Source organism: Azospirillum sp. NS33 (assembly GCF_059703765.1).
Genome location: NZ_BAAKJB010000001.1, coordinates 499,961 through 556,201 on the forward strand (window position 1 = coordinate 499,961; position 56,241 = coordinate 556,201).

Here is a 56,241-nt window from a genome sequence, read left to right on the forward strand (position 1 = left end):
GCCCGCCCACCCGAAGACCACGGTGTGGGCCTACAACGGCGCCGTGCCGGGGCCGGTGCTGCGCTTCCGCCAGGGCGACACCGCGCGCATCGCCTTCGCCAACGCGCTGGCCGAGCCGACGACGGTGCATTGGCATGGCCTGCGCGTGCCCAACGCCATGGACGGCGTGCCCCATCTCACCCAGGCGCCGGTTGCGGCGGGCGGGCGGTTCGACTACGCCTTCGCCCTCAAGGACGCCGGGACGTTCTGGTACCACCCCCACGCCAACAGCGCCGAGCAGGTGGCCCGCGGCCTGTCGGGCGTGCTGGTCGTGGAGGAGCCGGAGCCGGTCCGCGTCGACCGCGAGCTGGTCTGGGCGCTGGCCGACTGGCGCCTCACCGGCCAGGCGGCGGTGGCCGACGATTTCGGCCACCCGATGGACGCCAGCCACGCCGGGCGGCTGGGCAACACCGTGACCGTCAACGGCGCCGTGGTCGACGCGGTGCCGGTGCGCGCCGGCGAGCGCATCCGCCTGCGCCTCGCCAACGTGGCCGCCGCCCGCGTCTTCGCGCTGGAGTTCCGGGGCCACGCGCCGCAGGTGATCGCGCTGGACGGCCACCCGGTGGCGCCCCACGACCCGGAGGGCGGCCGCGTCGTCCTGGCCCCGGGCCAGCGCGCCGACCTCGTGCTCGACCTGCCGGGGCGGCCGGGCGAGCGGTTCGACGTGGTCGACGGGTTCCAGCCGCGCCAGGCCTACCGCCTGACGACGCTGGTCTACGGCCCTGCCGCGCCCCTGCGCGAGTCCCCGCTCGATGCCCCGCTGGCGTTGCCGGGCAACCCCCTGCCGGCCCTCGACCTCGCCGGGGCGGTGCCGCGGGAGGTGCTGATGGAGGGCGGGGCGATGGGGCGCCTTCCCCACGGCATGCGGATGACCCCCGAGGGCCCGTTCTGGGCCTTGAACGGCCTGGCGGCCCGGGGCCACGACCTGGAGCCGCTCATCACCGTCAAACGCGGCCAAACGGTGCGCCTGGGCTTCGCCAACGACACCGCGTGGTGGCATCCCATGCACCTGCACGGCTTTCCGTTCCAGGTGCTGGCGGTGAACGGCGCCCCGCCGCCCCGGGCGACGTGGCGCGACACGGTTCTGCTGGCCCCCCGCGACCGCGTGGAGGTCGCCTTCGTCGCCGAGGAGGCCGGCTCCTGGATGCTGCACTGCCACGTGCTGGAGCACCAGGAGGCCGGGATGATGGCGGTGGTCCGGGTGATCTGAGCGGGGACCGTCGGCACCCTCGCGCCGCTCCGGGGATCCGCGCTACAGTCCGCGCCGTCGATCCGAGAGCCAGCCCATGAGCCGTACCACCGTGCCCGTCCGCCGCAAGCCCCGCTCCGCCGCCACCCGTCCTGCCGCCGCCGGTCACGCCGCCCCGTCCCGCCCGGGACCGACGCCGGAGATCGTCGCCGAGGTGACCGTGCGCGCGGTGGGGGCGCGCGGCGACGGCATCGCCGAACTGGACGGCGCGCGCGTCTTCGTGCCGCTGACCGTGCCCGGCGACCGGGTGCGGGTGCGGCTGGGCGAGACCCGCGGGGTGGGTCTGCGCGAGGGGGTGCGCGGCGAGGCGCTGGAGCTGCTGGAGCCCGGTCCCGGGCGCGGCGTTCCCGCCTGCCGGCACTTCGGCGCCTGCGGTGGCTGCACGTTGCAGCACCTGGACGAGGCGGCCTATGCCGCCTGGAAGCCGCAGGCCGTGCAGGCGGCGCTCGACCGGGTCGGGCTGGGCGAGACGCCCCTGGCCGCGTTGGCCCGCACCGGCCCGGGCGGCCGCCGCCGCGCGCGCTTCGCGGCGCGGCGGCGCGGCGGCCGGGTGTGGCTCGGCTTCAACGAGCGCCTCAGCCCCCGTCTGGTCGATCTGGAGGTCTGCCCCGTGCTGGCGCCGCGTCTGGAGCGGCTGATGCCGCCGCTGCGCGAGCTGCTGGCCGCGGTGCTGCCGGACAAGGGTGGCTGCGACGTGGCGGTGGCCGATCTGGAGGGCGGCGTCGACCTGCTGCTGATCGGGCCGCCGGTCCTGGACCGCGCGGCGCGGGAGCGTTTGACGGCGTTTGGCGCCGATCATGGGGTGGCCCGGGTGTCGTGGCAGCGCGACGACCGCAGCGATCCCGAGCCGGTCGCCCACCGCCAGGCGGTGGCGGTCCGGTTCGCCGGCGTCGCCGTGACGCCGCCACCCGGTGCCTTCCTGCAGGCCAGCGCCGAGGGCGAGGCGGCGCTGGCCGCCGCGGTGCTCGCCCACGTGCCGGAGGGCGCCCGGCGGGTCGCCGACCTGTTCGCCGGTGTCGGCACCTTTTCCATTCCGCTTTCGGAACGGTCATCGGTGCACGCGGTCGACGGCGACGGGGCGGCGGTGGCGGCGCTGGCCCGCGCCGCCGGCGTGCGGCGGCTGACCACCGAGCGGCGCGATCTCTTCGCGCAGCCGCTTTCGCCGAAGGAGGTGAACCGTTTCGACGCCGTGGTGTTCGATCCGCCGCGCGCCGGCGCGGCGGCCCAGGCGGCGGCGCTGGCCCAGAGCCGGGTGCCGGTGGTGGTCGCGGTGTCGTGCAGCCCGGCCACCTTCGCCCGCGACGCCCGCACCCTGGTGGACGGCGGCTATGCGTTGAGCCGGGTCTGCCCCGTCGACCAGTTCCTGTGGTCGGCCCACGTCGAACTGGTCGGCGTCTTCGTCCGCTGAGTCTCAGTCCAGTTCGAGCACGATCGCCTTGAGGTAGGCGGATTCCGGCAGATGCGGGTGCACGGGGTGGTCGGGTCCGGCGCCGGCGACGCGCAGGATGCGGCCGGTGCGGCCGGCGTCGACCAGACCGCGCGCCACCTGTTCGGCGAAGGTCGGCGGGTCGACGTTGTGGCTGCACGAGCCGGCCATCAGGATGCCGCCGGGCGCGGTGATGCGGGCCGCCAGGCGGGCCATCTTGCGGTAGGCCCGGCAGCCCACCGCGAGGTCCTTCTTGGATTTCACGAAGGCGGGCGGGTCGGCGACCACCACGTCGAAACGCTCGCCGGCGGCGGCGAGGCGGTCCAGCTCGGTGAAGGCGTCCGCCCGCCGCCCCTCGAAGCGGTCGGCCAGCCCGTTCGCGGCGGCGGCGCGGGCGGCGTTGTCCAGGGCCGGCTGGGAACGGTCGACGGCGACCACCGAGGCCGCGCCGCGGGCCGCGCAGGTGACGGCGAAGCCGCCGTTGTAGCTGAAGACGTCGATGACCCGGCCACCGCGGGCCAGGCCGGCCACGAAGGCCCGGTTGTCGCGCTGGTCGTAGAACCAGCCGGTCTTCTGCCCGCCCAACGGATCGGCGAAGAAGGCGACCCCGTTCTCCTCCAGGCGGATCGCCCCGTCGATGGCGCCCTTGGCCAGCCGCGTCTCCTCGGTCAGGCCCTCCAGGGTGCGCTGGGCGCTGTCGTTGCGCAGGATCACGGCGGCCGGGTCCAGCACGGTGTCGAGGGCGGCCAGGATGTCGGGAAGATGGCGGTCCATGAAGACGGAGTTGGCCTGCACCGTCACCACGTCGCCGTAGCGGTCGACGATCAGCGCCGGCAGCCCGTCGGCCTCGGCGTGCACCAGGCGGTAGAACGGCCGGTCGAACAGGCGTTCGCGCAGGGTCAAGGCGCGCCGGAGGCGGTCGGCCAGGAAGGCGCGGTCGATGGTGGCCGCGGCGTCGGGCGTCAGCAGGCGGGCGGCGATCAGCGTGTGCGGGTTGAAGGTGGCCAGGCCGAGCGGCGCGCCGCCGCCGTCGAGCAGGCGCACGACGCTGCCGGGCGGAACCGCCTTGGCCGCCGCGTCCATCTGGACCTCGTTGGAATAGACCCAGGGATGCCCGAGGCGGACGCGCTTGTCGCGGCCGGCGTGCAGGCGGATGACGGGGGGGCGGGGGGTGTCTGTCATGATGGCCGCATCCTACCCGCGCGCCAGCCATGCGCAACGGCTGCGCGCGCATGGCGCGCGCGATCCCCCGGCCACGGGCCCGTGGGCAGCCCTGCTCAGCCCTCGTCCTCGTTCTCGGCCCCGGCCGCGTCCTCGGCCCCGGCGAACGCGTCGCCGGCGTTGTCGTTGGCGCCTTCGACGCATTTCTCCAGGCGGTGGGGGCCGGCGACGTGCCCTTCGCGATGGAAGAACGCCATCATCGTCCGGCAATAGTCGGGCAGCCCGCCGTCCGAGGCGGGGAAGGTGGTCTGGATGGAGGCGCAGGACAGGGAGCGCGCCAGCGCCTCCATCGCCCGGAGAAGCGTGGCGGCCGCGCCGCCGGGGTTGAAGAGGTCGAGCACGATGAAGTTGTCGACGGCCAGCACGTGGCCGTGCTGCAGGCTGCGCTCGCGGGCGTAGGCGAACAGGCCGTGGATGTAGCCGCGCTCGTTCTGCACCGCGACGATGCCGCGGTCCGCCGGCACGCCGGTGGCGGAGCCGATCATGGCCGCCGCATAGGCGCGCCAGCGGCTCACCGTCAACTCCGGGGCGAGCGCCCGCACCAGGGGAAACGCCTGGTCGATCCGTCGGGTGTCCAGGGGGGTCGCAATGAAGCCGTCGTCCATGGCCGCTTCGCTGGCTGCAGCGTCGCGCAAACGATGGCAGCGCGCGGTCGAGGGGGTCGTTGACGTAGATCAATGTTGTGTTGGCTGGCCCTACACATAGTGGCGGCATAGGCGGCAGGGCGTGGCCACTGCTGACGCGGTGTCGCGCGTTCGTCTGCCGCCCTCCTACACGACGTACCCACGCGGTGGTGCAACCTCATAGGAGCGGCCCAAGCCGCCCGGGGCAAACGGGAGAGATTGTATGGCATCAGCGACTCTGACCCCAGGGGCCGCCCTGGGCAGCCAGCGGGTGTCGGGGGACGTCCGGTACTATGAGGACGTCATTCGGCTATTCACGATCGCGGCGGTGTTCTGGGGCGTGGTCGGTTTCCTGGCCGGCACCTTCATCGCCCTGCAGCTCGCCTTTCCGGCGCTGAACCTGGGCCTGGAGTGGACCAGCTTCGGCCGCCTGCGGCCGGTGCACACCTCGGCGGTCATCTTCGCCTTCGGTGGCAACGTGCTGTTCGCCACCTCCCTCTACGTGGTCCAGCGCACCTGCCGCCAGTTCCTGTTCGGCGGCGAGGGTCTGGCCAAGTTCATCTTCTGGAACTACCAGATCTTCATCGTGCTGGCCGCGCTGTCCTATGTCATGGGCTACACCCAGGGCAAGGAGTACGCGGAGCCGGAGTGGATCCTCGACCTTTACCTGACGGTCATCTGGGTCCTCTACGCCGTGAGCTACATCGGCACGGTGATGACCCGCAAGGAGTCGCACATCTACGTTGCCAACTGGTTCTTCATGGCGTTCATCCTGACCGTCGCCATCCTGCACCTCGGCAACAACGTCAACTGGCCGGTGTCGCTGTTCGGCATGAAGAGCTACACCTTCGTGTCGGGCGTGCAGAGCGCCATGGTGCAGTGGTGGTATGGCCACAACGCCGTCGGCTTCTTCCTCACCGCCGGCTTCCTCGGCATCATGTACTACTTCGTGCCGAAGCGCGCCGAGCGGCCGGTGTATTCGTACCGCCTGTCGATCGTGCACTTCTGGACGCTGATCTTCCTCTACATCTGGGCCGGCCCGCACCACCTGCACTACACCGCCCTGCCGGACTGGGCGCAGACGCTGGGCATGACCTTCTCGGTCATGCTGTGGATGCCGTCGTGGGGCGGCATGATCAACGGGATCATGACCCTGTCGGGCGCCTGGGACAAGCTGCGCACCGACCCGGTCCTGCGCTTCCTGGTCACCTCGGTCGCCTTCTACGGCATGTCGACCTTCGAAGGCCCGCTGATGTCGGTGAAGCCGGTCAACGCGCTGTCGCACTACACCGACTGGACCATCGGCCACGTGCACTCCGGTGCGCTCGGCTGGGTCGCGTTCATCAGCTTCGGCGCCATCTACTACCTCGTGCCGGTGCTGTGGAAGCGCCAGCAGCTCTACAGCATGCGCCTCGTCAGCTACCATTTCTGGACCGCCACCATCGGCATCGTGCTGTACATCACGGCCATGTGGGTGTCCGGCATCATGCAGGGCCTGATGTGGCGGGCCTACGACAACCTGGGTTTCCTGCAGTACTCGTTCGTGGAGACGGTGGCCGCCATGCACCCGTTCTACGTGATCCGTGCGCTGGGGGGCGTCCTGTTCCTCGCCGGTTCGCTGATCATGGTCTACAACCTGTGGCGCACGGCCCGGGGCGACGTCCGCATCGAGAAGCCCTACGTCACGGCGCCGCACAAGGCGGCCGTGGGCACGGCCTGAACCCGGGAGACGTGAGATATGGCTGAGGAAAAGAAGGGCTTTAGCCACGACACGATCGAGCGCAACACGCTCCTCCTGGTCGTGCTGATCCTGATCACGGTGTCCATCGGCGGTCTCGTGCAGATCGTCCCGCTGTTCACCATCGAGTCGACCATCGAGGAGGTGGACGGGGTGCGCCCCTACTCGCCCCTGGAGCTGGCCGGCTACAACATCTACGTCCGCGAAGGCTGCTACAACTGCCACAGCCAGATGGTCCGCCCGTTCCGCGACGAGGTCGAGCGGTACGGCCACTACTCGCTGGCGGCCGAGAGCATGCACGACCGCCCGTTCCAGTGGGGGTCGAAGCGCACCGGACCGGACCTCGCCCGCGTCGGCGGCAAGTACTCCGACGACTGGCACGTCGCCCATCTCGTCGACCCGCGCTCGGTGGTGCCGGAATCGATCATGCCGGGCTACGCCTGGATGGCCGACCGGCCGCTCAGGACGGACGACATCGCCGACCACCTCAAGGCGCTCACCGTCGTCGGCACCGCCTACACCGAGGAGCAGATCGACAACGCCAAGGCCGACCTGGTGGCCCAGCAGGACCCGATGGCCGACACCGAAGGGCTGCTGAGCCGCTACCCGAAGGCGGTGGTGGGCAACTTCACCGGCGACCCCGCGGTCGTCACCGAGATGGACGCGCTGGTGGCCTATCTGCAGGTGCTGGGGACGATGGTGGATTTCACCAAGTACCAGTCGCCCGCACAGCTTCAGCAGTGAGCGGGAGGAATCCATGGATCTGGATCAGATCACGGTAGCCCTGCGGTCGTTCTGGACGGTGTGGTTGATGGTCCTGATGTCGGGCATCCTGGTGTACGCCATGTGGCCCGGCAACCGGAGCAAGTTCGACGACGCCGCCCGTATCCCGCTCAAGGATGATGGTCAGGAGTTTTAGGCCATGGCGAACAAAGTTGAAAAGGACGCCCTGTCCGGCGTCGAGACCACGGGCCACGAGTGGGACGGTCTGCGCGAGCTGAACAACCCCCTGCCGAAGTGGTGGCTCTACATCTTCTACGTCACGATCGCCTGGTCGCTGGTGTACTACGTGCTCTATCCGGCCTGGCCGCTGGGCAGCACCTACACCAAGGGGATGCTCGGCTGGTCGCAGCGCGAGGAGATCGTCGACAAGCTGGCCGAGGCCAAGGCGGCCCAGGGCCAGTACCTCACGGCGATCGCCGCCAAGTCGGTGGACGAGATCCAGCAGGACAAGGACCTGCTGGCCTTCGCCATGGCCGGCGGGCGCACGATGTTCAACGAGAACTGCGCGGCCTGCCACGGCGCCGGCGGGCAGGGGGCCAAGGGCTTCCCCGCCCTGGCCGACGACATCTGGCTGTGGGGCGGCACCACCGCCGACATCTACCAGACGATCCAGCACGGCATCCGCGCCGACGCGGAGGAGACGCGCGGCACCGTCGGCTTCGGCATGACCGCCTTCGGCAAGGACGGCATCCTGGAGCACGCGCAGATCGACCAGGTCGCGGAATACGTTCTGTCGCTCAACGGCAAGCAGCACGACGCCGCCAAGGCCGAGGCCGGCAAGACGGTGTTCGAGGAGAACTGCGTGGCCTGCCACGGCCCGAACGCCGAAGGGTCGCTGGCCGCCGAGCTGCCGGGCATCGGCGCGCCGCCGCTGGTCACCGCCAACTGGATCTACGGCGGCGACAAGGCGACCCTGGTCGAGACCATCGCCAACGGCCGCGCCGGCGTCATGCCGAACTGGGCCGAGCGCCTGGACGATCCGACGATCAAGCAGCTCGCCGTCTACGTCCACAACCTGGGCGGCGGCCAGTAGGCCCGTCCCGCCGGCTTGCACCGCACCGCGCAATGCCGGGGAGGCGACTCCCCGGCATTCGTCGTTCCGGGAGGTCGGTCGACCCCGGCGCACCGCCGTCAACCCTTCCCTCTTGATGTTTTTCTAATGGACCATTGATCCATCGCAATGCCCCTGCGGCGGAATGCCGCCATGGTCGGGATGCGGCCGGGCGCCATTTCGCCCTTGCCGCCAGTGCGGCGGCGCGTCCCCAGGACGGCTGCGATCCGATGACCGACCCGACACGGCACGACCCCAAAGGCACGATCCCATGAGCATGGCGACCGACACGCAGGAGAAGCCTGCCGCGACGCCCGCATCCGCCGCGGGCCCGCAGGCTGAGACGCGCCCCTCCAGTTCGTTGTACGCCGACCACAACAAGATCTACCCCAAGGCCGTGCACGGCCGTTACCGCCGCCTGAAGTGGCTGGCGCTGGCGGTGCTCCTGGGAATCTACTACGTGCTGCCGTGGATGCGCTGGGACCGTGGGCCGAACGCCCCGGACCAGGCGGTGCTGCTCGACCTGCCGGCGCGCCGCTTCTACCTCTTCTTCATCGAACTGTGGCCGCAGCAGATCTACTACCTCACCGGGGCGCTCATCGTCGCCGCCATCGGCCTGTTCCTGGCGACCTCGGTGGCCGGGCGCCTGTGGTGCGGCTACGCCTGTCCCCAGACGGTGTGGACCGACCTGTTCTTGTGGGTGGAGCGGCTGGTGGAGGGCGAGCGCGGCGAGCGCATCCGCCTCGACCATGGCCGGTGGAGCCTCGACAAGCTGCGCAAGAAGACGCTGAAGACGGCGATCTGGCTGCTGATCTCGCTGGCGACGGGCGGCGCCTGGATCTTCTACTTCGTCGACGCGCCGACCTTCGCGGGCGAGCTCCTGCGCTTCGAGGCCAGCTCCACGGCGATCGGCTTCATCCTTCTGTTCACCGCCACCACCTTCCTGCTGGCCGGCTACGCGCGCGAGCAGGTGTGCATCTACATGTGCCCGTGGCCGCGCTTCCAGAGCGCGATGATCGACGAGGACAGCCTGGTCGTCACCTACGAGGAATGGCGCGGCGAGGGCCGCGGGCACATCCGCAAGTCGCAGAGCTGGGAGGAGCGGCAGGCGGAGGGGCTGGGCGACTGCATCGACTGCAACGCCTGCTACCATGCCTGCCCGACCGGGGTGGACATCCGCAACGGCTCGCAACTCGCCTGCATCGGCTGCGGCCTGTGCATCGACGCCTGCGACGAGGTGATGACCAAGATCGGCCGGCCCACCGGGCTGGTGACGTTCGACACCCACACCAACCAGGTGGCGCTGGCCAGCACCGGCCGGCCGGCGCCCATGCGCCTGATCCGCCCGCGCACCATCATCTACTCGCTGATGCTGACCGTGGTGGGGGGGATGATCGCCGCCGGCCTGATCCTGAAGCCCAGCCTCGACATCAGCGTGCTGCGCGACCGGGCGCCGCTGTTCGTCGCCCTGTCCGACGGCGCGATCCGCAACGCCTACACCTTCAAGATCTCCAACATGACCCGCGACCCGCGCGACTACACGCTGGCGGTCGACGACCTGCCCGGGGCGCGCCTTGCGGTCGCCGGCGAGGGCCAGCGGGACGAGGCCGACCGGGTCCACCTCAGCGCCGATCCCGACACGGTGGCGACCTACAGAATCTTCGTGACCGCGCCCCGCGCGGGTTTGCACGACGCCTCGCGCCCCCTAAACTTCACCCTGACATCGGCCTCCGGCGAGACCGCGACCTACGAGACGGTCTTCATGGCCCCGGCCGACTGAGACGGCCCCCCGTGCTTCGCCTTCCCCATTCTGCGCAAGGAACGAACGGACGATGACCATGTCCACGGATGTTCGCAACGATCTGCCGGCGACCCGCCGCGGGGGCCGCGCCCGCGGCTGGTACATTCCCTGGCTGTTCGTCGGCTTTTTCCTGGTGGTGTTCTCCGCCAACGGCGTCATGGTCTACATCGCGACCTCGACCTACAACGGCCTGGAAACGGAAAACCACTTCGTCAAGGGCATCCTGTACAACCAGTCGCTCGAGGGGGCGCGCGCCCAGGCGGCGCGCGGGTGGCAGGTCGACCTGGCGTTCGACCAGACCGAGGCGCTCAAGGGCATCGTCGCCGTCACCCTGCACGACAAGCATGGCAACCTGCTGACGGACAGCGCGGTCACCGTGCGGTTCATCCGGCCGACCGCCCAGGGGCACGATTTCGACGCGTCGCTGCCCTATCTCGGCGAGGGCCGCTACGCCATGCCGGTGGCGTTGCCGCTGCCCGGCCAGTGGGACATGCGCCTGACGATCACCCACGGCGGCGACGACTTCCAGGACCAGCAGCGCATCCTCGTCAAGTAGATGGCCGACTGCCTCCATTGCGGACAGCCGCTCGCCGCCGCCCCCGCCCCCGCCCCCGGAGGGGCGGTGCCGGGCGGCGACGGCGGGGCCTTCTGCTGCTCCGGATGCGCCGCCGCCTACGGGATGGTGCGGGGGCTGGGGCTGGAGCGGTACTACGAGCGGCGCTGTGTCGACCCGACGGCACGGCCGCTGCGCCCGGACGCCGACGCGCCGGTCATCGACTACGCCCCCCATGCCCGTCCCCAGGCCGACGGCACGGCGTCCCTGCACCTGATGGTCGACGGGCTGCAATGCGCCGCCTGCGTCTGGCTGATCGAGACGGTGCTCGGCCGCCAGGCCGGGGTGGTGCAGGCCCGTCTCAACATGACGACGCGCCGTCTCACCGTGCGGTGGCGGCCCCAGGACACCGGCGCCAACACGCTGATGGCGGCGGTCACGGCGCTGGGGTACCGCGCCGTCCCCTACGATCCCGAGCGCCTCGGTTCGGCCCAGAAGTCGGGCGAGGCGGAGCTGCTGCGGTCCATGGCGGTGGCCGGCTTCGCGGCGGGCAACGTGATGCTGCTGTCGGTCTCGGTGTGGGCCGGGCACAGCCAGGGCATGGGGGCGGCGACCCGCGACCTGATGCACTGGCTGTCGGCGCTGATCTGCCTGCCGGCGATCGCCTACGCCATCCGCCCCTTCGCCCGCTCGGCCGTCCGGGCGTTGGCCCGCGGGCGCACCAACATGGACGTGCCGATCACGCTGGGCGTGGTGCTGGCGACCTCCATGAGCCTGTTCGAGACCATCCAGAGCGGTGAGCACGCCTATTTCGACGGCGCCGTGATGCTGCTGTTCTTCCTGCTGATCGGCCGCTACCTCGACCAGCGGGCCCGGGGCCGCGCCCGCTCGGCCGCCGAACAGCTCCTCGGCCTCCAGGCCACCGCCGTGACGGTGGTGGGGGAGGACGGCGGCACGACGGTGGTGGCGCCGGAGCGGGTGGCGCCGGGCGCCACCGTCCTGATCGCGGTGGGCGAGCGCATCCCCGTCGACGGGCGCGTCGCCGACGGGGTCTCCGACCTCGACACGTCGCTGATCACCGGCGAGAGCGTGCCCGGCCCGGTGCGGATCGGCGACACCGTGTTCGCCGGCATGCTGAACCTGACCGCGCCGCTGCGCCTGACGGTCACCGCGGTCGGCGAGGGCACGCTGCTGGCCGAGATCGTGCGCATGATGGAGGTGGCCGAGCAGGGCCGCGCCCGCTACGTCGCGGTCGCCGACCGCGTGTCGCGGCTCTACGCCCCGGTGGTCCACCTGGCGGCGCTCGGCACCTTCCTGGGCTGGACGCTGCTGATGGGGGCGCCATGGCAGGACGCCCTGATGAACGCCGTCGCCGTCCTCATCATCACCTGCCCGTGCGCCCTGGCGCTGGCCGTTCCGGTCGTCCAGGTGATCGCCTCGGGACGGCTGATGCGTCAGGGCATCCTGCTGAAGACGGCGACGGCGCTGGAGCGCCTGGCCGCCGTCGACACGGTGGTGTTCGACAAGACCGGCACCCTGACCGAGGGGCGGCCGGTGCCGCAGCTCGCCGGGATCGCCGACGAGGCCGCGTTGCGCCAGGCCGCGGCGATGGCCGGGGCGAGCCTGCATCCCCTGGCCCGGGCGCTGGTGCGCGCCCTGCCGGGCGTGCCGCCGGCGGCGGGGGTGCGCGAGGTGCCGGGCGCCGGACTCGCGTTGGCCGGGGCCGGCGGCGAGATCCGCCTGGGCAACCGCCGATTCACCGGCGTCGCGGAGGACACCGGAGCCGCCGCCCCGGGGCCGGAGCTGTGGCTGGCGCGGCCGGGGCGGCCGGCCCTGCGCATCGGCTTCGTCGACGCGCCGCGCCAGGACGCGGCGGCGGTGGTCGCCGCCCTCAAGGCACGCGGTCTGCGCCTCGCCCTGCTGTCGGGCGACCGGGCCCCGGCGGTCGCCGCGGTCGCCGCGCAGCTCGGCATCGACGACTGGCGGGCCGGGCAGTCGCCGGCCGACAAGACGGCCGCGCTGACGGCCCTCCAGGACGCGGGACACCGGGTGCTGATGGTCGGCGATGGCCTCAACGACGCGCCGGCGCTGGCCGCGGCCAGCGTCTCCCTGTCGCCGTCGACCGCCGTCGACGTCAGCCAGACCGCGGCCGACGCCGTGTTCCAGGGGGCGCGCCTGCAGCCCATCGCCGAGGCGCTGGACGTGGCGCGGCGGGCCGAGCGCCTGGTCCGCCAGAACTTCGGCCTCGCCCTGGTCTACAACCTCTTCGCCGTGCCGCTGGCGGTGGCCGGCCTGCTGACGCCACTGCTGGCGGCGTTGGCCATGTCCTCGTCGTCGCTCGTCGTCATCCTCAACGCGCTGCGGCTCGGCCGCCGCCGGGCGCCGCCCGCCGACACCCCTGCCAGGGAGGCATCCCATGACCGAACTGCTCTATCTGATCTCGATCGCGCTGACGCTCGGCCTGCTGGGCCTGGGGGCGTTCCTGTGGGCTCTTAAGTCGGGCCAGTTCGACGACCTGGACGGCGCCGCCCATCGCATCCTGTTCGACGACGATGGCGCCGTCCCCCCGCCGGCGCGCCGCGGCGAGGGGCGGTAGCCCGCCGCCAGGGGGCGGGCGGGAGCGCCCCGCCCGGGGCACGGCTGCCCCGCCGGTGACCATGGTTGCCATCGCCCGACAAACTGCCCATGATGGGGCGTGGACGGTTGAGGACAAAGTCCGCCATGCCTCCCTTCGACGTGGGACGCGCTCGCGACAGGGGCGCAACGATTGACATGAATCCTTGCGGGGCGTGCCCGGTGCGCAGCCTCACGGTGTGCGCTGCCCTGGATCCGGAGGAGTTGCGGCGGCTCGCCGACATCCTGCAGACGGTGCGGTTCGACGCCAACCAGACCATCTTCGGCGAGGGCGATTCCGCCGACGTGCTCTACAACGTCACCGCGGGCACGGTGAAGCTGTACAAGCTGCTGCCCGACGGGCGCCGCCAGATCACCGGGTTCCTGGTGACCGGCGACTTCATCGGCCTGGCGATGAACGAAAGCTACGCCTACACCGCCGAGACGGTGACGGGCTGCACGCTCTGCCGCTTCCCGCGGCGCCGGATGGAAGCGCTCCTCGACGAGTTCCCGAAGATGCAGCGCCGCCTGTTCTCCATGGCGTCGAACGAGCTGGCGGCGGCCCAGGACCAGATGCTGCTGCTGGGCCGCAAGACCGCCAAGGAGAAGATCTGTTCGTTCCTGCTGATGCTGTCGCAGCGGGCGGCGCGGCGCGGGCACAAGGAGAACCCGGTCCACGTGCCGATGAGCCGGGCCGACATCGCCGACTACCTCGGCCTGACGACGGAAACCGTGAGCCGCACCTTCACGCAGCTGAAGACGGTCGGGGTGATTTCGTTGCAGGAAGGAAACAAGATCCTCATCGCCAACATGGACGGCCTCTACGACATGGCGGAGGGCTGCTGAGCGGTGGGACCGCAGCGGCCTTGAACTCGCCGCCCCGGCACCGCATCATCGCCGCCGACCGAGAGGACGCGGAAAGGGAAGGCGATGGGGGGGTGGACGAACGCCGCGCGGGCGCTGGCGGTGCTGGCCCTGTGCAGCGCGGTGGCGCCGGCCGGGGCGCAGCCCCGGGGTGGTGACGGGGCGCAGCCCCAGGGTGGTGACGGGGCGCAGCCCCAGGGTGGTGGCGGGGCGCAGCCCCGCACCGACCTGGTGGTCGGCATGCAGCTCGAGCCGCCGCACCTGGACCCCACCGCCGGGGCCGCCGGCGCCATCGACGAGGTGGTCTACGCCAACGTCTTCGAGCCGCTGCTGCGGGTCGACGCCGAAGGCCAGTTGGTCTACGGGCTGGCCCAGGAGTGGAGCGTGTCGGAGGACGGGCTGGCCTACACCTTCCGCCTGCGCCCGGGCGCCCGCTTCCACGATGGCACCACGGCGGACTCCGGCGACGTCAAGTTCTCCCTGGACCGCGCCCGGGGCGCGGATTCGGTGAACGCCCAGAAGGGGTATTTCGAGTCGATCGCCGCGGTGGAGACTCCGGATCCGCAGACCGTGGTGGTCCGCCTGAAACACCCGGACGGCCTGTTCCTGTTCCACATGGCCCAGGGCGACGCGGCGATCGTCGCCCCGGAGAGCGCGGCGACCAACAAGCAGGCCCCGGTCGGCACCGGCCCCTTCCGCCTGGAGCGCTGGACCGCCGGCGACCGGGTGGTCCTCGTCCGCAATCCCGCCTATGACGGCCCCAGGCCGGCCCTGGAGCGGGTGTCCTTCCGCTTCGTGTCGGACCCCGCCGCCCAGGTGGCCGCGCTGATGGCCGGCGACATCGACACCTTCCCCCAGTTCGGCACCTTCGAGGCGCTGGACCGTTTCCGGGGCGACCCGGCGTTCCGGGTGACGGTCGGCACCGGCGAGGGGGAGACGCTGATGGCCATCAACAACGCGCGCGCCCCCTTTTCCGACCCGCGGGTGCGGCGCGCCCTGGTCCACGCCATCGACCGGCGGGCCCTGATCGAGGGGGTCACCTTCGGCATCGCCACCGCCATCGGCAGCCACTTCGCCCCCCACCGCGCCGGTTACGTCGACCTGACCGCGCTCCATCCCTTCGATCCGGACCGGGCGCGCGCCCTGCTGGCGGAGGCCGGGCACGCCGACGGGTTCGAGGCGACCCTGGTCCTGCCGCCACCGATCTACGCCCGCCGCTCGGGCGAGCTGATCGCCGCCATGCTGGCCGAGGTGGGGGTGCGGCTGACCATCCAGCCGATGGAGTGGGCGCCGTGGCTGGAGCGCGTCTTCCGGGGCAAGGACTTCGACCTCACGGTGATCGCCCACACCGAGCCCCTGGACATCGGCGTCTACGCCCGTCCGGACTACTATTTCGGGTACGGCAGCGCGCGCTTCGACGCGGTGATGGGGCGGCTGGAGCGCACCCTGGACGAGCACCAGCGCCGCGACCTCTACGGCGAGGCGCAGCGCATCCTGGCCGAGGACGCGGTCAACGCCTTCCTGTTCCAGCTTCCCGTCGTCACCGTGGAGACGGCCGGGGTGCGCGGCACCTGGGCCAACCGCCCCCTGCAGGCCAACGACGTCACGGCGGTGCACTGGGCGCCCTGACCGCCCGCCACCCCGCCCCTCCGGCGCCGCGCGCCGCCCGGCAACCGGAACACGCCCCCCGTGATCGCCTTCGTCGTCCGCCGCCTGCTGTCCCTGACCGTCACCGCCTGGCTCGCCACGGTGGCGGTGTTCGTGGTGCTCGAGGTGGTGCCGGGCGACCCGGCCCTGCTGATGCTGGGCGCCGACGCCCGCCCCGACACCCTGGCGGCGCTGCGCGCCGAGCTCGGCCTCGACCGCCCGGCGGGGCTGCGCTACGCCCACTGGGTGGCCGGACTGGCGACGGGGGACCTCGGCACCAGCCTCACCTACCGCCGGCCGGTCGCGGAGCTGGTGGCGGAGCGTGTCGCCGTCACCGTGCCGCTGGCGCTGGGCGCGCTGGCGCTGTCGACGCTGCTGGCGCTGCCGCTCGGCCTGCTGGCGGCGGCCCGGCACCGGCGCACCGGCGACTGGGCGGTGATGGCCTTCGGCCAGCTCGGCGTCGCCATCCCCAGCTTCTGGTTCGCCATCGTCCTGATCCTGGTGTTCTCCGTCGGCCTGGGCTGGCTGCCGTCGGGCGGCTTTCCCGGCTGGCATGCCGGCATCGGGCCGGCGCTCACCGCGCTGGTGCTGCCCGCCGTGGCGCTGGCCGTGCCGGAGGCGGCGATCCTGGCGCGGGTGGCCCGGGGTGCGGTGCTGGACACGCTGGGCGAGGATTTCGTGCGGACCGCCCGGGCCAAGGGGGTGGGACGCGCCGCGGTGATGGCGCGCCACGTGCTGCCCAACGCCTTCGTGCCGGTGGCCACCGTGCTCGGCCTGCAGTTCGCGTTCCTGGTCGGCGGGGCGGTGGTGGTGGAGAACGTGTTCCAGCTTCCCGGCCTGGGGCGCCTGCTGTACCAGGCGGTGGGCCAGCGCGACCTGGTCGTCGTCCGCGACGTGGTGGTGCTGCTGGCGGTCTTCGTGGTGGTGGTGGGAGTCGTCGTCGACATCGCCCAGGCGGCGGTCGACCCGCGCCCGCGGAGCGCGCCGTGAGGCGGGCGCCATGACCCGGCCGGCGGGGTGGCCGCCCAGCCTGGTGGCGGGGCTGGCGGTGACCGGGCTGATGGTCGCGGTGGCCCTGCTGTCGCTGGTCTGGACGCCCGAAGACCCCGGGCGCATCCGGATTCTCGCCCGTCTGCGGCCGCCGGGGCCGGAGCACTGGCTGGGCACCGACCATTTCGGACGGGATGTCCTGTCGATGCTGATGGTCGGGGCGCGCCAGTCGCTTGCGGTGGCGGCGGCGGCGGTGGCGTTCGGCCTGGCCGCCGGGGTGCCGCTCGGCCTCGCCGCGGCGGCCTGGCCGGGCTGGCGGGACGAGGCCGTGGCCCGCGCCGCCGACCTGCTGTTCGCCTTCCCGGCGGTGCTGACGGCGATCCTGCTCACCGCCCTGCTCGGGCCGGGCGAGCGGGGGGCCGTGCTGGCCATCGGCCTGTTCAACACCGCGGTGCTGGCCCGCGTCACCCGCGGCGCGGCGCGCCATGTCTGGCGGCGCCCCTTCGTCGCCGCCGCGCTGGCGCTCGGCCGCGGACCGGCGTCGGTCACGCTGGCGCATGTGCTGCCCAACATCGCCGGGGTGATCGCGGTCCAGGCCACCATCCTGTTCGCCGTGGCGGTCCTCAACGAGGCGGCGCTCAGCTACCTCGGCCTGGGCGTGCAGCCGCCGGCCCCCAGCTGGGGGCGCATGCTGGGGGACGCCCAGACCCACCTGTTCACCAGCCCGCTCCAGGCGGTGTTCCCCGGGGCGGCCATCGCCTTGGCGGTGCTCGGCCTCAACCTCACCGGGGACGGGTTGCGCGACCTGCTGGACCCGCGCCGCTCGGCGGCGCGGATCACCTGACGGGCCGTGCGCCGGGTCAGGGGCCGGGCGGCGCGGGTTGCGTCCCGGGCGGCAGCGCCTCCTGCGGCCCGCGGCCATCCCGGGGCTCCCCGCCGGCCACGCCGAGGATCGCCGGTTTGGCGGACTGGGCCGGCAGGGAGCGGGTGACCAGCGGCCCGTTGTCGCGGTCCAGCACCAGGTTGACGTGGGGGAACGGGATGGTGATGCCGGCCTCCTCGAGCCGCTTCTTCATCAGCTTGTTGAAGGCGCGCATGACGCCCCACTGCTTGATCGGCCGGGTCTTGAAGCGGGCCTTGATGATGACCGCGGAATCGGCGAAGCGGTCGACCCCGAAGATCTCCAGCGGCTCCAGGATGTCGTAGCGGAATTCCGGGTCCTGTTGCAGCTCGGCCCCGACCGCCTTCAGCACCTCGATCACGTGGTCGGGGTCGTCGCGGTAGCTGACGCCCACGTCGAACACGGCGAAGGAGAAGTCCTTGGTCAGGTTCTTGACCGTGGTGACCGAGCTGAACGGGATGGAGTGCACGCAGCCCGACAGGTCGCGCAGGCGGATGGTGCGGATGCTGATCGCCTCGACCACGCCGGAATGGCCGCCCACCTCGATCACGTCGCCGACCGAGATGCTGTCCTCGAACAGGATGAACAGCCCGGTGATGACGTCCTTGACCAGGGTCTGGGAGCCGAAACCGATGGCCAGACCGACGACGCCGGCACCGGCCAGCAGGGGGGCGATGTTGATGCCCAGCTCCGACAGGACGATCAACGCGACGACGATCACCAGCAGCACCAGGAAGGCGTTGCGCAGCAGGGGAAGCAGGGTCTTGGTCCGCGCCGAGCGCTCGATCCGCGTGCCCCGCGCCTCGCGCGGCAGCAGGTAGTGCTCGATCATCGCGCTGACCATCTCCCAGGCGATGATCGCCGCGACCATCACCAGGATGATGGTCACCGTGCTGCCCAGCACCCGCTGCCCGGCGGCCGTCGACAGCCAGGTCACCGCGTCGATGCCCCAGGCGTCGAGGAGGGACATGGTGGCGATCAGCCAGATCGTCGACTTCAACACCGTGTGCAGCACCGGCACGTAGCGGTTGGCGCGCTCCTCCAGGCCGGGGAACTGCTCGCGCCACTCCGCCGAGACGCGGAATCCGCGCTGCAGCAGGCGGTCGACGGCGGTGACCAGCAGCCGGGTCGCGACCAGAACGCCCAGGGTGATGGCGGTCGCCCGGGCCAGGTACTGCACGCCTTCGTAGACGTTCAGCATCCACGCGCCGAAGGCCACGGTCACGTAGAGGATGGCCAGGATGTGCCAGACGTCGGCGAAGCGGCGCCGGGCGGAGCGCAGCACCGCGCGCTTGCCGTCCGCCTCGCGCTCGGCCGTCGCCTCGGGGTCGCCGCCCGACAGCGGGTTGCCGCGCAGCCACCGCGCCACCGCGCTGCGGTTCTGCAGGATCAGCACGATCAGCATCGCCGCGACGATCAGGCCCAGCAGCTTCAGCACGGCCCCGTAGGCGCCCAGCGACAGCCCCAGCACATAGGCACCCTCGGCCATGAAGTAGCCGTAGACGCCGACGGCGGCGAGCCGCCTCAGCCAGACATAGGCGTAGGCCGCGGTCTGGTCGCTGAGCCGCAGCAGGCGCAGGCCCGGCGCGGTCGGGGCGAACACGGCGCTGGTGACGACCATCGCCACCTGGAAGATCACCGTGGCGTTGATGAAGGCCAGCGCCACCAGGCGCACCCGCGGCGCCGGCGCGCTGACCGTGAGCAGCCCGTAGCCGAGCAGCCCGAAGGCGATGATCGGCGCCAGCTCCAGCAGGGCGCGCAGCAGCAGGAAGGGCACGCGGGTGAGGAGCGACGGCGCCTGGCGCGCCTCGATGGCACGCCGCGGCCGCAGCAGCAGCCAGCGGGTGAAGCTCTGCAGCACGAGCCCGGCGGTGACGATCAGCAGCAGCTCGCCGGTGAGATCGACCCAGCGGTCGCGCGCCGAGGACTCCTGGACCTGGCGCTCCAGCCAGTCGAGCACCGAGGGGAGGTCGGCGAAGGCGGCGGTGATGGCGACGATCTGCGCGCTCAGCTGGTCCAGGCGCTGGGCCAGGAAGCCCAGGATGCGGGCCCCCAGGGTGTCCGGCAGCGGGGTGGCGGCCGCTTCGGCCGCCGCCGCCGCGTCCGGTGCGACCCGCGCCTCCAGCAGGAGGCGGAGCTGCTCGACGAGGCGCTCCCGCTCCACGGGGTCCTCCAGCGTCTTGATCATCGCCTCGATCTGGAGCACGCCGGAATCGGCCGCCGGCGGGTCCTCGGCCGGGGCGCCGGTCGCCCCGGCGGCGCCCGCCAGCCCCGGGATCTGCGCCACCGCCGGAGCGGCGGAGAGGGTGACGGAGACGAGGACGAGCAGGAGCGCGGCGAGGACGGGAATCCAGCGGGTGCGGCTGGGTGACATCGGGAACCCGTGGGCAGTGGTCGGAACAATCATCGCGGGGGCGGAGCCTAGCCAGCGTGGCCGCGCTTGCCAACCGGCGCTGCTGCATACGCCGCCAGGACCCTGTCGGATCGTCTCGGCCGATCGGCGGATGCCATCCGGCCCAACGCCGCGCCGGTGGCCAGCAGTCCCCTTGGCCCCAAACGCCCCTTACCCGTGCGCAACCGCGCGCACACGCTGGCGCAAACCGCCCTCTACGACGCGGTTCGGTGACTGGCGTCGGGGCAGCCGCTGATCATCGTTCAGTGTGGTATCCAATGCCAGCACCCTTGACAGCCGCAGCACCTTCGTCCCTGACCATGTTTGGGGCAGCAACTGGCGCAGCGGGCCTTCCGGGCCGTTATAAAGCACGGCCGCTGTCCCGGCACGAAAATCAATCCTAACGAATATCAGGTGATCGGCGATGCCTTCTCCGGGCGTGAACGCTGGACCGGCTTGCGCACGTCCGGTTGCCTTGATCTGCACAGACCTTCCATCCGCCGCATGCCCGTCAACACCGGGCGTCCGCTGCCTGCACAACGTGATCCCGAAGGCTTCCGCGACGATGGCCTCGCCGATGTCGCCCACCAACTTGCCGTCAAGGGTGAAGGTCAGCCCCGTATGGGCGAAATGTTGGCACATGGAAGTATGCGCTGCGTAGAGTGCTTTCACGGGGTCAGGCAGAATTATCATGGTTTCCCCTCTTGGCAGTGTGCATCGCGCGCGTTGCCGCGCTTTAAGCAGACGCTGCAATGGCGCGGTCTAAGCGGGCAAACTCCTTGTTTTCGATCATCAGGAACAACCCCTTCCCGGCGGAGCGCTCGGCCCAAAGGTCGCCGACCAACCGCTTCTCCTTGGAGTCGTCATTGGTGAAGTAGGGCGCGCCCTTGTATTCGATCACGAGCACGCGCCCGTCATGCAACAGGGCGAGGAAGTCGGGGTAAAATTTGTCGGAAGACGTTTGCAGCCAGAACGAATGCGGCTGTCGCGACGTGTTGCGCACCCATGCCTTCACGTCCTTGTGGCGTTCCAGATAGACGGCGCATTCATATTCCTCGCCGGCCGCCTCCATGTCGCCAATGACCCGAAACAGATGCTTCTCGAAAACCGTGTTGCCCTTGTAGGGCTGGTTATAGCCGTAGCGGCTTTCGTCGAAGATAAGTTCAAGGTCCGCGCTCGTTTCGAAATCGAGGCCGCTTTGCGGGAACAGCGCCCGCTCGAATGCGGTAGCCTCGCGGGTGTCGCGATGCTTGGCGATCACCTTCACGAGCGCTTCGACCAGCCGGAACTTGGCCCGCGCTAGCCCTTCGATGCCGAGCCCGGACTTGGCGTCGATAGCGTCCAGCGCCTTGGCGATGAACAGCGTTGACGATACGCGCGTGATGTCGCGGCGCGCTGAGAAGGGCACGCGCCGGTCGAGCCAGTTCACGAGCGCATTCTTGGTCCAGCCGCGTTCCTGCAAGGCAAGGGCAAGCTGCTCGTGGAGGTCATTGACGAAGGCGAGCGTGATCGCTCCGGCCGTGTCAACGTCCACATGAGCTTCGTCGGCCGCGCGCTTTGGTGGCTCGAAAAAGTCGAGGATCGGAGCCGGGTCGGCCTCTTCCAGCTTCCAAGGTATGTCGAGGAAATGCGCGCGGTCGAAAAGCTGAAACCCGCTCGGCGAGCGCACGCCGAGACGCGGCACAGCGAAGCGGATCACGTCGCCCCCTTCGTCCACCGCCTTCAGGCGAGCGCCGCGTGATTTGTGCACGAGCGCTTCGACAGCCTTTTCAGCACCGGGCATCGCCAGCAACAGCGCCGTGCGGTCATAGTCGCTGAGCGCCCCGCGCGCCCGGATCACGCCGGTTGCCACGTCCACTTCGACCCGGCCGCCCGTCGCTCCTTCCACATTGGTTTTGAACGTGTCCGCGTCGGCTCCTTCGGGAAGCGGCTCTTCGAACATATAGGCCGCGCCGCCCTCTTCCATGCCGGGCAGCGAGTCGGGCGCGAGCCGCACCAGCGCTTTCGCTTCGACCCGTTCAAAGCCATTGTTCACGAGCCCGTCCCGAAGCGTGTTCGCCGCATTCTGGAAACTCGTGGTCGTGGCGAAGGCATAGGCGCGATTCAGGTCTTCGCGCTTCTTGCGCTTGGCGCGTGGCAGCCGGAGCACGCGGCCAAGAAGCTGCTCCACCGCGCGCGACGACTTCTGTTCGGCGACCGAGCACAGCACATAGGCGAATGAGCAATCCCAGCCCTCACGAAGCGCCTGTTGTGTGATGATGAAGCGGATTTTGCAATTCCGGTCGAATAGGTCGACTCCGTCGATTTCCCGCGCATCGCCGGTCGCCAAGGCGATGTGCTCGGCCGGAACACGGAAGTCTTCGACAAGCATCTTCTTAACTTCTTCCGCGTGCAGCGTCGGCTTGTCCTTCGATTTTGGCTCTGCCTGCACGAGCATGACTGGCCGCACGAACTCGCCGGTTTCGGCCTCTTCCGCGCCCGCCGTCGCGGCGAGTTCATCAAGCCATGCGATGGCGTCGCCGATGGAGTCGCGCGGCTCCGGCCGCCCGCGCAGGATCACGGGCAGCTTGATCATGTCGGCCGCCTTCAGTTCGGCGGCCGAGACGTGATGCAGCACGTTGGAAGCGAATATACCCTTTGCCGGGTTGGCTTCGTCAGGCGTGACGGGTGTCGCGGTGAACTCGACGATCACGGACGGACTGAGACGCGCCAGCGTGTCGAAGGAAAGGCTCGTGCGCGCGTTGTGCGCCTCGTCCACGATTACCATAGGCCGATGCAGGCGAAGCACGTTGGCGAGCGACGGCAGCGGATCGCCCGACGGCCCGGTTTCGAGCTTGCCGCGCAACCCTTCGGCAAGGCCGCTGAAGTGGTCCATGAGTTCGCCGTTCGCCTCATAGACCTTGCGGCCTTCGGTCTCTTCGACTCGGAAGGCTTGGATCGTGGCGACGATGACAACCGCCCCGCCGTCATGGTCGGCGCGCTTGGCGTAGAGGGCATCGGCAACGCCCATGATCCGCACGTTCTCGCCGAAGCGGTCCGCGAGAGCGCGGCGGTTCGGGTGCGCGCGATCCTGAAGCGTTGCAAGCGTCTGGTCGCGGATCGTCTGGGAGGGCACGAGCCACAACACGCTCGGCGCATCGGTGCGAAGGAGGCTATCGGCCGCGACGCCAATCGAATGTGCCGCGAGGATGGTCTTGCCGCCGCCCGTCGGAATGCGAAGGCACACATAGGGAAGGCCGGGTAGGCTCGGCAGCGAGGTGAACGGGCGCTTTGTCTCGGCATAGAACGCCGTGTCCGCGTCGTTCAATTCCACGGTCTTTTCGAGGAAGCGTCGAAGTGCGGTGAGCGTCTGAAGCTGGTAGTCCTTCAGCGTGAAAAGGGGCAGGCTCATGGTCAAAGCCCCTCTATCTGGTAAGGCACCTGCTTGAAGGTGACGCCGAGACGCGAAAGTCGGTCGTCGGGCACCGTGCAGCCTTCGGCATAAACTACGCGCGCGCCGGTGAAGCCCTCTTCAGGCAAAGGCAGGTTTTCGAGCACAGACGCCGTAAGCACATTCCCGGCATTGGCGCTGGCGACGCCAATCGCTTCGGCCGAGTGAAGCAGATAGACGGCGCGCCCTTGGAACGTGCCGATCAAGGTCGAAGTGCCGTCGGCACGGCGCGGGATCGGCGAGCCCGTCTCACAGAAGAAGACGTGGGCGGCGAGATCGGGATAGATGACGGACGGGCTCACGTTGCCGTCGGAATCAAAGAGCGGTTCGCCGAGTGCACAGAAGCGGAAGCCACCGCCCGTTCCTTCAGCGTGCCCGTCGATTTCGACCTCTCCCGTAACGATTAGCACACCATCCTTCACCGAGGATTCTATGTTATCGAAGCGCTCTGAGTTCTCAGCGATGATGCGATCAACCTCAGAAAGAAGGCGTTCGGAAGAACGAATCTTTGACAGCGTTAGGCTCTCCTGAAGAAGTACCTCCTTCTTTCTCCCCTTGTACGGGTATCCAAAAATTTTCCGCGATATTCGTGGAACAGTAACGGTGTTCGACACCTCTGGCTCCATCTCAACTAAGATGAACTTGCGAACGCCGCTGTCGATTCTGTTTTGCTCCAAAACAGCATCGCCGGTCGTCCCGGAGCCCGCAAAAGCGTCCAGCACGATTGAGTCGTGATTGGAAGCGATCTGAAGAATTCGGCGTATGAGTTTGACCGGCTTTGGTGTGTCGAACACGTCGTGCACATCTGACCCAACCGCCTCACGCAATTCCCTTTTCGAGTGCCGGGTGCTGCCGACATCCTTCCAACTCCAAAGCGTTTGCGGAACAACTCCGTCGCGCACCTCACTGAGAAAGCGTTTTGTATTCGGTTCCGAGTTTCCGTCTGGCCCCCACCAGATTCGATTGTCAGCAACCATTTCATCGAATTTTTCTTTGCTGACCGTCCAGTATCGTCCTTGAGGCGGGCCGGGAATAACGCGGCCGGTTGGGGTGGTAATCGGGTAGACACCTTTGGAATAGTAGTTTCGCGCATCGAGGTCGCTGACCATCCATGGGCCGCGTGGATCATTGTCCGGGTTCCGATATCGAGCGATCATCTCATCCGAACGGGGAACGAGACGCGGGCGCCATATAGATGCGTTGCGCGCATAAACGACGATGTGCTCGTGGTCCTCGCTAAATAGCTGAGCCGTATTCTTCGGACTGTCTGACTTGTGCCAAATGGCATTCGTAATGCGGTTCTTCCGGCCGAATATCTCATCAAGAACCAGCCGTAGATTTGGCGCTTCGTTGTCATCAACTGAAACAAAGATCGCCCCGTCTTCAGTCAAGAACTCCTTCAGCAACCGCAGGCGCGGATACATCATGCACAGCCACTTGTCGTGGCGAGACAGGTCTTCGGCCTCCTTGCCCACGACTGAGCCGAGCCACGCCCTGATTTCCTGCGAGTTTACATTGTCATTGTAGACCCACCCCTCATTGCCCGTGTTGTAGGGTGGGTCGATATAGATGCACTTCACCTTGCCTGCGTAATAGGGAAGCAGCGCCTTCAGCGCTTCGAGATTGTCGCCCTGCACGAGAAGGTTGCCCGCGTCGGGGTCGCCAACGCTCTTGGTCTTGTCGCAATGGATCAGCCGATAGGGCACGTCGCGGTGATGGTTCACCACGGCCTTCTTACCGATCCAGTCCAATGTTGGCATGTGCAGCGCCCCCGGAGCTCGTCCACCTTAACCGCCGCAACCCAATGCGACCACGGTCGAATGTCGGGGAAATCGAAGCTGCCCGAGCAACGGGCATTCGCTTCGCGGTGGCGACTCCGTGGCGATTCAGCGCGACATAAACACTATCGCGCGCGAATCACTGATTTTCAAGTATTTGATTTGCTTGAGGAAAGTGGCGCGCCCGAAGAGATTCGAACTCCTGACCCCCAGATTCGTAGTCTGGTGCTCTATCCAGCTGAGCTACGGGCGCGCTGACTTTCGTGTCCGCCGGGGGCGTCCCCGTCGGAGGCCGGCACGTTACGCAAAGCCATGGGGGCGTGCAAGACCTTTTTCGGCGGGGAGGGCCGGAAATCGCGCGGCCGATGGACGGCCGCCGGCGCTTGGGCTATAAGGCCGCCACTGTTTTCTGGAGATCCCGCCGTGGCCGAGACCAGCACCTTCAACCGCCATTTCCCCGTCTCCTGGGAAGAGATGCACCGCAACGCCAAGGCCTTGGCCTGGCGGCTCATCGACCGCAGCCCGTGGCAGGGCATCGTCGCCGTCACCCGCGGCGGGTTGGTGCCCGCCGCGATCATCGCCCGCGAACTGGAGATCCGCCTGATCGACACGGTGTGCATCTCCACCTACGACCACCAGCAGCAGCGCGACACCCGCGTGCTGAAGGGGGTCGAGGGCGAGGGCGAGGGCTGGCTGATCATCGACGACCTGGTGGACACCGGCAAGACCGCCCACGTGGTGCGCGCCATGCTGCCCAAGGCGCATTTCGCGACCATCTACGCCAAGCCCGCCGGGCGCCCGCTGGTCGACACCTTCATCACCGAGGTGAGCCAGGACACCTGGATCCAGTTTCCCTGGGACATCGAGCTGCAATACGCCAAGCCGATCGCCGACCGCCACCGCGAGGGGTGAGGCGCCGTCGCGGCGCCGCGTTCCGCACCCGTTGATCGCTCCGGGCGCTCCTCGGCGCCGCGGTGGGGCGGAACCGCTGCTGGACGCGCGACGCGCTGATGGACCTCATGGCGTTGGCGTTGGCGTTGGCGTTGGCGGAGCGGACCCGGGGCCGAGGGCGCCGCCGTCCCACGCCAGCGCGTGGATGGCGAACAGGGCGTCGTCGTCGGTCCACACGTGGCACGCCCGCCAGCCCGCGCCTTCGGCCAGCGCGCGGAACTCGTCGATGCCGTATTTGCAAGAGATCTCCGTCAGGATGCTCTCCCCCGCGGCGAACCGGAAGGGCCGCCCGGCGACGGTTGCGGTGTGGGCCCGCCGGCTGACCAGATGCATCTCGATCCGTCCCCGCGCCTCGTCGTAGCGGGCCCGGTGGGTGAAGCCGGCGGGGTCGAAGGTGCCCCCCAGCTCGCGGTTGATGCGGACCAGCAGGTTGAGGTTGAAGGCCGCGGTGACCCCCGCCGAATCGTCGTAGGCCGCCTCCAGCACGGCGCGGTCCTTCTTGCGGTCGACGCCGATCACCAGGCGGCAGCCCGCGCCCACCTGCGCGCCGAGGCGCGCCAGGAAGGAGCGGGCGTCGTCGGGCGCGAAGTTGCCGATGGTCGATCCCGGGAAGAACACCAGCGCGCGCTCCGCCGCCACGCCGTCGGGCAGGGCGAAGCCGGCGACGTAGTCGGCCGACACCGGGGTCACCGCCAGGCCGGGGTAGTCCTCGGCGAGGCGGCCCGCCGCCTCGACCATGTGGTCGTGGGAGATGTCGACCGGCACGTAGGCCGCCGGCGCCTCGAGCGCGTCGAGCAGCAGCCGGACCTTGACGCTGGACCCGCTGCCCAGTTCCACCACCGTCGCCCGCGCGCCGGCGAAGGCCGCGGCGTCGCCGGCGTGCCGCCGCAGCAGGGCCATTTCGGTGCGCGTGGGGTAGTACTCGTCAAGCTCGCAGATCGCGTCGAACAGGGCGGAGCCGCGTCGATCGTAGAAATACTTGCTGGGCAACGTCTTGCGCGGCGCGCCGAGGCCCTCCAGCACATCCGCCAGGAAGACGTCCGCGGCGGCTGCGCTCCGTCCCACGCCGTCCATCACGCGTCCTCCGCCAGGCGCAGGCCGGAGAACATCCAGCGCTGGTGCGGGTAGAAGAAATTGCGGTAGCTGGCCCGCACATGGCCGTCGGGGGTGGCGCAGCAGCCGCCCCGCAGCACGAACTGGTTGGCCATGAACTTCCCGTTGTACTCGCCGACGGCGCCCGCCGCGGGCCGGAACCCGGGGTACCGGCCGTAGGCGCTGGCGGTCCATTCCCAGACGTCGCCGAACATCTGGGCGGGGGCGTCGCCGCCCGCCGCGGTGCGCGCGGTGGCCGAATCCGCCGGCACCGGGCGCAGGTGGCCGGCGCCCAGGGTGTTGCCGGTGGCCGGCAGGCCGGCCGCCGCGACCTCCCATTCCGCCTCGCCGGGCAGCCGGGCCCCGGCCCAGCGGGCGAAGGCGTCGGCCTCGTAATAGCTGACGTGGCAGACCGGCGCGTCGTCCTCCACCGGGCGTTCGCCGCCCAGCGTCATGGCGTGCCACGCGCCGTCGCGCTCGCGCCAGTAGCCGGGTGCCGCCCACCCCTCCCGCTGGACCGCGGCCCAGCCGTCGGACAGCCACAGGGTCGGGGTGCGGTAGCCGCCGTCGGCGATGAAGCCCTTCCAGGCGGCGTTGCTGACCGGCCGCGAGCTCAGCCGGAACGGCTGCAGCAGCGCATCGTGCCGGGGCCCCTCGTTGTCGTAGGCGAACCCGCCGCCGCCGTGGCCGATGCGGTGAATGCCGCCGTCGAAGGCCAGCCAGCGCGCCGCCGCCCCGCCGGCCGGGGCCGGCGGCAGGGTCGCCCGGTACGCCGGGGACCGCGGGTTGGCGGCGAACAGGGCGAGGATGTCCATGAGCAGCAGCTCCTGGTGCTGCTGCTCATGGTGCAGGCCGAGCTCGATCAGGGGCGCCAGCGGTGCGGCCCGGTCCGCGTCCTCCAGGAAGCGCGCCATCGCCGCGTCGACGTGGGCGCGGTAGACGGTGATCTCGGCGACGCCGGGCCGGGTGACGAGGCCGCGCTGCGGCCGCGCGTGGCGCGGTCCCACCGCCTCGTAATAGGAGTTGAAGAGGTAGGCGTAGTCCGGGTCGCAGGGCCGGTAGCCGGGGGCATGGGGCGTGAGGATGAAGGTTTCGAAGAACCAGGTGGTGTGGGCGCGGTGCCACTTGGTCGGGCTGGCGTCGGCCATCGCCTGGACCGTCTGGTCCTCGGGCGACAGGTCGCGGGCCAGCGCCTCGGTGGTGTCGCGCACCTGACGGAAGCGGTCCGCCAGAGGGAGGTCCGCGGTGGCGGCGTCCGCCCTGGGCCCTGCCGCGGCGGGGCTCCGCCTGGGCATGGTGATGATGTCGTCGATGGCGGCCTGCCTCATCGGTCCTCCCTCTGCCGCGCCGGCGGGGCGGCCCCAACGCCGCCATCCCGTTCCGTGAAACGCGAAACGGCCGGTTGTGTCCGGCCGTTCCCCCCGTGCCCATCCATAGCATTCCCGGCCGGGCCGATCAGCGGTCCAAAGCGACTAAGGCCGCCGCCCATTGGGTCTAGCCGCCCGGGGCTATGGCCAAAGACCTAGGGGCTGGCGGCGGGAGGGCAAGGGCACCCCCCGCCGGCCCCACGATCACCGGGCGTCGTAGAGATCGCCGACGGTGAGGCCGCGGTCTTCGGCGTAGTCCTCGAAATCACCCTCCCGGAACTCCTGCAGCGCGTCCAGCTCCTCCTCGGTCACCGGCAGGGTCAGGCGCTGGTCCACATAGCTGAAGTGGTTGAGTGGAATGATGAAATCGCGGTCGCTGGTGTCCAGGAACTCGTCGGCGTCGAAGACCACGTAGAGCTGACCGTCGCGGCGCACGATCTCTTCGATCTCACCGATCTCCTCGCCGTTGGTGCCGTAGACGTCGGCGTCCTCGAGATCCGCCACCCGCTGCTGCCGGAGCATGGGGTCGATGTCCCCGGACACGGCGGCGAGGGCCGGCGGCGCCACGTGCGGTGAGGCGGGGTCGGCGACCGTCTGGGCCAGCGTCGGCGCCGCCCCGAGAACGGCGGTGGCGGCGGCGGCGGCGAGCAGGGTCTTGATCGACATGGACTGACTCCCGAGTGTTGTGTCGGTTGTCCCATCCCAACAGCGACGCTTGCGAAGAATTCCCCGGCGCTGCCGGCGCAGGCGGGCTAACCGCAAACGGGGACCTGCCAGGCCGGCAGGGCCACCCAGGCGATCGCCACCAGCGCCAGCCCGGCGAAGGCGGCGGCGAGCCAGCGCACGAACCCGGCGGCGTCGTCGCTGGCCCCGGCGGCCGGCCAGGGGCCGCGCCGCGCCCGCACCACCACGGTGGCGGTGGCGCCCAGCGCCGCCAGCGTCGCCACGGCGATGCCGGCGGGAACCAGCGGCAGCCCCAGCACGGCGGCGTCGGCGAAGCCGCGGCTGCACGCCAGGGCGGCGAAGGCATAGACCGCGGCGAGGTGGGCGGCCCAGATCAGCAGGCCGGCCATCATGCCGGTCAGCAGAGCGGCGAAGCGTCGCGACGTCATCGGTTCCCCTCCCGGCTAGCCGGCGGCACGGGGGAACAGGTGCAGCACCAGGAGCGCCACCACCCCCTGGCCGACCATGTAGTGCCACATCAGCATCGTGTTGTCGTAGGTCAGGCGGCGCCGCGCGTGCAGCAGCCCGGCGGCCGACCGGGCCAGCGTGTAGAGCCCCATGATCGTCAGCACGCCGACGTGGAAACCCTGCCAGCCGAGGATGGCGAAGACGATGGCGGCATAGGCGTCCTCCGACGGGACCAGCCCGGCCACCGTGGCGTGGGGGTAGAGGCTGGCGGCGAAGGCGGCCGCCATCAGGGCGAGGCCGGCCGGCAACGCCAGCCGCACCGCCCCGTGGCGGTTCCTGGCCAGCGCGCGGGCCCCCCACACGATGGCGGCGCTGGAGGCCAGCCACAGGGCGAGGCCGGCCCCCAGCCACCACGGCGGGACCAGGCGCTCGCCGCCCACCGGCCAGACCTCGGGGCTGACGGTCCAGAGGAAGACATAGGCCCACAGCAGCGACACGAAGGCCGCGGAATCCACCAGCATCAGCACCACCATGGCCCACCAGGAGTGGGAGGAGGGTCCATGGGCGCCGACCGGAATGCGGATGCCCCCGCCGATGTCCACCGGCGCCGCCTCCCCCTGGTCGGAGCCGCGCCACAGCCAGACGCAGATCGCCAGCACCGCCACCACGCCGGCGGCCAGGGCCGGGATCACCAGCTTGAAGGTCAGCAGCAGGAAATGCGCCGCCGTCGCCGCCGCCGCCGCCGGGGCGGCCCAGCTCGGCCCGGGGATGCGCATCAGGTATTGGGGCTTGGCGTCCACCGGGCTGGTGACGATGGTCTCGCGCTGGCCGGTCGGCGCGTCGGGCAGGAAGTGGCGGCCGCGGTCCACCTCGTCGGACAGGCCAGGCTGGTCCCACAGCGGATAGAGGCTGTCCACATGGGGGATCGAGCGCGCGGCGTAGTTGTCGAGGGGCAGCCACTCCAGGGTGGGGGCGTCCCACGGGTTGGAGGTGACCTTGCCCCCCATGGCGAAGCGCCGCGCCATGTCGACCAGCACGATGGCGACGCCGGCGGCGAAGGCGAAGGCCCCCACGGTGGAGACCATGTTGAGGGTGTCCCAGCCCAGCCCGGTGGGATAGGTGTAGACGCGGCGCGGCATGCCCAGCAGCCCGGTGAGGTGCATGGGAAAGAACGCCACGTTGAAGCCGCCGAACATCAGCCAGAACGCCCAGACCCCGAGGCGGTGCGACAGGGTTTCGCCGTTGAGCGTCGGCCACCAGTAGTAGAGGGCGGCGAACAGCGGGAACACCATGCCGCCGATCAGCACGTAGTGGAAATGCGCCACCACGAAGTAGCTGTCGTGGACCTGCCAGTCGAACGGGATCACCGCCACCATGACGCCCGTGAGCCCGCCCAGCACGAAGATGAACAGGAAGCCCAGGACGAACAGGGTGGGCACCGTCCAGCGGATGACGCCCTTGCCGAAGGTGGCGATCCAGGCGAACACCTGGATGCCGCTGGGGATCGACACGGCCATGCTGGCGGCGGAGAAGAAGGCCAGGGACAGCGCGGGGATGCCGGTGGCAAACATGTGGTGCACCCACAGGCCGAAGCTGATGAAGCCGGTGCCGACGATCGCCAGCACGATCCAGCGGTGCCCGACCAGGGTGTGGCGGGCCAGCGCCGGCACCATCAGCGACACCAGCCCGGCGGCCGGCAGGAAGATGATGTAGACCTCGGGGTGGCCGAAGAACCAGAACAGGTGCTGCCACAGCAGCGGGTCGCCGCCCTTCTCGGCGATGAAGAAGGGCCAGTGGAAGGCGCGTTCCAGCTCCAGCAGCGCGGTGGCCATGATGACCGCGGGGAAGGCGAACACGATCATCCCGGCGAGCACGAGCAGCGACCACGCGTAGACCGGCATCTTGTCGAGCGACATGCCGGGCGCGCGGGTGCGCAGGACGCCGACCGCCATCTCGACCGCCCCGGCGATCGCCGAGATCTCGATGAAGCCGATGCCGAGCAGCCAGAAGTCCGGGTTCTTGCCCGGCGAGAACACGTAGGAGGTGAGCGGCGGGTACATGAACCAGCCGCCCTCGGGCGCCAGCTGGAACAGCAGCGATGCGAAGAACGCGAGGCCGCCCACGAAATAGGCCCAGAAAGCGTAGGCCGACAGGCGCGGGAAGGGCAGGTCGCGGGCGCCCAGGATGCCCGGCAGGAGGTAGACGCCGAAGGCCTCCATCACCGGCACCGCGAACAGGAACATCATCGCCGTGCCGTGCACGGTGAAGAACTGGTTGTAGGTCTGGTGGTCGAGCAGGTCGTTGTCCGGCACCGCGAGCTGGGTCCGCATCGCCAGCGCCAGCAGCCCGGCCAGGACGAAGAACAGCAGCGAGGTGCCGATGTAGAGGGCGCCGATGAAGTTGTTGTTGACGACGGAGAACACCCGCCAGCCCGTGGGGTTCTGCCAGATCCGCTGCAGCGCCTCCAGCTCGCCGGGGGGGCGGGGCACCGGGCTGGGCGGCCGGCCGGCCGGCGGCAGGTCGTGGCCGGGGAGGTCGCGCGCCCCCCGTCCCTCGGGCGCCGATCCGGGCGCGGCGCTCATTTCAACCCCGCGAGGAAGGTGGCGATGGCCCGCAGCGTGACGCCGTCGAACACGTCGAAGGAGGGCATGCGGTTCTCCGGCTTCAGGTGCTGGGCGCTGGCGATCCAGCCGGCGAGCGGCCCGACCCCGTTGGGGAACATGCCGGCGCCGATGGTCAGGCGGCGGCCGACGTGGGTGAGGTCGGGGCCGGAGGTGCCGTCGGCCGGCGTGCCCCGCACCGTGTGGCAGGCGCCGCAGCCCGCCTCCAGGAAGGCGGCCTGGCCGGCCCGCGCCAGCGGGTCGGCGGGCGTCGCCGCCGCGGCCGCCATGGCCTCGGCCCACGCCGCGAAGGCGTCGGGTGCCAGGACCACCACGTCGAAGGCCATCAGGGCGTGCTGCGCGCCGCAGTACTCGGCGCATTGGCCGCGGTAGACGCCGGGGGTGTCGGGCACCAGGCTGAAGCGGTTGACACGGCCGGGGATCATGTCGAGCTTGCCGGCCAGCGTCGGCATCCAGAAGCTGTGGATCACGTCGGCGCTGCTCAGCGCGAACTCGACCCGGCGGCCCGCCGGCACCACCACCTCGTTGGCGGTGCGCAGGCCGCCGCCCAGCCCGGGGTAGCGGACGTCCCACCACCACATGTACCCGGTCACCTCGACGCGCAGCGCCGCCGGCTCCCCGGCCGCCACCAGGCGGCGGGTCATGGCAAACTCATAGATCTGCAAGGCGAACAGGACAACGACCGGGAACACCAGGCCACCGCCGACGATCCAGGCCGTGCCGCCGCGGAAGCGCTCGGGGCGGGCCAGGACCGCGTAGGCCGTCGCCGCCATGACGACCAGGAAGACCGCGGTGCCGCCGATGAACAGGATGTGGCCGATGTCGAGGATGATGCGGGCATCGACGCCCGCCGGGCGCAGCGCCGATTGCGGACCGCCGCAGCCGATCAGCACGAGCGCGCCCGCCAGCGCCCCGCAGGACGGCACGCGGGCGGGGGGCGGGCGGCGGCGGAGGCGGGAGGCCACGGTCGTCGTCCTCCGGACGGGCGGGGCGGGCGGGGCGGACGGTGGCGCGGGGCCACCGCCGGGGATAACGATGCCACGCCACCCATGTTCCGCGCCCCCCGGCCAATCGCCCCGGCCGCGGAGGTCGTGCAAGCGGCACCGCGAACCGGTTGCCCGGGCTGCGGCGAATCGGCGCCGTTGCAGCGCCCCGCGATCGGAGCTACCACTTTCGCCGCAGCGGGTGGCGCCCGCTGTCTGGTGGAGACGGAATCGCCATGTGGGAGACCTACACGACGGCCATCGTCCTGGCCCTGTCCTTCTCGGCGGTGGCGTTCGGCATTGCCAAGGCGGTCGCGGTGGTGGGAGCGCGCCGCATCGAGCGGCGCCACGGGTCGGTCGGCATCCGCGACACGCTGGCCCGGCGGGCGCGCCTGGAGCAGGGGCTGGAGGCGCGGCGCGGCCAGCGGACGGCGGCCCTGAAGGCGCTCGACGCGGCGACCGAAGAGGTTCTCGCGCGGCGCCAGAGGATCGAGCGCCAGCTTGCCGAGGCGGCCCGCAGCGGCGACCCGGTGATCCGGCTGATCGGCGAGGAGGTGGCCGGCACCCCCTGCTTCCTCGCCGACGTCGTGAACCGGTATGTCGGCACGGGCAACGCGCCAAGCGCCCTGATCGACCCGTGCTGGGCCCACCCGCAGACCGTGGAGGTGTGGGCCCTCAGCATCCAGGACGCGCGCAAGGAGCTGGATCGCCGCTACCCGGCGTCCTTCGGCTACAAGGTCGTCCGGTTGCAGGCGGCCGGCGGGCCGCTCAAGGCGGCGTCCTGAGGAGCGGTCCGGAATGCTGGTCATCGCCTTCGTCGCCGCCGTCTCGCTGGCCTGCCTGTGGTTTTCCCTGAAGCAGGCGTTCCGCCACCTGCGCGAGGCGGAGGAGACGGTCGCCAAGGCCGCGGTGCGCCGCCAGGCGCAGGTCGACCGCATCCGCCGCGCGGCGCGCACGACCCTGGCGCTCGCCCGCGAGATCCGCGAGGCCGAGCGGCGCAAGGCGACGCTCGAGGCGGCGTGCGCGCAGCTCGAGCACCGCCTTCTCGACGGCAACGCCGTCGATCGGCGCCTCTACGTGCTCGACGACCGGCGCACCGCCAGCGACCTCACCTGGGTGGTGCGGGTCGCCAACCCGGATTACGCGCGGCGGGTCAACCAACATCTCGACGCGGTGGCGCTGGCGACGTGGAAGCGCGGCCGCCGGTTCCTGGTGTGGGCGCTGGACGAGCGCAAGGCGCGCGAAAAGGTCATGGCGCGCTGGCCGGACCACAAGGGCTTCTACATCCAGGGCGTCGAGCGCCGGGAAGGCTGACCCTACCTCCATTGCCCCGGCGTTGCCCCGGGCGGGCGCGGCCGACGATTTGGCCGGCGCGGCGTTGTCGGTGGCAGGAGCACCGACACCCGGGAGGACGCGGACATGGACATGGATCTGTTGGTTGCGGCGGTGACCCTTGCCCTGGGCGCCGCCACCGCGCTGCGCGCCGCCGCGGCGGCGCCCGCCCGCATCCGCCGCCGCGCCCGGCCGGGGTCGGAGGAGCGCCGGGCGGTCAGCGGTCGAGGTCGCGGAAGGCGCGGTTGAGGGCGTGCTCCTGGGAGGTGACGTGGCTTTCCATGGCCGCGACCCGCTTCTCGAAATCGCGGAAGCGCTGGGACAGCCCGGCCAGGGTGCGGTCCGGCTTGGTGGTGACGGACCGCCAGAACACCTCCTCCTCCGGGGTGCGGTAGAGCGCCACCGGGCGGGTCGGCAGGGCGAAGGCCGCCACCAGATACGCGGCGATCACCAGCGGCGTGAAGACGAACACGCCGACCACGACCGCCAGGCGGACCAGGAACGGTTCGATGCCGAAGTAGTCGGCGATGCCGGCGCACACGCCGGCGACGTGGCCACGCTGGGGGTTGCGGTAGAGCCGGTGCGGGTTGGGCGAGTCGAAGGGGGAAGGGTGGGGCATCGGGACCTCTGCTACAGTTTCGCGCGCCAGCCCGGCGCTTCCGCGTCCAGCACGCGCTCCAGCGCGTGGATGCGGCCTTCCATGCGGTTGGCGGTGTCCCAAAGCTCGGCCAGCAAGCGCTCGTCCTGGGCCGACAGGCCGCGGTTGGAGCGCCACCGCGTGAGGTAGTGGAAGACGATCCACAGCGGCGCCACCACCACCAGGAACAGCACCGCCAGGACGAAGCCGAAGCCGCTCATCACGGGTCAGACCTTTCGTTTCTTCTTGGGTGGGGGGCCGCCCCGGTCCCGCACCATGGGGACCGGGGCGGATCGGTCAGGCGCCGGCCTTGCGGGCGGCGATGCGGGCCTTCAGGGCGGCCAACTCCTCGTCCATCCTGTGCTCGGTCTCGAGCTCCGCGATCTCCTCGGTCAGCGACTTCTGGCGGCCGACGTCGTAGGATTCGACCCGGCCCTCCAACTCGTCGAGGTTGCGCTCGACCTGCTCGAAGCGGGCCAGCGCGTCGTCGATCCGGCCGTCGTTGAGGCGCTCGCGCACCTTGACCCGGTTGACCGCGTTCTGCGAGCGGGCGACCAGCGCCTTCTCCCGGGTCTTGGCGTCGGTCAGCTTGGCCTGGAGGCGGGCGATGTCCTCGTTGGCCTTGTCCAGCGCCTCGTCCACCTGGGCCAGCTGGCGCTCCAGAGTGTCGGCCTGCTCGGCCAGCTTCGCCTTGGCGGCCAGGGCGCCGCGCGCGAGATCCTCGCGCTCCCGGGTCAGGGCGATCTCGGCCTTGCGCTCCCATTCGTCGCGCTCGCGGCGCAGGTCGGTGGCGCGGCGTTCGATCTCCTTCTTCTCGGCGATGATCTTCACGGTGGAGGACCGGACCTCGACCAGCGTGTCCTCCATCTCCTGGATGATCAGGCGGATCAGCTTCTCCGGGTCCTCGGCGCGGTCGAGCAGCGCGTTGAGGTTGGACTGGACGATGTCGGTGAGGCGCGAAAAGATGCTCATGTCTCGTGTTCCCTCGGGGACGGCGGACGGGCTCAGCCCAACAGCGCGCCGGCGACGATGCCGGCGAAGAAGAACATCCAGGACTCCGACGGCCGGCTCGTCAGATAGGCTTGAATGCGGCGGATGGTGTCGGAGCCGGAGTTGATCGGGCGGTGGGAACGGTAGCTGTCATCGGTCATGGCGGTGTCTCCTTTTGCTCCGGGCTTTGCATCCGCCGTGCCAGACGGCATTCTCCGGTGCCGGACCCCGCGGTGTCCTTGATTCGGGCCGGCGGGCGCCCGGGACCCCTTGACCGGGGACCGGGTGGCGCCGTAGCGTGTTTCGATAGAAGTTGGCGAATTTCGCCACATCGTTTCCAATGGCGCCATGTCCAATCCCAACGCGTCCGGGCTGCCGCCGCTGATCGGCGAGGCGCCGGCCTTTCTCGGCATGCTTCAGCACGTGTCGCGTGTCGCGCCGCTCGAACGGCCGCTGCTGGTGATCGGCGAGCGCGGCACCGGCAAGGAACTGGTGGCGGCGCGCCTCCACTACCTGTCGCGGCGGTGGGACCGCCCCTTCGTCAAGGTCAACTGCGCCGCTCTGCCGGAAAGCCTGCTGGATTCCGAGCTGTTCGGCCACGAGGCCGGGGCCTTCACCGGCGCCGTGCGCCGCCACATCGGCCGGGTCGAGCAGGCCGACGGCGGCACGCTGTTCCTGGACGAGATCGCGACCGCCAGCCCGGCGGTGCAGGAGAAGCTGCTGCGCGCCGTGGAATACGGCGAGATCGAGCGGGTCGGCGGGCGCACCCAGAGCGTCGACGTCCGGGTGCTGGGGGCCACCAACGCCGACCTGCCGGCCCTGGCCGCGGCCGGCCGGTTCCGCGCCGACCTGTTGGACCGCCTGGCCTTCGACGTGGTGACGCTGCCGCCCCTGCGCGACCGTCCCGAGGACATTCCCCTCCTGGCAGACCATTTCGCCCTCGGAATGGTTCGGGAGCTGGCCCGCGACCTGTTCCCCGGCTTCGCGCCATCGGCGATGGCCGCCCTGTGCGGCCATTCCTGGCCCGGAAACGTCCGGGAACTGCGCAACGCGGTGGAGCGGTCGGTGGCCGCGGCCGAGCCGGACGCGGCGGTTGCGGCGGTCCTGCTGGACCCCTTCGCCTCGCCCCACCGGCCAGTGGCACCGGACCCGGCACCGGCGGTTGCGGAGCCGTCCCGGCCGCCGCCCCGGTCGCCGGCGGCCCCTCCGCCGCCCGACGACGCCGGCGGCTTCACCGAGCGGGTGCGCGCGTTCGAGGCCGGGCTGTTGCGCGACGCCCTGGAGCGCAACCGCTACAACCAGCGGCAGACGGCGCGGGCGCTCGGGCTCAGCTATCACCAGCTGCGGGGCCACCTGCGCAAGCACGGCCTCGGCAGCGCCGGGTAGTCACCCGGCGGCCACGCCCGGCCGGCAATTCCCGCGCCGCCGGCCGCCGCCCTTTTTCCGCACCCGGGGGTGGCGTATAGGTCGGGGACGGCCCATCCCGACGACCGCAGCCGCGGCCAGGAGCATCGAGTCCCCCGTGACGTCGGACCGACCGAACGACCTTCTGCCGGGCCCCCGGCCCGTCCGCAGCCGCGAGTCGACCCGTCTTCGGCGGGTGTTCCGGGTGCGCCGGCCCGCGCCCGCGGCGCCCCCGGACCCGCCGCCCCTGCGCGCCGGCCCGCGCCCCCATGGCCAACGCCCTGATGGCCAACGCCCTGATGGCCAGCGCCCTGATGGCCGCCGGCCGCCGGTGCGGCGGACCCGCCGGCGCGGGGCCGGCTGGATCGGCCGGCTGGTCAGCGGCCTGCTGGTGGCCGCCATCTGGTGCGCCGTGCTCGCCGGCGGGGCCGTCGCCTACGTCGCCTACGGACTGCCCGACGTCAGCGGCATGGCGCAGCTCGAGCGCCGGCCGACGATCACCGTGCTGGCCGCCGACGGCTCTCCGTTCGCGCGGTTCGGCGACATGCAGGGCAGCGTCGCCGGCGTCGACGACCTGCCCAAGCATCTGGTCGACGCCGTGCTGGCCATCGAGGACCGCCGCTTCCGGTACCACTTCGGGATCGACCCGATCGGTCTGCTGCGGGCGGTGTACGTCAACTACAGCAGCGGGCGCCTGGTGCAGGGCGGCTCCACCATCACCCAGCAGCTCGCCAAGAACCTGTTCCTGACGTCCGAGCGGTCGCTGGAGCGCAAGGTGCAGGAGGCGATCCTGGCGCTGTGGCTGGAGTACCGCTTCACCAAGGACGAGATCCTCACCGCCTATCTCAACCGCGTCTATCTCGGGGCCGGCGCCTTCGGCGTGGAGGCGGCGTCGCGCACCTATTTCGGCAAGCCGGCGTCGCGGGTGAACCTGCACGAGGCGGCCATTCTCGCCGGTCTGCTCAAGGCGCCGTCGCGCTACGCGCCCACCGCCAACCCCGACGAGGCGGAGCAGCGGGCGCGCGTGGTGCTGGCCGCCATGGAGGACGCCGGCGTCCTGACCGCCGCGGAGCGCCACGCCGCCCTGTCGGCACCGCCGGTGCCGCGCGCCAAGCCCGGCGGCGACGGCCGCTATTTCGCCGACTGGGTCACCGACCTGGTCCCGGGATTCGTCGGGGGCGGGCACGGCGACGTGATCGTGCGCACCACCCTGGACCTTGCGCTGCAGCGCGCCGCCGAGCACCGCCTGGCGGAGACGCTGGACGGACCCGGCGCGGCCGCTGCGGTGGGCCAGGGCGCCGTCGTCGCCATGGCCCCCGACGGCGCCGTGCGCGCCCTGGTGGGCGGGCGCGACTACGACGCCAGCGAGTTCAACCGCGCCACCCAGGCGCTGCGCCAGCCGGGCTCGGCGTTCAAGCCGCTGGTCTACCTCGCCGCCCTGGAGGCGGGGTGGACGCCCGACAGCGTGGTCGAGGACGCCCCGGTGCGGGTCGGCCAATGGACCCCGGGCAACTACGAGAACAAGTACCGCGGCGCCATCACCCTCGCCCAGGCCCTGGCCTATTCGTCGAACGCGGTGACGGTGCGGCTGCTCGACCGCACCGGGGTCGACCGGGTGCGCCAGCTCGCCTCCCGCCTGGGCATCGGCGCGCCGCTGACCCGGGACCTGTCGCTGGCGCTGGGCACCAGCGAGCTGACGCCGCTGGAGCTCACCGCGGCCTACGCGGGGATCGCCAACCGCGGCGTGCCGGTGGTGCCCTACGCCATCACCGACATCCGCAGCCGTGACGGCGCCGTCCTCTACCGCCGCCAGGGCGGCGGCGCCGGGCCGGTGGTGGACCCCGCCAACGCCGCGCGGCTCACCCGGATGATGGCGGGGGTGCTGGACTACGGCACCGGCAAGGCGGCGCGGCTGGACCGGCCGGCCGCCGGCAAGTCGGGAACCACCCAGGACAACCGCGACGCCTGGTTCGTCGGCTTCACCGGCGACCTCGTCGCCGCGGTGTGGCTCGGCAACGACGACAACGGCCCGATGCGGCGGGTCACCGGCGGCACCCTGCCGGCCCATCTGTGGCAGGCCTTCATGAGCGATGCCCACGTCGGCCTGCTGCCGCGCCCGCTGCCGGGGCTCGCGGCCCCGGTGCCGGAGGCGCGGCCGGCGAGCCCGGTTCTGGCCGGCGCCCCGGGCGCCCCGGCGGGGGCCGGGGTGGCGACGCCCGCCGGAATCGGGGGCCTGATCGACCGTCTCCTGGCGCCGCCGCCCGGGGCCGCCACCGACTGACGGGGGCGGGCCGGGCGGCCGGCGTCATTCCGCGGCGCGCCGGGCCGGGCCCGCGGCGGCGCGCTGCGCCGGGCGCGAGGGCGCGGAGCTCGCCCCAGAGGCGGCCACCCCAGAGGCGTCCACCCCGGGGGCGTCCGGCCCCGTGGCGGCCGGAAACTCGGCGCCGAGGCGGTCGAGCAAGCGCAGGACCTCGTCCGAATGGCGCATCATGGCCGCCGCGTGCTCCCCCGCCGCGCCGCGGTCGCCGGCCTGCAGCGCCAACAGCGCATCGCGGCCCGCCTCATGGACGGAGCGGTGCGGACCGGACAGCGCCTGGTAGGCGGGAAGGCGCATGGTGAGCGGGTCGTTCACGTGGTCGTACCAGCGGCCGAGGCGGCAGGAATGGTGGGTCGACAGGTCGGCCGGCAGCATCGGCCGCTCGCCGTTCACGGCCGCCCCGACGCGCACGACGAAGGCGCGGTGGTCGGCCTTGGCCAGATCGACGATGCGGCGCATGCCGTCGAGACTGATGCGTTCGACGTCGGCCGGGGCGACCGCGGCGAGGGTGAAGCGGATGTGCAGGCCCTCGCCGCCGCTCGCCACGACGGCGCCGCGACCCGGCGTGCAGCCGGGCAGGTCGACCTCCACCGTCGTGCCTTCGGCCAGCCGCGCGTCGGTCTCGACGTAGCAGCCCTGCTCCGACAGGTCGCGCAGGATGCCCTTGGCCACGGCACCGCCGGCGCGCACCTCGATCTCGTGCAGGGTGGGGCGGCGGCGCGCCTTGCGGCGGTTGGCGAGGTCGGAGGAGTTGCGGATGGCCCGGGCCAGCAGCACCGGAAGCTGGACCAGCGCCTCGCGCATGCGCTGGGCGCTCCCGCCCACGGTGGTCGCGGCCACGGTGGCGGTCCGGGTGTCGTCCTTGACCGTGTCCATCATGGCGCCGACGCTCTTGGCGTTGCCCGCGACCTCGGCGACGTTGCGGGCGATCTCCCGGGTGGCCGCCGATTGCTCCTCGATGGCGGTGGCGATCGAGGCGTTGATCTCCTCCAGGTGATGGACGGTGATGGCGACGCGTTCGATGCCGGCGATGGCGGAATCGGCCACCCCCTGCATCGTCGCCACCTTGCCCGCGATCTCCTCGGCGGACTGCCCGGACTGGTTGGCCAGGTTCTTCACTTCGGTGGCGACGACGGCGAAGCCGCGCCCCGCCTCGCCGGCGCGCGCCGCCTCGATGGTGGCGTTGAGGGCCAGCAGGTTCGTCTGCTCGGCGATCTTGCGGATGATGCCGAGAATGCCGCCGATCTCGTGGGCGGCGGTGCTGAGCTCCCCCATGACCGACTTGGCGCGGCCGGTGTCGGCCACCGCGGCGCGGGCCGTCTGGGCGGCGTCGGTCACCTGGCGCGCGATCTCGGCGATGGCGCCGTTCAGCTCCTCCGCGGCCGCCGCGACGGTCTGGGCGGAGGCCAGCGAGGTGTGCGCCGATTCCGTCGCGTTGGCGACGGTTCGGTCGACCGACCCGCACACGCGGTCGAGGTCCTCCACGGTGCGGGCGAGGTCGTCGGTGAAGCCGAGCACGCCGTCGACCATGTCCACCGACGCGGAGTCGATGTGCTTCACCATCGCGTCCACCGCGTGCACGCGGTCCTCGGCGGACTTGCCCTGGTAGACCGACAGGGCGGCCTCCAGATCGAGCATCACGGCGGCGGTGACCGCCTGCTGCAGGCGGACGACGTCGTCGATGGTCCGCCCGGTGGCGAGGAAACCGGCGCGGTGGCGGGCGACGACCGCCAGCAGCTCCTGCAGGACGACGGTGTAGCCGGCGATGTACCAGCCGGGGGCAAGCCCGACGCGATGGTGGGCGAGGCCGACGTTGCGCACCGACGCCGCGTAGTCCTGGTCGAAGCGGCCGGCGAACAGGCGCTGCCAATGGACGAGCTGCGCCTGTTTGGCGGCCTCGACCCGGCCCGGCGCGTCGAACAGCCGTGCCAGTTCGGGCTGGGCCAGGGTGCGGTCGTAGAACCGGGACAGGATGCCCGGCAGCGCTTTGGCGACGACCGGCTGCAGGGTGCGCAGGCAGGCGGCGGTGTCCGGGTCCATGCCGACGAACGCGGCCTTGGCCGCCCTCCCGTCGGCGGGCGGGGCGGCGGCGGGGGCCCCGGCGGCGGGGCGCGAGGAAGCGGGAGTCGTCGGGTCGCTCTGCATCGGTGCCTCTCGTGCTGTGCCGCCGTCCGGCGGCCGTCGGCGTCCCTGGTCGTTCCGTCGGTGCGCGTCGGCTCGCCGCCCGGAAGGTCCGGATATCGACGGATTCCTTCCGCCTACCATAAGATTGTTACCACACGGTCGACCGGCGGTGTGATTCGGCGGTCACCGGCCGGTCGCGTCTTGGCGACGCGGCCCCGGGTCCGTGACATTCATGCACCGGCGCAAGGGCGCCACAGACCGCAGCCCGTCGCGTGAAATCATCGGGCCGAGGCCCGGCTATCCGTTTCGTTCTCCATTTGCCGGACACTTGGCCGGCGTGGTGCCGCGGCGACGGGGGCGGGGCGTTCGACGCCGTTTCCGTTGCGGGGCGGCGCGGAACATGCGCCCGGTGGCGGGGTTATCCTCCGCAGCGGGCACCCCGTCGGGGGGCCGAGGGGTGAGGAGCGGCCAGCATGGACAGGACCACGACCGAGACCGTCGATACCCTCAACGACCTGATCCGCATCGTCGAGGACAGCCACGAAGGCTACCGCCAAGCGGCCGAATCGAGCGAGGACGAGGATTTGCGTGTGCTCTTCAACGATCTCGCGTCGCAACGCGGTGCCATCGTCCGGGAGCTGCAACGGCTCGTCGCCGGGGTGGGCGGCGCCCCGGACATCGGCGGCACCATGCTCGGCGGGGCGCACCGCTTCTTCCTCGGCCTGCGCACCGCCGTGCTCGGCCGCGACCGCGACGCGATGCTGGCGGAGGTGGAGCGCGGCGAGGAGGAATGCATGCGCCGCTACGAACAGGCGATCGACCAGGGGCTTCCCGACGGCATCGGCCCGGTGATCACCGAACATCTCGCGCGCATTCGCGCCGACCGCGGCCGCATGGCCGCCCTGCGCGGTGCGCCGGCGGGAGCCCCGCCGCCGTGACGGATCTGTTGCATTGCAGCACCGGCCTTGTGCTGCGGCTTGGCTTGCGCTAAGACATTAGCAAAATAGCCACTCATTTCGAGGATGGAACCGATGACGGTCGAAGAGTTGTCGCGTCGTGGTGCGTTCGCCCTGTACCGGGCGGAAAACCCGCACCGCATCGCGGAATTCGAGAAGCAGGACAATTCCGAGGCGGCGATCTCCGCCGATTTCGAGACGTATCGCAACCGTTACGAGCGGAAGTTCGCGGACGTCCGCGACAGCTTGGCCACGGAAGGCCTGGCCGTCACCCGCGCCGCCTGAGCCCCGGCCAGGCGACGCCGCGGCGGGCGCCCGCACGCCCGCGCCCCGCCAACGCCGCCAGCAGCGCCCGCTTCCCGTCGGGCGCCAACCCTCCCCAGGCCTTGATCTCATCGAGGGTGCGCAGGCACCCGGTGCAGACACCCTCGGCGTCGAGCGTGCAGAGCCGCACGCACGGTGAGGCCACGTGGGTTTCGTCGATCGCCATCGTCCATCCCTTCGCGCCACCCCGGGCGGCAGTGTCCCCCGGCCGCCCTGCCGTTTCAAGCCCGCACGGGCGCCCGCCCGGTGCCGGCGGCCCGCAGCCTCACGCCGCGGCGTCGGCGCGGATGCCGGCGACGAAGCGGTCGACCTCCCCCTCGAGGTCGCTGGCGACCCGGCGCAGCGCCTGCGCGGCCTCCTCCACGGCGTGGGCGCCGTCCAGGGTTTCGCGGGCGCCGTCGGACACACCCTGGATGTGCCCGGCCACGGCGCCCATGGCCCGCGCCGCCTCCGCGGTGTTGCGCGTCACCTCCCGGGTGGTCGCGACCTGCTCCTCCACGGCGCCGGCGATGGCGCTGGTGTTGCCGCTGAGATCGCGGATGGTGCGGGCGATCCGGTCGATGGCGGCGATGGCCTGGCCGACCGTGCCGCGCAGACCGGCGACCTGGCCGGCGATCTCGTCGGTGGCGCGCGCGGTCTGTCCGGCGAGCGCCTTCACCTCGCCGGCAACCACGGCGAAGCCCTTTCCCGCCTCGCCGGCGCGCGCCGCCTCGATGGTGGCGTTCAGCGCCAGCAGGTTGGTCTGGGTGGCGATGTCGTTGATGAGGCCGAACACGTCGCCGATGCGGTCGGCCGCGGTGGACAGGCCGTCGACCGTCCGCAGGGTCGACTCGGCGTCGGTCACCGCCTGGCGCATGCCGTCCGAGGTGGCGTCGATCTGGCGGCCGATCTCGGCGCTCGACACGCTGAGCTCCTCGGTTGCGGAGGCCACCGCCTGGACGTTGGCGTTGGTCTGCTCCGACGCCGCCGCCACGGCGGCGCTGCGCTCCCGCGTGGTGCCGGCCGTGGCGGCCATGCGCAGGGCGGTGGCGTTGACCGCGGTGACCGATCCGGCGATGCGCTGCACCAGGCCATGGATGGTGCGCTCCAGGGCGTCCGCGGTGCCGTGCATGGCCGAGCGCCGGGTCTCCTCCGCGGCGGCCTTGGCGGCCTCCTGGTCCGCTTGCAGGCGCTGCTTGTCCAGCGCGTTGCGGCGGAACACCTCGACCGCCGCGGCCATGGCGCTGAGTTCGGTCCGGGTGCCGGCGAAGGGCACGGGGTGGGAGAGATCGCCATCGGCCACCGCGGCCATCGCCCGGGCCATGGCGTCGAGCGGGCGGCGGATGCCGCGGGCGATGAGCCAGGCCACCACCACGCCGAGCGCGGTCAGCGCCGCGAGGCTGCCGAGGATGGCGGTGGAGGCGGCGGCCTTGCCCGCTTCGGCCCGCTGGAACACCTGGGCGGTGGCGGCTTCCCCCGCCTCCTGGAGGTCGCCCAGCGCGGTGCGCAGGACGGTGGCGGCCGACTGGCTCGCCATCAGGGCCTCCATGGCACGGCCGATCTCGGCCTCCAGGGCCCGGGTCTGGGTCTCGACGGAGGCCAGCACCGCGGGGTCGCCCTGAGCCTCCGCCGTCTCGGCGCCGAGGCGTACGGCGGTCGCCGTCTTGGCCTCGATGTCGCTGGCGGTGACCGACGTGTCGCCGCCGGCGAGCCGGACCCGCACCGTTTCCATCTCCGCCACCGCGGTCTGGATCTGCCGCGCCCGCTCCAGGTCGGCGGCGACCGCGCTCCACGCCGCCGCGTCGGCCTCGCCGGCGGCGCGCTGCGCCTTGCGCGCGGTGCGCAGCGTGCCCACGGCGGTGCGCGACAGCGCCTTCACGGTCTCGCCGGCGGCCTCCAGGGCGGCGCGCCGGATCGCCTCCAGCCCGGCCATGTCGCGGAAGGCGGCGGCGACCTTGGGAATGCTCGCCCGCCCCGGGGAATCCGGGGCGATGGCCTGCAGGCTGGCGTCGATCGCCGCGAGGTTGCCGTCCAGCGCGGCCATGGCGTCGCCGTCCGCCACCAGCGTGTCCGGCCGCACGGCCAGAAGGCCCGCCACGTGCTGCTCGATGGCACGCCCGTGCGCCGACCGCGCGACCTGGTCGGAGTAGCGGTGCAGGCTGCCGTAGCCGATGGCCCCGACGGTCAGCGTGAGCGCGAGGACGGATGCGAAGCCCAAGGCGATCTTGGTGGCGATCTTCATCGGATTCCCCTCTCCCAGCCCGCGTCACAGGAGGTGCGATGCCGGCCGCCCCACGGGGGAGCGCCCGTGTCAACGCGGCAAGGATGGAAGGGAAGTATTTAAGATTCTGTTGCGTTGCAGCATGAGTAGGCTTGCGCCGTCACCAGCACGCGCGCGACCGCCCGGCGTGCCGGCGGCCCGGGATCTGTGGTGGCGGTCACGCCATGGCGTTGAAATCGTCGAGCAGGGTGGCGATGCGGCCGCTGTCGGACTGGTCCATGATGACGCGCGCGCGCCGTGTCGCCTCCACCAGGTCCAGGGTGCGGATGCGGCGCTTGACCGCCGGGATGCCCATCGGCGCCATCGACAGCTCGCGCACCCCCAGCCCCAGCAGCAGGGCGGTGTAGCGCGGGTCGCCGGCGATCTCGCCGCACACCGACACCGGAATGCGCGCGCGCAGGGCCGCTTCCACCGTGAACTGGATGAGGCGCAGCACCGCCGGGTGCAGCGGATCGTAGAGCGCGGCCACCTGCTCGTCGCCGCGGTCGATGGCCAGCGTGTACTGGGTGAGGTCGTTGGTGCCGATCGAGAAGAAATCGCAGACATGGGACAGGGCGTCGGCGGACAGCGCCGCCCCCGGCACCTCCACCATGACGCCCAGCGGCGGCAGCGGGTCGGCGATCCGCACGCCGCGCCGCCGCAGGCGCCGCGCCGCCTGGGTGATCATGCCGCGCACCGTCTGCACCTCGGACACCGAACTGATCATCGGCAGCAGGATGCGCACCGGCCCGTGGGCGCCGGCCCGCAGCATGGCCGCGATCTGGCTGTCCAGCAGGCGCGGCTCGCGCAGGCCCAGGCGCACGGCGCGCAGGCCGAGCGCCGGGTTGGCGGGGTCGCCGTAGCGGCCGTGCAGCGCGCCGGCCAGCTTGTCGCCGCCGATGTCCATGGTGCGCACGGTGACCGGGCGCCCGCCCATCCCCTCGACGATGGCGCGGATGACCGCGTACTGCTCCTCCTCCTCGGGAAGGTCGTCGCGGTTCATGTAGAGGAACTCGGTCCGCAGCAGGCCGATGCCCTGACTGTCGTACTCCAGCGCGTGGTCGAGGTCGCGCGGCAGCTCCAGGTTGGCGTGGAGGACGACGGCGGTGCCGTCGCGGGTCACCGCCGGCAGGCGGTTGAACGCCTTGAGCGCCTCGCGCTCGCGCTCGCGCGCCCGGCGGCGGCCCTCGTACTCCGCCAGCGCCGCCTCGTCGGGATCGATGATCACCCGGCCCTCGATTCCGTCGACGATGACGGGGGTGCCGTTGCGCACCCCGGTGAGCAGACCGGCCGCGCCGAGCACCGCCGGAAGGCCCAGCGAGCGGGCCATGATCGCGGTGTGTCCCTCGGCGCCGCCCAGCACGGTGGCGAAGCCGGCGACACGGCGCGGGTCGATCAGCGCGGTGTCGGCCGGCGTCAGCTCCTCGGCCAGGATCACCGTGCCGGCGGGCAGCACCGAGAAGGCGCGGAACTCGTGCTGCATCAGGTTGCGGATCAGCCGCCGGCCGACCTCCCGGACGTCGCCCACGCGGGCCGCCAGATAGGTGTCGTCCATCGCCGCGAAGCTCTGGGCGATGGCGGCGATCTCCGCCTGGACGGCGGCCTCGGCGTTGATGCGGTCGGCGCCGATGCGCCGCTCCACGCCGCGGGTGAGGCGCGAGTTCGTGACCATCGCGAGATGGGCGTCCAGCAGGATGCCGATTTCCTCCGACGCCGATTCGGGGAGCACCAGCGCCTTGCTCTTCAGCTTGCGGATCTGGCGCCGCGCCTTGGCCGCGGCCTCGCCGAAGCGGGCCACCTCGGCGTCGACGCGGTCGGCCTCCAGCGTGTATTCCGGCACCCGGATCGCCCCGGATTCCACGATGTGCGCCGGGCCGATCGCGATGCCCGGCGACACGCCCAGCCCGCGCAGGCAGCGGGTGCCGCCCACGCCGTCCCTCGCCGCGCCGCCGGCGCCCGACCGTTCAGTCTTCATCGAACTTCCGCGCGATCAACTCCGCCAGGGCGGCCACGGCGGCCTCCGCCTCGTCGCCGTAGGCGCACAGCTCCACCGTCGTGCCGGTCCCGGCCGCCAGCATCATCAAGCCCATGATGGAGATGCCGGAGACCAGGGTGTCGCCGCGCCGCACCTCGATCTCGCAGTCGAAGCGCCCGGCCAGCTTCACGAACTTGGCGGCGGCCCGGGCGTGCAGGCCGCGCCGGTTGCAGATGGTGACGGTCTGGCACACTTCCGGCGTCGCGCCGGCGGCGGCGGGGGCGCCATCGCGCCCGCCATCGGGCGGTGCGGGCGGCGCGCCATCGCGCCCGCCGTTGGGCGGCGTCGGCGGCGCGCCATCGCGCCCGCCGTTGGGCGGAGTGGCGTTGTCGGCGGTGGCCATGGGTGTTTATCCGTCGGACAGCAGCGAGGAGGCGACGTTGATGTATTTCTGGCCGGCGTCGCGGGCGGCCGCGACGGCGTGGACCAGGGACTCCTGGTTGCGCACGCTGGCCAGCTTGATCAGCATCGGCAGGTTGACCCCGGCGATGACCTCGACCCGCGCCTTGTCCATGATGGAGATCGCCAGGTTCGAGGGGGTGCCGCCGAACATGTCCGTGAGCACGACCACGCCGGCCCCGTCGTCGACCTCGGCGACCGAGGTGAGGATGTCCTGCCGGCGCTGTTCCATGTCGTCGTCGGGGCCGATGCAGACGGCCCGCACCTGTGCCTGTTCGCCCACGACGTGCTCCAGCGCGGCGATGAATTCCGCCGCCAGCCGACCGTGGGTCACCAGAACCATACCGATCATCGGACGTCCTTCATGCTGGTTCCCCGCCGCCGCACCGGCGCCCGGCACGCACGGGAGACAAGGCCGGCCACGGCGACGGCATCAGCCGGACCGCGCGCCGGAGCGTTCGAGGTCGCGGTGGGTCAGCCCCACCCGGACCCCGAGGTCCCGGAGCCACGCCGCCAACCGCTCCGCCACGAACACCGACCGGTGGCGTCCGCCCGTGCAGCCGACCGCGATGGTCAGGTAACTCTTGCCCTCCTGGTTGTAGCGCGGCAACAACGGGCGCAACAAGTCCGTCAAATTGCGGAAGAAGACGGCGAAATCCGGGTCGCTCTCGACGCGCGCGGCCACCGTGGCATCGAGGCCGCTCAACGGCCGCAGGTCGGGGTCCCAGTGCGGGTTGGTGAGGAACCGCACGTCGAACACCAGGTCCGCCTCGCGCGGCAGCCCGGCGCGGAACGAGAAGGAGGTGATGAACACCTGCAGCGCCGGCTGGGCGTCCAGGGCGAAGTGCCCGGCCAGCAGGCGCCGCAGCTCGTGGATCGAGAGCTGGGTGGTGTCGATGGTGACGTCGGCGCGCCCGCGCAACGGGCTGAGCAGGGCGCGCTCGCGCTGGATGCCGTCGGGCACCGGGCGGTCGACCGCCAGCGGATGGCGCCGCCGCGTCTCGGTGAAGCGGCGCTGCAGCACCTCGTCTCCGCAATCGAGGAACAGCAGGCGCACCGCCATGTCCGGACGCGCCGCCAGGGCGTCCACGTGGGCCACCAGGGCGTCGGCGTCGAAATCGCGGGTGCGGCTGTCGACCACGATCGCCAGCGGCCGGTGGCCGGAATCGCCGTGCTCGATGAGCGCCGGGACGAGCGACAACCGCAAATTGTCGACCGCTTCATAGCCCAGATCCTCCAGCGCCTTCAGGGCGACGGACATGCCGGCCCCGGACATGCCGGTGATGAGGACGACGGGCCGCGGCCCGGCGGTCTCGGGGGGCAGGGGGGTGGACGGGGAGGGGGTCATGGCCGGGCGGTGGCGAGGGCTGGGGGATCGCACCCGAGGGTTCCCGCGGCGGCGGCGGCGGCGGCGAGCCGCAGCTTGGCGGGGGTCGAGGCGTCGAAGGGGTTGAGGGCGAGGCGCGGCACCGCGGCACCGAGCAGGTCCACGTGATCGGGCCCGGGCATGCGCTCGACGGCGGTGGCGGCGACGAGGTCGACGACCAGGGCCACCACGGTGGACGGCGCCTCCGGGACCGGCAGGATGCCGACGCCGCGCACCTCCAGCAGGCCGGCCAGCGCCGCCGGCGCGGTTGCCACGGGGCGGCCGCGGTCGAGCCGCACCTCGACCCGGTCGTCGGCGACCAGCGTGGCGCCGCCGTCGATCAGGCGCAGCGCGACGTCCGACTTGCCGGAACCGGAGGGCCCGCGCAACAGAACGCCGATCCCGCCGATCGCGACGCAGGTGCCATGAATGGTGTCCATGTTCACGCGAAGGTGATCGCGACCGCGGCCTATGTCAATGGGATAGGGGCCGGTCGCCGGCACATTCGTCGGCCAGCCAACCGCCCCTCCTCGGCCGGGCCACGGCGCCGCCGGAGGGGGCGACCGAGGGGGCGCCGGGCCGCGCCGCGCCGGTGCTCAATCGGCGGCACCATGGACGAGGCGCGGGGGTGCGGACTCGCACCGGATCACCTCCAGCCGCCGCGCCAGCACGTCGCGCCGCCGGATCATCTCGTCCAGGTCGTCCAGTTCCGCCGCTTCCTGGCAGGCCTCGCGGAAGTCCTTCTCCTGCTCCAGGCGCCCCAGCAGCACCTTGTAGGAATCCGCGATCCGCGCGAGATGGCTCTGCGCGCCGTTCAGCGCCCTGGCGAGATGGCCGCGCTCCTCGGTCGCCGCCCGCATCATCCGGGCGAGTTCGCCCTGCTGCCGGCCGGCATCGTGGATCAGGCGGGCCAGCCGGTAGCGCTGCAGGCTGACGACCTTGGCGCCTCGCGGTGTGGCCATGGGGATCTCCATCGACGTCGGGTCAGGGGTCACGCCGCCGCGGCGTCGGCGCGGGCGGCCCCGGCATGTGCCGGGCAGGAACGCCCATTGTTGTCGCGATCGACGCGGCGCGCAACCGCCGTGACCTTCGTGCCCGTACGGTCAGCCGGCTCCAGGCAGCCGCACGGTGAACAGCGCGCCGGCCACCCGGCCGTCGGGGTGATGGCGGTTGGCCGCGGTGATGGTGCCGCCGTGCGCCTCGACGATCTGCTTGGAGATGCTCAACCCCAGGCCGGAATGGGTGCCGAACTTCTCGCCCGCCGGGCGCTCGGTGTAGAACCGCTCGAAGATCGCCGCCTCCTTGCCCTCGGGCAGGCCCGGACCGTCGTCGCTGATCGACACGGCGACGCCCGTGCGGCCCTCCCGGGTCGCGGACAGCCGCACCAGCCCGCCCGGCGGCGAAAAGGAGAGCGCGTTTGCGATCAGGTTCTGGAACACCTGGGTCAGGCGCCCCTCCAACCCGGCGACGGTGAGGTCGCCGGCGCCGAGCGCGACGGTCACGCGGGGACCGCCGGGATCGGGGCCGCCGGGATCGGGACCGCCGGAATCGGGACCGGCCTTCAGCGCGGCGAGCATGGTCAGGACGGCGCCGATGTCCACCGGCTCCAGCTCGGCCCGGCTGAGCTCGGCGTCGAGGCGCGAGGCGTTGGAGATGTCGCTGATCAGCCGGTCCAGGCGCAGCACGTCGTCGGCGATGATGGCCATCAGCCGGTCCCGCCGCTCCGGGTCGGTGACGCGGGTGGCGGTCTCCACGGCGCTGCGCAGGGAGGTCAGTGGGTTCTTGATCTCGTGCGCGACGTCGGCGGCGAACCGCTCGATGGCGTCCATGCGGCCCCACAGCTCGGCCGTCATGGCGCGCAGCGCGCCGGAGAGGTCGCCGATCTCGTCACCGCGCCCGGTGAAGTCCGGGATCTCGGCGTGCCGGCCGTGGCCGGTGCGCACCCGTTCCGCCGCCCCGGCCAGGCGCCGCACCGGCCGCGCGATGGTGCCGGCGAGGTAGAGCGACAGCAGCACCGTCACCGCCAGCGCCACCGCGAACATGCGCAGGATGTCGAACCGCACCGACCGGATGGCGTCGTCGATCTCGGCACCGCCGCGCGACAGCAGCACCGCCCCCAGCACCTGCTTGTAGCGCTGCACCGGGACCGCCATGGTCAGCACCAGGCCGGTGTCCCCCTGTCCGGCGTCGCTGCGCCACACCGTCGCCCCGACCTCGCCGGCCAGGGCGCGCGCCACGTCGGCCGGGTGGTGGCGGCCGGAGGCGGGCGGCTCGACGTAGAGGGGGAAGCCGGCGCGGTCGGGGATCGCGTCGGTCAGCCAGTCGTAGACCCGCTCCGCCGCGCGGGCCAGCGCGCCGCCGGTGTCCGGCGGCGGCAGCTGGGCGATCTGGATGGTTCCGGGCGACCCCACCAGCACCCGGCTGTCGGAGATCTGCACGCCGTCCTGGCCGTAGAGGCGGGTGCGCGTCTCCGTCGTCTCGACCAGGCGGCGGACCATCTGGCGCGCCAGTTCCGGCGACAGGGTGTAGACCTCCGCCCCGGCCGCGGTGAAGGTCCGCTGCACCGCGCCCTCGCCCAGCGCCGAGGCGAAGATGCGCGCCTCGGTGCGCAGCGCTTCGAGTTCGGCGGCGATGAGGCGGTCCTGGTAGCGGCCGAGGTACAGCAGCCCGGCCACCAGCAGCGCCAGGGCCAGCACGTTGACGGCGAGGATGCGCAGCGTCAGCGGCGATGGACGGGCGAGGCGGAGCCAGCGCCGGTCACGCCGCGCCTGCCGCTCGCCCGCGCCGCGCGGCTTGCGCTCACTGGTCCTTGTAGCGGTATCCGACGCCATAGAGGGTTTCGATCTGTCCGAAGGTGGGGTCGGCGGCCTTGAACTTCTTGCGCAGCCGCTTGATGTGGCTGTCGATGGTGCGGTCGTCGACGTAGACGTGCTCGCCATAGGCGGCGTCCATCAGCTGGTCCCGGCTCTTGACATGGCCGGGGCGCTGGGCCAGCGCCCTGACCAGCAGGAACTCGGTCACGGTGAGGTCGATCGCCTGCCCCCTCCAGGCGCAGGCGTGGCGCGCGCCGTCCAGCACCAGGGCGCCGCGGGTCAGCACCTGGCCGGGATCGACCGCGGTGGTGTCGCGCGACAGCGCCTCGCGGCGCAACAGGGCGCGGATGCGCTCGATCAGCAGGCGCTGCGAGAACGGCTTGCGGATGTAGTCGTCGGCGCCCATGCGCAGCCCGGTCAGCTCGTCCACCTCGTCGTCCTTGCTGGTCAGGAAGATGACCGGCAGGTGCGAGGTCTGGCGCAGGCGCTGCAGCAGCTCCAGCCCGTCCATGCGCGGCATCTTGATGTCGAGCACGGCGAGATCGGGAGGCCGCTGGCTGAGGCCGCGCAGCGCGTCCGCCCCGTCGGTGTAGGTCCGCACGTCGAAGCCTTCCGCCTCCAGGGCCATGGACACCGAGGTCAGGATGTTGCGGTCGTCGTCGACGAGGGCGATGGTCTGGGCCATGGGGCGAGCTCCGGGGTGATGCGCCAGGGGATGCACCGGGATTGGGCAACCCTATCACGAACGCGGGCATCCCGCGCCGCCCGGCCGCCGCCCGCGCCGTCCACAGCGGTCGGCGACCGCGCCGCAAACCAGTTTTCCCTTCCGTCGCGGCAGTCTACGCGCCAATATGGCACCAAAACGGCAAGCCGTAAGCCTTGCCGCAGGGGTGGACGCACGCGGAACGCATGAGGTCGAACCGAACACCGAGCGGCCCCTCGCCCGACGCAGGGGCGTCATCCGTCGCGGCCGACGAGCCATCCGGCCCGGCGGTGCCGCCGGGTGCCGCCGCGCGGCGGGTCATGCGCGGCCTCGGCCGTGCCACGCTCGCCACGGCCACGGCCACCAGCGACACGGCCGCCAGCGAAAGGGGCGCCGGGCCCGGCCGGGGCGATGTGGACGCCGCTGCCGGCTGGCCCTATCCCTCGCTGGTGCTGACGGCGCTGGATCACGACGGCAGCCCGCTGCTGCTGCTCTCGGCCCTGGCCGTGCACACCGCCAACCTCGCCGCCGACGCGCGCGTCGGTCTGCTGTTCGACGCCACCCACGGTCTGGCCCAGCCCCTGGCGGGGCCGCGGGTCGCCGTGCTGGGCCGCGCCGAGCGCAGCGACGCCCCGCGACACCGTGCCCGCTTCCACGCGCGCCATCCCGGGGCGACCCTGTACATGGACTTCGCCGATTTCGCCATGCACCGCGTGGTGGTGGAGCGGGCGCATCTCGTCGCCGGGTTCGGGCGCGTCCACCGGATCGCCGCCGCCGATCTGCTTGTGGACGCCGCCGCCTTCGACGAGGAGGCCGTGCTGCGCGAGGCCGGCGCCGTCGCCTGGCCGGCGGGATGGGCGCTGGCCGGGGTCGATCCGGACGGCGCGGACCTGCGCCATGGCGAAACCTTTGCGCGCGTGCCGTTCGACCGGCCGGCGCCCGACACCGGGGCCGCCCGGCACGCCCTGGCCGATGCCGGCCGCCGGTTCGCCCAGGCCCAGGCGCCGGGGGGCGCCGCCCACGCCGCGCCGTGATCCGGCGGAGGGGTCTGCCGCCCCCGCCCAACGACAACAACAAACGACAACCACAAGCGACAACCACGAGGAGAACGCAACCGTGCACCCATCCGCACCCACCGCACGCCGCCCCAGAGCGGCCCCGCCCGGCGGCCCCTCACGGGCGACACCGACGACCACGGGATCGGTCCCAGCACGGTAGCCGTTTCGGCTCCTGCGCCGAACCCCAAACCCAAGAAAGAGAGTCCGTCGGGGTGCCGCCGCGCTCGGAGGCGTTTCCAGGGGAGGAGACGCCGCCAAGGGAGTGGCGGGCGGAACCGGCGAGACACGTCGAGAGGAAGCAATGAACGCAATGACGCGCACGCGGAACACCAAGCTCCTGGACTGGGTCGAGGAGATCGCCACCCGCTGCCAGCCCGAGCGGGTCCACTGGTGCGATGGGTCCCAGGCGGAATACGACCGGCTGTGCGAGGAGATGGTGGCCGGTGGCACCTTCATCCGCCTCAACCCGGCGAAGCGGCCGAGCTCCTTCCTCTGCCGCTCCGATCCCGGGGACGTGGCGCGGGTCGAGGACCGCACCTTCATCTGCACGGCGACGAAGGAGGAGGCCGGCCCGACCAACAACTGGATGGACCCGGCGGCCATGCGGGCCAAGCTGGACGGCCTCTTCGAGGGCTGCATGCGCGGCCGCACCATGTACGTCGTGCCCTTCAGCATGGGACCGCTGGGGTCGCCGATCTCGCACATCGGCGTGCAGATCTCCGACAGCCCCTACGTCGCCGTCAGCATGCGGCTGATGACGCGGATGGGGCAGAAGGTGCTCGACGAGCTGGGCGACGCCGACTTCGTGCCGTGCCTGCACTCGGTCGGCATGCCGCTGGCCGAGGGCCAGGCGGACGTCGCCTGGCCGTGCAACGCCGACAACAAGTACATCGTCCACTTCCCCGAGGAGCACGCGATCGTCTCCTACGGCTCGGGCTACGGCGGCAACGCGCTGCTCGGCAAGAAGTGCTTCGCGCTGCGCATCGCCTCGGCCATGGGGCGGCAGCAGGGCTGGCTGGCCGAGCACATGCTGATCCTGGGGGTGGAGAGCCCGGAGGGCGAGAAGACCTACGTCGGCGCGGCCTTCCCGTCGGCCTGCGGCAAGACCAACTTCGCCATGCTGGTGCCCCCCAACGGCTTCGAGGGCTGGACGGTCCGCACCATCGGCGACGACATCGCCTGGATCAAGCCGCAGCCCGACGGCACCCTGCGGGCGATCAACCCCGAGGCGGGGTTCTTCGGGGTGGCCCCGGGCACCAGCATCAAGTCCAACCCCAACGCCCTGAAGACGCTCCACGCCAACTGCATCTTCACCAACGTCGCGCTGACCGACGACGGCGACGTGTGGTGGGAGGGGCTGACGGACGAGAAGCCGGCGCACCTGATCGACTGGCAGGGCAACGACTGGACGCCCGACAGCGGCCGCCCGGCGGCGCACCCCAATTCCCGCTTCACCGCCCCGGCCGGCCAGTGCCCCTCCATCGATCCGGCGTGGGAGGACCCGGCGGGCGTGCCGATCTCGGCCTTCGTCTTCGGCGGCCGGCTGTCCAAGACCTTCCCGCTGGTGTTCGAGGCGACAACCTGGCGCCAGGGGGTGTACTGGGCCGCGACCATGGGATCGGAGGCGACCGCCGCCGCGGTCGGCCAGGCCGCCATCCGCCGCGACCCGTTCGCCATGCTGCCGTTCTGCGGCTACAACATGGGCGACTACTGGAACCATTGGCTGAGCTTCGAGGGCCACGTCGCGAACCTGCCGCGGATCTACCGGGTCAACTGGTTCCGCAAGGACGAGAACGGCCGGTTCGCCTGGCCCGGCTTCGGCGAGAACATGCGGGTTCTGAAGTGGATCGTCGACCGCGTGCGCGGCCGGGCCGCGGCGCCGGTGGAGAGCCCGTTCGGCTTCATGCCCCACTACCAGGACATCAACTGGAACGGCCTCGACTTCTCGGAGGAGCAGTTCCACCGCATCATGGACATCAAAACCGACGAGGCCAAGGCGGAGGCCGAGGACCAGGCGGATTTCTTCGCCCGCTTCGGACACCATCTGCCGAGCGAGTTCGAGGAGGAGCGGGCGGCGTTGCTCGCCCGGCTCGAGGCCGCACCCCAGGTCGTCCGGGCGGGGTGACGCCGCCCCGCTGCCGCGGGACGAGGAGCGGGCCGCCCCAGGGCGGCCCGTTTTCCGTTGCCGCCGCCGCCGGGGGCGCCCCGCCCCCGGGCGATTGTCGCGGCCGCCGCCTACTCCTTTCGTGACAGGTTTCCGGGCGGCGGCTAGACTCCGACGGGGCGATCGTCTTGTGACC

Annotated in this window: 50 protein-coding genes and 1 tRNA gene (1 of these 51 running past the window's edge); 23 read left to right on the forward strand and 28 right to left on the reverse strand. The window is 71.5% G+C overall.

Going from position 1 to position 56,241, the window contains the following annotated elements:
• Together AC6H2I_RS02320 and AC6H2I_RS02325 are read left to right on the forward strand one after the other, a co-directional pair.
• Positions 1–1,249: the 3' portion of a multicopper oxidase family protein gene (locus tag AC6H2I_RS02320; protein WP_497498941.1), read on the forward strand. The gene continues 161 nt to the left of window position 1, outside the view; 1,249 of the gene's 1,410 nt are visible here — the last part of the coding sequence; its start codon lies beyond the left edge, outside the window; the stop codon is at positions 1,247–1,249.
• Between the two features lie 76 nt (positions 1,250–1,325).
• A complete protein-coding gene (locus AC6H2I_RS02325; RefSeq protein ID WP_497498942.1) occupies positions 1,326–2,696 on the forward strand; it encodes a class I SAM-dependent RNA methyltransferase in 1,371 nt (456 codons plus the stop codon).
• Between the two features lie 3 nt (positions 2,697–2,699).
• Here AC6H2I_RS02325 and AC6H2I_RS02330 read toward each other — a convergent pair whose 3' ends face one another.
• Both AC6H2I_RS02330 and AC6H2I_RS02335 read right to left on the reverse strand, forming a co-directional pair.
• The gene (locus AC6H2I_RS02330) at positions 2,700–3,896 is read right to left on the reverse strand and encodes a class I SAM-dependent rRNA methyltransferase (RefSeq protein ID WP_497498943.1); all 1,197 of its coding nucleotides are present in this window, start codon (positions 3,894–3,896) and stop codon (positions 2,700–2,702) included.
• Positions 3,897–3,991: 95 nt separating this feature from the next.
• Positions 3,992–4,540, reverse strand: coding sequence for a hypothetical protein (locus AC6H2I_RS02335; RefSeq protein WP_497498944.1), 549 nt, complete (start codon positions 4,538–4,540; stop codon positions 3,992–3,994).
• Between the two features lie 241 nt (positions 4,541–4,781).
• Between AC6H2I_RS02335 and ccoN the strand changes: the two genes are divergently transcribed.
• From ccoN to AC6H2I_RS02395, 12 genes are all read left to right on the forward strand, one after another.
• Positions 4,782–6,278, forward strand: a complete 1,497-nt coding sequence (ccoN, locus tag AC6H2I_RS02340; RefSeq protein ID WP_497498945.1) for a cytochrome-c oxidase, cbb3-type subunit I — start codon at positions 4,782–4,784, stop codon at positions 6,276–6,278.
• An 18-nt stretch (positions 6,279–6,296) separates the two neighbouring features.
• Positions 6,297–7,040: a cytochrome-c oxidase, cbb3-type subunit II gene (ccoO, locus tag AC6H2I_RS02345; RefSeq protein WP_497498946.1), complete on the forward strand. Its 744-nt coding sequence runs from the start codon at positions 6,297–6,299 to the stop codon at positions 7,038–7,040.
• A 13-nt stretch (positions 7,041–7,053) separates the two neighbouring features.
• Positions 7,054–7,215 (forward strand): cbb3-type cytochrome c oxidase subunit 3, encoded by a 162-nt coding sequence (locus AC6H2I_RS02350; protein ID WP_497498947.1) that lies wholly within the window; start codon positions 7,054–7,056, stop codon positions 7,213–7,215.
• A 3-nt stretch (positions 7,216–7,218) separates the two neighbouring features.
• On the forward strand, positions 7,219–8,112 hold the full coding sequence (gene ccoP / locus AC6H2I_RS02355) for a cytochrome-c oxidase, cbb3-type subunit III (protein ID WP_497498948.1): 894 nt from the start codon (positions 7,219–7,221) through the stop codon (positions 8,110–8,112).
• Positions 8,113–8,401: 289 nt separating this feature from the next.
• Complete coding sequence (ccoG, locus tag AC6H2I_RS02360; protein WP_497498949.1) at positions 8,402–9,910, forward strand: cytochrome c oxidase accessory protein CcoG; 1,509 nt, start codon at positions 8,402–8,404, stop codon at positions 9,908–9,910.
• Positions 9,911–9,962: 52 nt separating this feature from the next.
• Positions 9,963–10,487 (forward strand): FixH family protein, encoded by a 525-nt coding sequence (locus AC6H2I_RS02365; protein ID WP_497498950.1) that lies wholly within the window; start codon positions 9,963–9,965, stop codon positions 10,485–10,487.
• Complete coding sequence (locus AC6H2I_RS02370) at positions 10,488–12,980, forward strand: heavy metal translocating P-type ATPase (protein ID WP_497498951.1); 2,493 nt, start codon at positions 10,488–10,490, stop codon at positions 12,978–12,980. It begins immediately after the preceding gene.
• Complete coding sequence (gene ccoS, locus AC6H2I_RS02375) at positions 12,901–13,080, forward strand: cbb3-type cytochrome oxidase assembly protein CcoS (RefSeq protein WP_497498952.1); 180 nt, start codon at positions 12,901–12,903, stop codon at positions 13,078–13,080. Before AC6H2I_RS02370 ends, ccoS begins: the two co-directional genes overlap by 80 nt.
• Positions 13,081–13,256: 176 nt before the next feature.
• Positions 13,257–13,943 (forward strand): Crp/Fnr family transcriptional regulator, encoded by a 687-nt coding sequence (locus AC6H2I_RS02380; RefSeq protein ID WP_497498953.1) that lies wholly within the window; start codon positions 13,257–13,259, stop codon positions 13,941–13,943.
• An 84-nt stretch (positions 13,944–14,027) separates the two neighbouring features.
• A complete protein-coding gene (locus AC6H2I_RS02385; protein ID WP_497498954.1) occupies positions 14,028–15,590 on the forward strand; it encodes an ABC transporter substrate-binding protein in 1,563 nt (520 codons plus the stop codon).
• Positions 15,591–15,650: 60 nt separating this feature from the next.
• Positions 15,651–16,598, forward strand: coding sequence for an ABC transporter permease (locus AC6H2I_RS02390; RefSeq protein ID WP_497498955.1), 948 nt, complete (start codon positions 15,651–15,653; stop codon positions 16,596–16,598).
• A 10-nt stretch (positions 16,599–16,608) separates the two neighbouring features.
• On the forward strand, positions 16,609–17,442 hold the full coding sequence (locus tag AC6H2I_RS02395; RefSeq protein ID WP_497498956.1) for an ABC transporter permease: 834 nt from the start codon (positions 16,609–16,611) through the stop codon (positions 17,440–17,442).
• A gap of 16 nt (positions 17,443–17,458) precedes the next feature.
• Here the strand turns inward: AC6H2I_RS02395 and AC6H2I_RS02400 are convergent, their stop codons facing one another.
• From AC6H2I_RS02400 to AC6H2I_RS02420, 5 genes are all read right to left on the reverse strand, one after another.
• The gene (locus tag AC6H2I_RS02400; RefSeq protein ID WP_497498957.1) at positions 17,459–19,873 is read right to left on the reverse strand and encodes a mechanosensitive ion channel domain-containing protein; all 2,415 of its coding nucleotides are present in this window, start codon (positions 19,871–19,873) and stop codon (positions 17,459–17,461) included.
• Between the two features lie 189 nt (positions 19,874–20,062).
• The gene (locus AC6H2I_RS02405) at positions 20,063–20,563 is read right to left on the reverse strand and encodes a DUF6998 domain-containing protein (protein WP_497498958.1); all 501 of its coding nucleotides are present in this window, start codon (positions 20,561–20,563) and stop codon (positions 20,063–20,065) included.
• 64 nt (positions 20,564–20,627) lie between these two features.
• On the reverse strand, positions 20,628–23,282 hold the full coding sequence (locus AC6H2I_RS02410) for a DEAD/DEAH box helicase (RefSeq protein WP_497498959.1): 2,655 nt from the start codon (positions 23,280–23,282) through the stop codon (positions 20,628–20,630).
• Between the two features lie 2 nt (positions 23,283–23,284).
• Positions 23,285–25,081 (reverse strand): site-specific DNA-methyltransferase, encoded by a 1,797-nt coding sequence (locus AC6H2I_RS02415; RefSeq protein ID WP_497498960.1) that lies wholly within the window; start codon positions 25,079–25,081, stop codon positions 23,285–23,287.
• 194 nt (positions 25,082–25,275) lie between these two features.
• Positions 25,276–25,352 (reverse strand) — tRNA-Arg (locus AC6H2I_RS02420).
• Positions 25,353–25,522: 170 nt separating this feature from the next.
• On the opposite strand from AC6H2I_RS02420, the gene gpt reads away from it, so the two are divergent.
• The gene (gpt, locus tag AC6H2I_RS02425; RefSeq protein WP_497498961.1) at positions 25,523–26,011 is read left to right on the forward strand and encodes a xanthine phosphoribosyltransferase; all 489 of its coding nucleotides are present in this window, start codon (positions 25,523–25,525) and stop codon (positions 26,009–26,011) included.
• A gap of 105 nt (positions 26,012–26,116) precedes the next feature.
• Here the strand turns inward: gpt and egtD are convergent, their stop codons facing one another.
• The 6 genes from egtD to coxB all read right to left on the reverse strand — a co-directional run bounded on the left by egtD (position 26,117) and on the right by coxB (position 33,226).
• A complete protein-coding gene (gene egtD, locus AC6H2I_RS02430; RefSeq protein WP_497498962.1) occupies positions 26,117–27,124 on the reverse strand; it encodes an L-histidine N(alpha)-methyltransferase in 1,008 nt (335 codons plus the stop codon).
• Positions 27,124–28,470 (reverse strand): ergothioneine biosynthesis protein EgtB, encoded by a 1,347-nt coding sequence (gene egtB, locus AC6H2I_RS02435; protein WP_497498963.1) that lies wholly within the window; start codon positions 28,468–28,470, stop codon positions 27,124–27,126. The genes egtD and egtB overlap by 1 nt, the downstream gene beginning before the upstream one ends.
• Positions 28,471–28,713: 243 nt before the next feature.
• Positions 28,714–29,175 carry a PRC-barrel domain-containing protein gene (locus AC6H2I_RS02440; protein ID WP_497498964.1) on the reverse strand — a complete coding sequence of 154 codons (462 nt, stop codon included), beginning with the start codon at positions 29,173–29,175 and terminating at the stop codon, positions 28,714–28,716.
• 86 nt (positions 29,176–29,261) lie between these two features.
• A complete protein-coding gene (locus AC6H2I_RS02445) occupies positions 29,262–29,621 on the reverse strand; it encodes a hypothetical protein (protein ID WP_497498965.1) in 360 nt (119 codons plus the stop codon).
• A gap of 15 nt (positions 29,622–29,636) precedes the next feature.
• The gene (locus AC6H2I_RS02450; protein ID WP_497498966.1) at positions 29,637–32,222 is read right to left on the reverse strand and encodes a cbb3-type cytochrome c oxidase subunit I; all 2,586 of its coding nucleotides are present in this window, start codon (positions 32,220–32,222) and stop codon (positions 29,637–29,639) included.
• Entirely contained in the window at positions 32,219–33,226 is a 1,008-nt protein-coding gene (gene coxB, locus AC6H2I_RS02455; RefSeq protein ID WP_497498967.1) for a cytochrome c oxidase subunit II, read from the reverse strand. The genes AC6H2I_RS02450 and coxB overlap by 4 nt, the downstream gene beginning before the upstream one ends.
• A 254-nt stretch (positions 33,227–33,480) precedes the next feature.
• Here coxB and AC6H2I_RS02460 point away from each other — a divergent pair, with 254 nt between their 5' ends.
• Complete coding sequence (locus AC6H2I_RS02460; RefSeq protein ID WP_497498968.1) at positions 33,481–34,029, forward strand: hypothetical protein; 549 nt, start codon at positions 33,481–33,483, stop codon at positions 34,027–34,029.
• 13 nt (positions 34,030–34,042) lie between these two features.
• Positions 34,043–34,558: a hypothetical protein gene (locus AC6H2I_RS02465; RefSeq protein ID WP_497498969.1), complete on the forward strand. Its 516-nt coding sequence runs from the start codon at positions 34,043–34,045 to the stop codon at positions 34,556–34,558.
• A gap of 235 nt (positions 34,559–34,793) precedes the next feature.
• Here AC6H2I_RS02465 and pspC read toward each other — a convergent pair whose 3' ends face one another.
• The 4 genes from pspC to AC6H2I_RS02485 form a co-directional block, all read right to left on the reverse strand.
• Entirely contained in the window at positions 34,794–35,195 is a 402-nt protein-coding gene (pspC, locus tag AC6H2I_RS02470; RefSeq protein WP_497498970.1) for an envelope stress response membrane protein PspC, read from the reverse strand.
• A gap of 11 nt (positions 35,196–35,206) precedes the next feature.
• Complete coding sequence (gene pspB / locus AC6H2I_RS02475; RefSeq protein WP_497498971.1) at positions 35,207–35,434, reverse strand: envelope stress response membrane protein PspB; 228 nt, start codon at positions 35,432–35,434, stop codon at positions 35,207–35,209.
• A gap of 76 nt (positions 35,435–35,510) precedes the next feature.
• Complete coding sequence (gene pspA, locus AC6H2I_RS02480; protein WP_497498972.1) at positions 35,511–36,185, reverse strand: phage shock protein PspA; 675 nt, start codon at positions 36,183–36,185, stop codon at positions 35,511–35,513.
• 32 nt (positions 36,186–36,217) lie between these two features.
• Complete coding sequence (locus tag AC6H2I_RS02485; RefSeq protein ID WP_497498973.1) at positions 36,218–36,364, reverse strand: hypothetical protein; 147 nt, start codon at positions 36,362–36,364, stop codon at positions 36,218–36,220.
• A gap of 187 nt (positions 36,365–36,551) precedes the next feature.
• On the opposite strand from AC6H2I_RS02485, the gene pspF reads away from it, so the two are divergent.
• Together pspF and AC6H2I_RS02495 are read left to right on the forward strand one after the other, a co-directional pair.
• Positions 36,552–37,589 (forward strand): phage shock protein operon transcriptional activator, encoded by a 1,038-nt coding sequence (gene pspF / locus AC6H2I_RS02490; protein WP_497498974.1) that lies wholly within the window; start codon positions 36,552–36,554, stop codon positions 37,587–37,589.
• A 349-nt stretch (positions 37,590–37,938) separates the two neighbouring features.
• Positions 37,939–39,888: a transglycosylase domain-containing protein gene (locus tag AC6H2I_RS02495; protein WP_497498975.1), complete on the forward strand. Its 1,950-nt coding sequence runs from the start codon at positions 37,939–37,941 to the stop codon at positions 39,886–39,888.
• 24 nt (positions 39,889–39,912) lie between these two features.
• Here AC6H2I_RS02495 and AC6H2I_RS02500 read toward each other — a convergent pair whose 3' ends face one another.
• Positions 39,913–42,069, reverse strand: a complete 2,157-nt coding sequence (locus AC6H2I_RS02500; RefSeq protein WP_497498976.1) for a protoglobin domain-containing protein — start codon at positions 42,067–42,069, stop codon at positions 39,913–39,915.
• Between the two features lie 452 nt (positions 42,070–42,521).
• Here AC6H2I_RS02500 and AC6H2I_RS02505 point away from each other — a divergent pair, with 452 nt between their 5' ends.
• Positions 42,522–42,986 (forward strand): PA2169 family four-helix-bundle protein, encoded by a 465-nt coding sequence (locus AC6H2I_RS02505; protein WP_497498977.1) that lies wholly within the window; start codon positions 42,522–42,524, stop codon positions 42,984–42,986.
• 93 nt (positions 42,987–43,079) lie between these two features.
• Complete coding sequence (locus AC6H2I_RS02510) at positions 43,080–43,289, forward strand: hypothetical protein (RefSeq protein WP_497498978.1); 210 nt, start codon at positions 43,080–43,082, stop codon at positions 43,287–43,289.
• Here the strand turns inward: AC6H2I_RS02510 and AC6H2I_RS02515 are convergent.
• The 10 genes from AC6H2I_RS02515 to AC6H2I_RS02560 form a co-directional block, all read right to left on the reverse strand.
• Entirely contained in the window at positions 43,273–43,494 is a 222-nt protein-coding gene (locus tag AC6H2I_RS02515) for a DUF1289 domain-containing protein (protein WP_497498979.1), read from the reverse strand. The two genes, AC6H2I_RS02510 and AC6H2I_RS02515, sit on opposite strands and share 17 nt — an antisense overlap.
• 99 nt (positions 43,495–43,593) lie before the next feature.
• A complete protein-coding gene (locus AC6H2I_RS02520; RefSeq protein ID WP_497498980.1) occupies positions 43,594–45,549 on the reverse strand; it encodes a methyl-accepting chemotaxis protein in 1,956 nt (651 codons plus the stop codon).
• Positions 45,550–45,745: 196 nt separating this feature from the next.
• Complete coding sequence (gene ptsP, locus AC6H2I_RS02525) at positions 45,746–47,542, reverse strand: phosphoenolpyruvate--protein phosphotransferase (protein WP_497498981.1); 1,797 nt, start codon at positions 47,540–47,542, stop codon at positions 45,746–45,748.
• The gene (locus AC6H2I_RS02530) at positions 47,532–47,795 is read right to left on the reverse strand and encodes an HPr family phosphocarrier protein (protein WP_497499009.1); all 264 of its coding nucleotides are present in this window, start codon (positions 47,793–47,795) and stop codon (positions 47,532–47,534) included. Before AC6H2I_RS02530 ends, ptsP begins: the two co-directional genes overlap by 11 nt.
• A gap of 156 nt (positions 47,796–47,951) precedes the next feature.
• A complete protein-coding gene (locus AC6H2I_RS02535) occupies positions 47,952–48,353 on the reverse strand; it encodes a PTS sugar transporter subunit IIA (protein ID WP_497498982.1) in 402 nt (133 codons plus the stop codon).
• Positions 48,354–48,434: 81 nt separating this feature from the next.
• Positions 48,435–49,349 carry an RNase adapter RapZ gene (gene rapZ / locus AC6H2I_RS02540; RefSeq protein ID WP_497498983.1) on the reverse strand — a complete coding sequence of 305 codons (915 nt, stop codon included), beginning with the start codon at positions 49,347–49,349 and terminating at the stop codon, positions 48,435–48,437.
• On the reverse strand, positions 49,346–49,807 hold the full coding sequence (locus tag AC6H2I_RS02545) for an HPr kinase/phosphorylase (protein ID WP_497498984.1): 462 nt from the start codon (positions 49,805–49,807) through the stop codon (positions 49,346–49,348). The genes rapZ and AC6H2I_RS02545 overlap by 4 nt, the downstream gene beginning before the upstream one ends.
• Before the next feature lie 156 nt (positions 49,808–49,963).
• Positions 49,964–50,329, reverse strand: coding sequence for a hypothetical protein (locus AC6H2I_RS02550; RefSeq protein WP_497498985.1), 366 nt, complete (start codon positions 50,327–50,329; stop codon positions 49,964–49,966).
• 141 nt (positions 50,330–50,470) lie between these two features.
• Positions 50,471–52,198: a stimulus-sensing domain-containing protein gene (locus AC6H2I_RS02555; RefSeq protein ID WP_497498986.1), complete on the reverse strand. Its 1,728-nt coding sequence runs from the start codon at positions 52,196–52,198 to the stop codon at positions 50,471–50,473.
• Entirely contained in the window at positions 52,167–52,865 is a 699-nt protein-coding gene (locus tag AC6H2I_RS02560) for a response regulator transcription factor (RefSeq protein ID WP_497498987.1), read from the reverse strand. The genes AC6H2I_RS02555 and AC6H2I_RS02560 overlap by 32 nt, the downstream gene beginning before the upstream one ends.
• A 338-nt stretch (positions 52,866–53,203) precedes the next feature.
• On the opposite strand from AC6H2I_RS02560, the gene AC6H2I_RS02565 reads away from it, so the two are divergent.
• A complete protein-coding gene (locus AC6H2I_RS02565; RefSeq protein WP_497498988.1) occupies positions 53,204–53,917 on the forward strand; it encodes a pyridoxamine 5'-phosphate oxidase family protein in 714 nt (237 codons plus the stop codon).
• Between the two features lie 325 nt (positions 53,918–54,242).
• Positions 54,243–56,066: a phosphoenolpyruvate carboxykinase (GTP) gene (locus AC6H2I_RS02570; protein WP_497498989.1), complete on the forward strand. Its 1,824-nt coding sequence runs from the start codon at positions 54,243–54,245 to the stop codon at positions 56,064–56,066.
• Positions 56,067–56,241 lie beyond the last annotated feature (175 nt).

Coding starts and splice junctions, on each gene's coding strand:
- AC6H2I_RS02325 (WP_497498942.1), top strand. CDS start 1,326: ATGAGCCGTACCACCGTGCCCGTCCGCCGCAAGCCCCGCTCCGCCGCC.
- AC6H2I_RS02330 (WP_497498943.1), bottom strand. CDS start 3,896: ATGACAGACACCCCCCGCCCCCCCGTCATCCGCCTGCACGCCGGCCGC.
- AC6H2I_RS02335 (WP_497498944.1), bottom strand. CDS start 4,540: ATGGACGACGGCTTCATTGCGACCCCCCTGGACACCCGACGGATCGAC.
- ccoN (WP_497498945.1), top strand. CDS start 4,782: ATGGCATCAGCGACTCTGACCCCAGGGGCCGCCCTGGGCAGCCAGCGG.
- ccoO (WP_497498946.1), top strand. CDS start 6,297: ATGGCTGAGGAAAAGAAGGGCTTTAGCCACGACACGATCGAGCGCAAC.
- AC6H2I_RS02350 (WP_497498947.1), top strand. CDS start 7,054: ATGGATCTGGATCAGATCACGGTAGCCCTGCGGTCGTTCTGGACGGTG.
- ccoP (WP_497498948.1), top strand. CDS start 7,219: ATGGCGAACAAAGTTGAAAAGGACGCCCTGTCCGGCGTCGAGACCACG.
- ccoG (WP_497498949.1), top strand. CDS start 8,402: ATGAGCATGGCGACCGACACGCAGGAGAAGCCTGCCGCGACGCCCGCA.
- AC6H2I_RS02365 (WP_497498950.1), top strand. CDS start 9,963: ATGACCATGTCCACGGATGTTCGCAACGATCTGCCGGCGACCCGCCGC.
- AC6H2I_RS02370 (WP_497498951.1), top strand. CDS start 10,488: ATGGCCGACTGCCTCCATTGCGGACAGCCGCTCGCCGCCGCCCCCGCC.
- ccoS (WP_497498952.1), top strand. CDS start 12,901: ATGACCGAACTGCTCTATCTGATCTCGATCGCGCTGACGCTCGGCCTG.
- AC6H2I_RS02380 (WP_497498953.1), top strand. CDS start 13,257: ATGAATCCTTGCGGGGCGTGCCCGGTGCGCAGCCTCACGGTGTGCGCT.
- AC6H2I_RS02385 (WP_497498954.1), top strand. CDS start 14,028: ATGGGGGGGTGGACGAACGCCGCGCGGGCGCTGGCGGTGCTGGCCCTG.
- AC6H2I_RS02395 (WP_497498956.1), top strand. CDS start 16,609: ATGACCCGGCCGGCGGGGTGGCCGCCCAGCCTGGTGGCGGGGCTGGCG.
- AC6H2I_RS02400 (WP_497498957.1), bottom strand. CDS start 19,873: ATGTCACCCAGCCGCACCCGCTGGATTCCCGTCCTCGCCGCGCTCCTG.
- AC6H2I_RS02410 (WP_497498959.1), bottom strand. CDS start 23,282: ATGAGCCTGCCCCTTTTCACGCTGAAGGACTACCAGCTTCAGACGCTC.
- AC6H2I_RS02415 (WP_497498960.1), bottom strand. CDS start 25,081: ATGCCAACATTGGACTGGATCGGTAAGAAGGCCGTGGTGAACCATCAC.
- egtD (WP_497498962.1), bottom strand. CDS start 27,124: ATGGACGGCGTGGGACGGAGCGCAGCCGCCGCGGACGTCTTCCTGGCG.
- egtB (WP_497498963.1), bottom strand. CDS start 28,470: ATGAGGCAGGCCGCCATCGACGACATCATCACCATGCCCAGGCGGAGC.
- AC6H2I_RS02440 (WP_497498964.1), bottom strand. CDS start 29,175: ATGTCGATCAAGACCCTGCTCGCCGCCGCCGCCGCCACCGCCGTTCTC.
- AC6H2I_RS02445 (WP_497498965.1), bottom strand. CDS start 29,621: ATGACGTCGCGACGCTTCGCCGCTCTGCTGACCGGCATGATGGCCGGC.
- AC6H2I_RS02450 (WP_497498966.1), bottom strand. CDS start 32,222: ATGAGCGCCGCGCCCGGATCGGCGCCCGAGGGACGGGGGGCGCGCGAC.
- AC6H2I_RS02460 (WP_497498968.1), top strand. CDS start 33,481: ATGTGGGAGACCTACACGACGGCCATCGTCCTGGCCCTGTCCTTCTCG.
- AC6H2I_RS02465 (WP_497498969.1), top strand. CDS start 34,043: ATGCTGGTCATCGCCTTCGTCGCCGCCGTCTCGCTGGCCTGCCTGTGG.
- pspC (WP_497498970.1), bottom strand. CDS start 35,195: ATGCCCCACCCTTCCCCCTTCGACTCGCCCAACCCGCACCGGCTCTAC.
- pspB (WP_497498971.1), bottom strand. CDS start 35,434: ATGAGCGGCTTCGGCTTCGTCCTGGCGGTGCTGTTCCTGGTGGTGGTG.
- pspA (WP_497498972.1), bottom strand. CDS start 36,185: ATGAGCATCTTTTCGCGCCTCACCGACATCGTCCAGTCCAACCTCAAC.
- AC6H2I_RS02485 (WP_497498973.1), bottom strand. CDS start 36,364: ATGACCGATGACAGCTACCGTTCCCACCGCCCGATCAACTCCGGCTCC.
- pspF (WP_497498974.1), top strand. CDS start 36,552: ATGTCCAATCCCAACGCGTCCGGGCTGCCGCCGCTGATCGGCGAGGCG.
- AC6H2I_RS02500 (WP_497498976.1), bottom strand. CDS start 42,069: ATGCAGAGCGACCCGACGACTCCCGCTTCCTCGCGCCCCGCCGCCGGG.
- AC6H2I_RS02505 (WP_497498977.1), top strand. CDS start 42,522: ATGGACAGGACCACGACCGAGACCGTCGATACCCTCAACGACCTGATC.
- AC6H2I_RS02510 (WP_497498978.1), top strand. CDS start 43,080: ATGACGGTCGAAGAGTTGTCGCGTCGTGGTGCGTTCGCCCTGTACCGG.
- AC6H2I_RS02515 (WP_497498979.1), bottom strand. CDS start 43,494: ATGGCGATCGACGAAACCCACGTGGCCTCACCGTGCGTGCGGCTCTGC.
- AC6H2I_RS02520 (WP_497498980.1), bottom strand. CDS start 45,549: ATGAAGATCGCCACCAAGATCGCCTTGGGCTTCGCATCCGTCCTCGCG.
- ptsP (WP_497498981.1), bottom strand. CDS start 47,542: ATGAAGACTGAACGGTCGGGCGCCGGCGGCGCGGCGAGGGACGGCGTG.
- AC6H2I_RS02535 (WP_497498982.1), bottom strand. CDS start 48,353: ATGATCGGTATGGTTCTGGTGACCCACGGTCGGCTGGCGGCGGAATTC.
- rapZ (WP_497498983.1), bottom strand. CDS start 49,349: ATGACCCCCTCCCCGTCCACCCCCCTGCCCCCCGAGACCGCCGGGCCG.
- AC6H2I_RS02545 (WP_497498984.1), bottom strand. CDS start 49,807: ATGGACACCATTCATGGCACCTGCGTCGCGATCGGCGGGATCGGCGTT.
- AC6H2I_RS02550 (WP_497498985.1), bottom strand. CDS start 50,329: ATGGCCACACCGCGAGGCGCCAAGGTCGTCAGCCTGCAGCGCTACCGG.
- AC6H2I_RS02555 (WP_497498986.1), bottom strand. CDS start 52,198: ATGGCGTCGGATACCGCTACAAGGACCAGTGAGCGCAAGCCGCGCGGC.
- AC6H2I_RS02560 (WP_497498987.1), bottom strand. CDS start 52,865: ATGGCCCAGACCATCGCCCTCGTCGACGACGACCGCAACATCCTGACC.
- AC6H2I_RS02565 (WP_497498988.1), top strand. CDS start 53,204: ATGCGCGGCCTCGGCCGTGCCACGCTCGCCACGGCCACGGCCACCAGC.
- AC6H2I_RS02570 (WP_497498989.1), top strand. CDS start 54,243: ATGAACGCAATGACGCGCACGCGGAACACCAAGCTCCTGGACTGGGTC.